Annotated in this window: 50 protein-coding genes (1 of these 50 cut by a window edge); 36 read left to right on the top strand and 14 right to left on the bottom strand. The window is 67.8% G+C overall.

Annotated elements, in window-relative coordinates; all coding sequences use genetic code 11:
* The 3 genes from HWX08_RS12415 to HWX08_RS12405 all read left to right on the top strand — a co-directional run.
* Nucleotides 1–44: the 3' portion of an aldose 1-epimerase gene (locus tag HWX08_RS12415; protein ID WP_174921807.1), read on the top strand. The gene continues 1,018 nt to the left of window position 1, outside the view; only the last 44 of its 1,062 coding nucleotides appear in the window; its start codon lies off the left edge, out of view; its stop codon occupies nt 42–44.
* Nucleotides 45–83: 39 nt separating this feature from the next.
* Nucleotides 84–911, top strand: coding sequence for an orotidine-5'-phosphate decarboxylase (pyrF, locus tag HWX08_RS12410; protein WP_069255736.1), 828 nt, complete (start codon nt 84–86; stop codon nt 909–911).
* A 244-nt stretch (nt 912–1,155) separates the two neighbouring features.
* A complete protein-coding gene (locus HWX08_RS12405; RefSeq protein ID WP_107310120.1) occupies nt 1,156–2,214 on the top strand; it encodes a phosphorylcholine phosphatase in 1,059 nt (352 codons plus the stop codon).
* A 36-nt stretch (nt 2,215–2,250) separates the two neighbouring features.
* On the opposite strand, the gene HWX08_RS12400 is transcribed toward HWX08_RS12405, so the two are convergent.
* From HWX08_RS12400 to thiL, 3 genes are read right to left on the bottom strand one after another with little or no spacing between them, the layout of a single operon-like run.
* The gene (locus HWX08_RS12400; RefSeq protein WP_069255738.1) at nt 2,251–2,751 is read right to left on the bottom strand and encodes a CinA family protein; all 501 of its coding nucleotides are present in this window, start codon (nt 2,749–2,751) and stop codon (nt 2,251–2,253) included.
* Nucleotides 2,752–2,782: 31 nt separating this feature from the next.
* Nucleotides 2,783–3,337 (bottom strand): phosphatidylglycerophosphatase A family protein, encoded by a 555-nt coding sequence (locus HWX08_RS12395; RefSeq protein WP_069255739.1) that lies wholly within the window; start codon nt 3,335–3,337, stop codon nt 2,783–2,785.
* Nucleotides 3,327–4,325, bottom strand: coding sequence for a thiamine-phosphate kinase (thiL, locus tag HWX08_RS12390; protein WP_174921806.1), 999 nt, complete (start codon nt 4,323–4,325; stop codon nt 3,327–3,329). Before thiL ends, HWX08_RS12395 begins: the two co-directional genes overlap by 11 nt.
* 176 nt (nt 4,326–4,501) lie before the next feature.
* Between thiL and HWX08_RS12385 the strand changes: the two genes are divergently transcribed.
* The 5 genes from HWX08_RS12385 to HWX08_RS12365 all read left to right on the top strand — a co-directional run bounded on the left by HWX08_RS12385 (nt 4,502) and on the right by HWX08_RS12365 (nt 10,098).
* Entirely contained in the window at nt 4,502–6,802 is a 2,301-nt protein-coding gene (locus tag HWX08_RS12385) for an NADP-dependent malic enzyme (protein ID WP_069255741.1), read from the top strand.
* 378 nt (nt 6,803–7,180) lie between these two features.
* Nucleotides 7,181–7,612, top strand: coding sequence for a guanyl-specific ribonuclease (locus HWX08_RS12380; RefSeq protein WP_039339266.1), 432 nt, complete (start codon nt 7,181–7,183; stop codon nt 7,610–7,612).
* Between the two features lie 16 nt (nt 7,613–7,628).
* The gene (locus HWX08_RS12375; RefSeq protein ID WP_069255742.1) at nt 7,629–8,192 is read left to right on the top strand and encodes a barstar family protein; all 564 of its coding nucleotides are present in this window, start codon (nt 7,629–7,631) and stop codon (nt 8,190–8,192) included.
* 218 nt (nt 8,193–8,410) lie between these two features.
* Nucleotides 8,411–9,148 carry a hypothetical protein gene (locus HWX08_RS12370; RefSeq protein ID WP_174921805.1) on the top strand — a complete coding sequence of 246 codons (738 nt, stop codon included), beginning with the start codon at nt 8,411–8,413 and terminating at the stop codon, nt 9,146–9,148.
* Between the two features lie 116 nt (nt 9,149–9,264).
* The gene (locus HWX08_RS12365; RefSeq protein ID WP_174921804.1) at nt 9,265–10,098 is read left to right on the top strand and encodes a hypothetical protein; all 834 of its coding nucleotides are present in this window, start codon (nt 9,265–9,267) and stop codon (nt 10,096–10,098) included.
* A gap of 43 nt (nt 10,099–10,141) precedes the next feature.
* Here the strand turns inward: HWX08_RS12365 and HWX08_RS12360 are convergent, their stop codons facing one another.
* The 3 genes from HWX08_RS12360 to speE form a co-directional block, all read right to left on the bottom strand.
* Nucleotides 10,142–10,909 carry a 16S rRNA (uracil(1498)-N(3))-methyltransferase gene (locus tag HWX08_RS12360; protein WP_174921803.1) on the bottom strand — a complete coding sequence of 256 codons (768 nt, stop codon included), beginning with the start codon at nt 10,907–10,909 and terminating at the stop codon, nt 10,142–10,144.
* A 17-nt stretch (nt 10,910–10,926) separates the two neighbouring features.
* Nucleotides 10,927–11,343, bottom strand: a complete 417-nt coding sequence (locus tag HWX08_RS12355) for a VOC family protein (RefSeq protein ID WP_069255745.1) — start codon at nt 11,341–11,343, stop codon at nt 10,927–10,929.
* A gap of 160 nt (nt 11,344–11,503) precedes the next feature.
* Nucleotides 11,504–12,361 (bottom strand): polyamine aminopropyltransferase, encoded by an 858-nt coding sequence (speE, locus tag HWX08_RS12350; RefSeq protein WP_069255746.1) that lies wholly within the window; start codon nt 12,359–12,361, stop codon nt 11,504–11,506.
* A 215-nt stretch (nt 12,362–12,576) separates the two neighbouring features.
* Between speE and tkt the strand changes: the two genes are divergently transcribed.
* Together tkt and gap are read left to right on the top strand one after the other, a co-directional pair.
* Nucleotides 12,577–14,652, top strand: a complete 2,076-nt coding sequence (gene tkt / locus HWX08_RS12345; RefSeq protein WP_069255747.1) for a transketolase — start codon at nt 12,577–12,579, stop codon at nt 14,650–14,652.
* 87 nt (nt 14,653–14,739) lie between these two features.
* Nucleotides 14,740–15,750 carry a type I glyceraldehyde-3-phosphate dehydrogenase gene (gene gap, locus HWX08_RS12340; RefSeq protein ID WP_069255748.1) on the top strand — a complete coding sequence of 337 codons (1,011 nt, stop codon included), beginning with the start codon at nt 14,740–14,742 and terminating at the stop codon, nt 15,748–15,750.
* 91 nt (nt 15,751–15,841) lie between these two features.
* Here gap and HWX08_RS12335 read toward each other — a convergent pair whose 3' ends face one another.
* A complete protein-coding gene (locus HWX08_RS12335; protein WP_174921802.1) occupies nt 15,842–16,744 on the bottom strand; it encodes a LysR family transcriptional regulator in 903 nt (300 codons plus the stop codon).
* Between the two features lie 149 nt (nt 16,745–16,893).
* Between HWX08_RS12335 and HWX08_RS12330 the strand changes: the two genes are divergently transcribed.
* Nucleotides 16,894–17,667: an SDR family NAD(P)-dependent oxidoreductase gene (locus HWX08_RS12330; RefSeq protein WP_069257931.1), complete on the top strand. Its 774-nt coding sequence runs from the start codon at nt 16,894–16,896 to the stop codon at nt 17,665–17,667.
* Between the two features lie 16 nt (nt 17,668–17,683).
* Nucleotides 17,684–18,742: an L-idonate 5-dehydrogenase gene (locus tag HWX08_RS12325; protein WP_174921801.1), complete on the top strand. Its 1,059-nt coding sequence runs from the start codon at nt 17,684–17,686 to the stop codon at nt 18,740–18,742.
* A 125-nt stretch (nt 18,743–18,867) separates the two neighbouring features.
* Here HWX08_RS12325 and HWX08_RS12320 read toward each other — a convergent pair whose 3' ends face one another.
* Nucleotides 18,868–20,067, bottom strand: coding sequence for an MFS transporter (locus HWX08_RS12320; RefSeq protein ID WP_174921800.1), 1,200 nt, complete (start codon nt 20,065–20,067; stop codon nt 18,868–18,870).
* A 316-nt stretch (nt 20,068–20,383) separates the two neighbouring features.
* Here HWX08_RS12320 and cynR point away from each other — a divergent pair, with 316 nt between their 5' ends.
* Entirely contained in the window at nt 20,384–21,274 is an 891-nt protein-coding gene (gene cynR / locus HWX08_RS12315) for a transcriptional regulator CynR (RefSeq protein WP_069255752.1), read from the top strand.
* Between the two features lie 58 nt (nt 21,275–21,332).
* Here the strand turns inward: cynR and HWX08_RS12310 are convergent, their stop codons facing one another.
* Nucleotides 21,333–22,055, bottom strand: coding sequence for a FadR/GntR family transcriptional regulator (locus HWX08_RS12310; RefSeq protein WP_076605863.1), 723 nt, complete (start codon nt 22,053–22,055; stop codon nt 21,333–21,335).
* Nucleotides 22,056–22,267: 212 nt separating this feature from the next.
* Between HWX08_RS12310 and HWX08_RS12305 the strand changes: the two genes are divergently transcribed.
* The 3 genes from HWX08_RS12305 to HWX08_RS12295 all read left to right on the top strand — a co-directional run bounded on the left by HWX08_RS12305 (nt 22,268) and on the right by HWX08_RS12295 (nt 25,234).
* Nucleotides 22,268–23,590 carry a C4-dicarboxylate transporter DctA gene (locus HWX08_RS12305; RefSeq protein ID WP_107314683.1) on the top strand — a complete coding sequence of 441 codons (1,323 nt, stop codon included), beginning with the start codon at nt 22,268–22,270 and terminating at the stop codon, nt 23,588–23,590.
* A 103-nt stretch (nt 23,591–23,693) separates the two neighbouring features.
* Nucleotides 23,694–24,701: an allantoicase gene (gene alc, locus HWX08_RS12300; RefSeq protein ID WP_069255755.1), complete on the top strand. Its 1,008-nt coding sequence runs from the start codon at nt 23,694–23,696 to the stop codon at nt 24,699–24,701.
* 14 nt (nt 24,702–24,715) lie between these two features.
* Nucleotides 24,716–25,234, top strand: a complete 519-nt coding sequence (locus HWX08_RS12295; RefSeq protein WP_069257932.1) for an ureidoglycolate lyase — start codon at nt 24,716–24,718, stop codon at nt 25,232–25,234.
* A gap of 156 nt (nt 25,235–25,390) precedes the next feature.
* Here HWX08_RS12295 and fur read toward each other — a convergent pair whose 3' ends face one another.
* Nucleotides 25,391–25,819: a ferric iron uptake transcriptional regulator gene (gene fur, locus HWX08_RS12290; protein WP_034182711.1), complete on the bottom strand. Its 429-nt coding sequence runs from the start codon at nt 25,817–25,819 to the stop codon at nt 25,391–25,393.
* 142 nt (nt 25,820–25,961) lie between these two features.
* Between fur and HWX08_RS12285 the strand changes: the two genes are divergently transcribed.
* From HWX08_RS12285 to HWX08_RS12245, 9 genes are all read left to right on the top strand, one after another.
* Nucleotides 25,962–26,774 carry an outer membrane protein assembly factor BamE gene (locus HWX08_RS12285; RefSeq protein ID WP_069255756.1) on the top strand — a complete coding sequence of 271 codons (813 nt, stop codon included), beginning with the start codon at nt 25,962–25,964 and terminating at the stop codon, nt 26,772–26,774.
* Between the two features lie 62 nt (nt 26,775–26,836).
* Complete coding sequence (gene dapB / locus HWX08_RS12280; protein WP_069255757.1) at nt 26,837–27,634, top strand: 4-hydroxy-tetrahydrodipicolinate reductase; 798 nt, start codon at nt 26,837–26,839, stop codon at nt 27,632–27,634.
* 18 nt (nt 27,635–27,652) lie between these two features.
* Entirely contained in the window at nt 27,653–28,321 is a 669-nt protein-coding gene (locus HWX08_RS12275) for a MotA/TolQ/ExbB proton channel family protein (protein ID WP_069255758.1), read from the top strand.
* 24 nt (nt 28,322–28,345) lie between these two features.
* Entirely contained in the window at nt 28,346–28,801 is a 456-nt protein-coding gene (locus tag HWX08_RS12270; RefSeq protein ID WP_174922500.1) for an ExbD/TolR family protein, read from the top strand.
* A 291-nt stretch (nt 28,802–29,092) separates the two neighbouring features.
* Nucleotides 29,093–31,687: a leucine--tRNA ligase gene (leuS, locus tag HWX08_RS12265; RefSeq protein ID WP_174922499.1), complete on the top strand. Its 2,595-nt coding sequence runs from the start codon at nt 29,093–29,095 to the stop codon at nt 31,685–31,687.
* A gap of 38 nt (nt 31,688–31,725) precedes the next feature.
* Nucleotides 31,726–32,280: an LPS-assembly lipoprotein LptE gene (locus HWX08_RS12260; RefSeq protein ID WP_039361502.1), complete on the top strand. Its 555-nt coding sequence runs from the start codon at nt 31,726–31,728 to the stop codon at nt 32,278–32,280.
* Nucleotides 32,281–32,298: 18 nt separating this feature from the next.
* The gene (gene holA, locus HWX08_RS12255; RefSeq protein WP_069255761.1) at nt 32,299–33,393 is read left to right on the top strand and encodes a DNA polymerase III subunit delta; all 1,095 of its coding nucleotides are present in this window, start codon (nt 32,299–32,301) and stop codon (nt 33,391–33,393) included.
* Between the two features lie 138 nt (nt 33,394–33,531).
* Entirely contained in the window at nt 33,532–34,803 is a 1,272-nt protein-coding gene (locus HWX08_RS12250) for a glutamate-5-semialdehyde dehydrogenase (RefSeq protein ID WP_069255762.1), read from the top strand.
* 19 nt (nt 34,804–34,822) lie between these two features.
* Nucleotides 34,823–35,245 carry a CopD family protein gene (locus HWX08_RS12245; protein ID WP_107312379.1) on the top strand — a complete coding sequence of 141 codons (423 nt, stop codon included), beginning with the start codon at nt 34,823–34,825 and terminating at the stop codon, nt 35,243–35,245.
* A 99-nt stretch (nt 35,246–35,344) separates the two neighbouring features.
* Here the strand turns inward: HWX08_RS12245 and HWX08_RS12240 are convergent, their stop codons facing one another.
* Complete coding sequence (locus HWX08_RS12240; RefSeq protein WP_034206404.1) at nt 35,345–36,190, bottom strand: MurR/RpiR family transcriptional regulator; 846 nt, start codon at nt 36,188–36,190, stop codon at nt 35,345–35,347.
* 282 nt (nt 36,191–36,472) lie between these two features.
* Here HWX08_RS12240 and edd point away from each other — a divergent pair, with 282 nt between their 5' ends.
* From edd to HWX08_RS12220, 4 genes are all read left to right on the top strand, one after another.
* Complete coding sequence (edd, locus tag HWX08_RS12235; protein ID WP_174922498.1) at nt 36,473–38,329, top strand: phosphogluconate dehydratase; 1,857 nt, start codon at nt 36,473–36,475, stop codon at nt 38,327–38,329.
* A 23-nt stretch (nt 38,330–38,352) separates the two neighbouring features.
* Entirely contained in the window at nt 38,353–38,979 is a 627-nt protein-coding gene (gene eda, locus HWX08_RS12230) for a bifunctional 4-hydroxy-2-oxoglutarate aldolase/2-dehydro-3-deoxy-phosphogluconate aldolase (protein ID WP_069255764.1), read from the top strand.
* Nucleotides 38,980–39,198: 219 nt separating this feature from the next.
* The gene (locus tag HWX08_RS12225; protein WP_069255765.1) at nt 39,199–40,560 is read left to right on the top strand and encodes a GntP family permease; all 1,362 of its coding nucleotides are present in this window, start codon (nt 39,199–39,201) and stop codon (nt 40,558–40,560) included.
* A 13-nt stretch (nt 40,561–40,573) separates the two neighbouring features.
* On the top strand, nt 40,574–41,077 hold the full coding sequence (locus HWX08_RS12220) for a gluconokinase (RefSeq protein WP_069255766.1): 504 nt from the start codon (nt 40,574–40,576) through the stop codon (nt 41,075–41,077).
* A gap of 62 nt (nt 41,078–41,139) precedes the next feature.
* Here HWX08_RS12220 and HWX08_RS12215 read toward each other — a convergent pair whose 3' ends face one another.
* A complete protein-coding gene (locus HWX08_RS12215) occupies nt 41,140–41,802 on the bottom strand; it encodes a TetR/AcrR family transcriptional regulator (protein ID WP_174922497.1) in 663 nt (220 codons plus the stop codon).
* A gap of 277 nt (nt 41,803–42,079) precedes the next feature.
* Between HWX08_RS12215 and HWX08_RS12210 the strand changes: the two genes are divergently transcribed.
* Nucleotides 42,080–43,501, top strand: coding sequence for an NAD(P)/FAD-dependent oxidoreductase (locus HWX08_RS12210; RefSeq protein ID WP_069255768.1), 1,422 nt, complete (start codon nt 42,080–42,082; stop codon nt 43,499–43,501).
* 82 nt (nt 43,502–43,583) lie between these two features.
* Here HWX08_RS12210 and purB read toward each other — a convergent pair whose 3' ends face one another.
* On the bottom strand, nt 43,584–44,972 hold the full coding sequence (purB, locus tag HWX08_RS12205; protein WP_174922496.1) for an adenylosuccinate lyase: 1,389 nt from the start codon (nt 44,970–44,972) through the stop codon (nt 43,584–43,586).
* Nucleotides 44,973–45,201: 229 nt separating this feature from the next.
* Between purB and HWX08_RS12200 the strand changes: the two genes are divergently transcribed.
* The 6 genes from HWX08_RS12200 to HWX08_RS12175 all read left to right on the top strand — a co-directional run bounded on the left by HWX08_RS12200 (nt 45,202) and on the right by HWX08_RS12175 (nt 51,080).
* Nucleotides 45,202–46,155: a LysR substrate-binding domain-containing protein gene (locus tag HWX08_RS12200; RefSeq protein WP_174922495.1), complete on the top strand. Its 954-nt coding sequence runs from the start codon at nt 45,202–45,204 to the stop codon at nt 46,153–46,155.
* 302 nt (nt 46,156–46,457) lie between these two features.
* Entirely contained in the window at nt 46,458–47,744 is a 1,287-nt protein-coding gene (locus tag HWX08_RS12195) for a Glu/Leu/Phe/Val family dehydrogenase (protein WP_069255771.1), read from the top strand.
* Nucleotides 47,745–47,962: 218 nt separating this feature from the next.
* A complete protein-coding gene (locus HWX08_RS12190; RefSeq protein WP_069257934.1) occupies nt 47,963–48,856 on the top strand; it encodes a glutamate/aspartate ABC transporter substrate-binding protein in 894 nt (297 codons plus the stop codon).
* Between the two features lie 84 nt (nt 48,857–48,940).
* Nucleotides 48,941–49,681: an amino acid ABC transporter permease gene (locus HWX08_RS12185; RefSeq protein ID WP_069255772.1), complete on the top strand. Its 741-nt coding sequence runs from the start codon at nt 48,941–48,943 to the stop codon at nt 49,679–49,681.
* Nucleotides 49,681–50,358, top strand: a complete 678-nt coding sequence (gltK, locus tag HWX08_RS12180) for a glutamate/aspartate ABC transporter permease GltK (RefSeq protein ID WP_069255773.1) — start codon at nt 49,681–49,683, stop codon at nt 50,356–50,358. Before HWX08_RS12185 ends, gltK begins: the two co-directional genes overlap by 1 nt.
* Nucleotides 50,355–51,080, top strand: coding sequence for an amino acid ABC transporter ATP-binding protein (locus HWX08_RS12175; protein ID WP_069255774.1), 726 nt, complete (start codon nt 50,355–50,357; stop codon nt 51,078–51,080). Before gltK ends, HWX08_RS12175 begins: the two co-directional genes overlap by 4 nt.
* 91 nt (nt 51,081–51,171) lie before the next feature.
* Here the strand turns inward: HWX08_RS12175 and HWX08_RS12170 are convergent, their stop codons facing one another.
* Nucleotides 51,172–56,433: an autotransporter outer membrane beta-barrel domain-containing protein gene (locus HWX08_RS12170; RefSeq protein ID WP_174922494.1), complete on the bottom strand. Its 5,262-nt coding sequence runs from the start codon at nt 56,431–56,433 to the stop codon at nt 51,172–51,174.
* Nucleotides 56,434–56,785 lie beyond the last annotated feature (352 nt).

The raw sequence follows: 56,785 nt of genomic DNA, 5'->3' as shown, positions 1-56,785 counted from the left end.
GCGGCAATGCCGCTTCGCGCGAAGGGCGCCGTCGACGCGGGTAAAATACGCGGTCTACCAACGGTTTGCCGCGAGTACCCGCCATGTCTTCCCCGCTTACTTTCATCGAATCGCTGCGCGCCGCGTGGCAGCGCACGAATTCGCTGCTGTGCGTCGGCCTCGATCCCGAGCCGTCGCGCTTTCCCGTGCAGTTCGACGGCCAGCCCGACGCGATCTTCGAATTCTGCCGGCAGATCGTCGATGCGACCGCGCAGTATGCGAGCGCGTTCAAGCCGCAGATCGCGTACTTCGCCGCGCACCGCGCGGAAGACCAGCTCGAGCGGCTGATCGCGCACATCCACCTCCAGCATCCGGGCCTGCCCGTGATCCTCGACGCGAAGCGCGGCGACATCGGCAGCACGGCCGAGCAGTACGCGCGCGAAGCGTTCGAGCGCTATCGCGCGGACGCCGTCACGGTGAACCCGTACATGGGCTACGACTCGGTCGAGCCGTACTTCGAGCACGAAGGCAAGGGCGTGATCGTGCTGTGCCGCACGTCGAACCCGGGCGGCTCGGATCTGCAATTCCTCGACACGAACGGCCGGCCGCTGTACCAGGTCGTCGCCGATCTCGCGGCGAACCGGTGGAACGCGAAGAACGGCCAGCTCGGCCTCGTGGTCGGCGCGACGTTCCCGAAGGAAATCGAGATCGTGCGCGGGATCGTCGGCGACATGCCGCTGCTGATCCCCGGCATCGGCGCGCAGGGCGGCGACGTGCAGGCGACCGTCAACGCGGGCCGCACGGCCGACGGCACCGGCATGATGATCAACTCGTCGCGCGCGATCCTGTACGCGAGCAAGGGCGAGGATTTCGCCGAAGCCGCGGCGCTCGCCGCGCAGAAGACGCGCGACACGATCAACGCGCATCGCTGATCGGTTGCAACGGCGGCCCGGGCAACGCGCCCGGGCCGCCGGCTCCGGCCGGCTCGCCCGCGCGGGCACGGCCGCTTTCCTTCCGCTTCCCTTCCTCTTCCCGCGCCTTCCGTCCGCCCGGCGCGTCACTGGCGCACGCTGACAACTTCCCGTCGCTTCCGCACCGCATCCCCGCACGCCAATCGCGCGATGCTGCCGCTTGTCATCGATCCGTAACGATAACGTCAAGAAAGGGAGTGATGCCATGCCCAAGCTGTCCCGCCGTCTGCTGAGCGCGTTCGCCGCATCGCTGTGCATGACATTCGCCCATGCGGCGGATCTGTCGCACTGGCCGGCCGACAGCGCGAAGGCGCTGAACGCGATGATCGCCGCGCACGCGCACCGCGGCGACTACGCGGTGTTCGATGCCGACAACACGACCTACCGCTACGACCTCGAGGAATCGCTGCTGCCGTACCTCGAGAACCACGGCGTGCTGACGCGCGACACGCTCGACCCGTCGCTGAAGCTGATCCCGTTCAAGGACTCGGCCGACTACCGGGAGTCGTTGACGAGCTATTACTACCGGCTGTGCGAGATCGACGACCTGGTCTGCTACCCGTGGATCGCGCAGGCGTTCGCCGGACAGTCGCTGGCCGACCTGAAGCGCCACGTCGACGCGATGCTCGCCGACGGCAAGCCGATCCCGATCCGCTACTGGCAGGGCGACAAGGTGGTCGACGGCACGGTGAACCCGCCGCGCTTCTTCCGCGGGATGCAGGAGCTGTACAACGCGCTGCGCGAGAACGGCATCGACGTCTACGTGATGACGGCCGCGCACGAGGAGCTCGCGCGGCTCGTACTGTCCGACCCGAAGTACGGCTACAACGTGAAGCCGCAGAACGTGATCGGCGTGACGACGCTGCTGCGCAACCCGGCGACCGGCGCGCTGACCACGTCGCGGCTGCAGATCAAGGCCGGCAAGTACGACGAGGCCGCGAACCGCAGCCTGGTGATCACGCCGTTCCTGATGAACCCGATGACGTGGTACGAAGGCAAGCTCGGTTCGATCGTCGGCTGGATCGACCAGTGGAAGAAGCCGGTGCTCGTCGCGGGCGACACGCCCACTTCCGACGGCTACATGCTGCTGAACGCGACCGACGTCGCACGCGGCGGCGTGCGTGTGTGGGTGAACAAGAAGGACAAGCAGATGGCGCAGATCCGCGCATGGTCGGACGAATCGGCCGCGCAGCAGAAGGCGCTCGGCCTGCCGGTCACGGCGGACAAGAACTGGATCGTCGTGAAGCCCGACGCGATCCAGTAAGCGGGCACGCGGGGCGGGGTAGACGCCCCGGCCCGGTCAGCCCTCGCGCTCGTCGAGCAGCTTCAGCAGCCCGCGCAGCGCATGCGCGGCCGCCTGCGTGCGGATCTGCTCGCGGTCGCCCTTGAACACCAACGTCTCGACGTCGGTATGCAGCCGGTTGCTCCAGCCGAACGACACGGTGCCGACCGGCTTCTTCTCGCTGCCGCCGGCGGGGCCCGCGATGCCGGTCACGGACAGCGCGACCTGCGCGCGGCTGTTGCGCAGCGCGCCTTCGGCCATCGCGCGCGCGACGGGCTCGCTGACGGCGCCGTGCTTGTCGATCAGCTCGGGCGGCACTCCGATCATCTCGATCTTGGCCTGGTTCGAATACGTGACGAAGCCGCGCTCGAACCACTGGCTGCTGCCGGAGATGTCGGTGATCGCGGCGGCGATCATGCCGCCGGTGCAGGATTCGGCGGTGGCGAGCGCGAGGTGCTCGTCACGCAGCTTGTTGCCTGCGCGGATCGCAAGCTGATGGACGACGGAATCGGTTGGCATGCGCGTCGGGAAACGGGAGTCGGGAAATCGGTCAGCCGGCGACGGAGCGCCACAGGGCGATCACGAGCAGCGTCATGAACGCGGCGACGAGGTCGTCGACCATGATGCCGACGCCGCCTTTCAGGCGACGGTCGAAGTAGCGGATCGGCGGCGGCTTGAGCATGTCGAAGAAGCGGAACACGACGAACGCCCACAGCTGGCCGATGAAGGTCGCGGGCGTGACGAACAGCATCACGAGCCAGATCGCGACGATCTCGTCCCACACGACGGCGCCCGGATCGGCCGTGCCCATCTTCGTCGCGGTGAAACCGGTGACCCACGTGCCCGCCGCGACGCCGACCGCGATCAGCGCCCACCATTCGGGCACCGTCAGGTAGCGGTTGAGCACGACGAACGTGAGCCAGCCGAACAGCGAGCCGAACGTGCCGGGCATGATCGGCGCGAGCCCGCTGCCGAAGCCGAGCGACACGAGGTGCGCCGGGTGCGACAGCATGAAGCGCGCGGTCGCGCGCTGCGGCGCGTGGCTGCCGGATGCGGCGGCGCCGGGTTCGGCTGCGGCTTGCGCGGGCGTCGGGTCAGTCTGCATGGAAGTGGTCGAAGCCGTGCAACGTGAGGGCGAGGGGCGCGCCGGCGGCGTCGCGCCACGCGATCGCGGGCTGCTCCGACGGCGCGGACAACGCGCGTATTGTACCGATTCGCGTGACCGCCACGCCGGCCGTCCTGCCCGCCGCGTCGACCGCCGCGCGGGCCGCGGCCGGCGCGGTGAAGCAGAGTTCGTAGTCGTCGCCGCCGGCCAGCGTGCAGCGGCGCTGCACGTCGGGCGGCAGCGTCGCGAGCGCGGCCGAGCGCGGCACCGCGTCGGCATCGATCTCGGCACGCACGTTCGAGCGGACGAGGATGTGCTGCAGGTCGCCGGCGAGGCCGTCCGAGATGTCGAGCGCCGCGTGCGCGACGCCCGCGAGCCCGAGGCCGAGCGCGATGCGCGGCTCGGGGCGCTCGAGCGCGCGTCGGAACGCAGCCGCTTCGTTCGCGCCGGCCGCCCATTCGCCGCGCGCGACGCCGAGCCCCGCGCGGGCATCGCCGAGCGTGCCCGACACCCACACGTCGTCGCCGTCGCGCGCGGCGTCGCGGCGCAGCGCAGCATCGGGCGCGACTTCGCCGAACACGGTCACGCACAGGTTCAGCGGCCCGCTCGTCGTGTCGCCGCCGATCAGCTCGCAGCCGTAGCGTTCCGCGAGCGCGAACAGTCCGTTGCTGAACGCTTCCAGCCACGCCGCGTCGGCGCGCGGCAACGCGCACGCGAGCGTGAACGCGCGCGGCTCGGCGCCCATCGCCGCAAGGTCGGACAGGTTGACCGCGAGCGTCTTGTGGCCGAGCGCGTCGGGCGCGACGTCGGGGAAGAAGTGGCGGCCTTCCACCAGCATGTCCGTCGAAATCGCCAGCAATTTCCCGGATCGGGGCGCGATCAACGCGCAATCGTCACCGATGCCGAGCGTCGACGCACGGGCGCCCTGCGCGGCGCGGCGCGTGAAGAAGCGTTCGATCAGCGAAAACTCGGAGAGGGCGGCTGGCACGGCGGGTGACCCGAAAGGTGGAAGGGAACGGCATTGTACGAGGCGAACGGCGGCGCTTCCGCACCATTCGGACCATTTTTGTCGCGGCTGTTGCACCCGAATCGCCGGGCTGGCGGCCGATGATTGGCGCTACAATGCCGTCGAACAGTTATTCTAATCCGCCCGTCACGAGACACATGTCGACCCAAGCCTCCTCCAAAGCCAAGCTCCGCGAAGCCGCTCTCGACTATCACGAATTCCCCACTCCCGGGAAGATCGCGATCGCGCCGACCAAGCAGATGATCAACCAGCGCGACCTCGCGCTCGCCTACTCGCCCGGTGTGGCGTTCGCGTGCGAGGAGATCGTCGAGAATCCGCTCAACGCGGCGCGCTTCACCGCGCGCAGCAACCTGGTCGGGGTCGTGACGAACGGCACGGCGGTGCTCGGTCTCGGCAACATCGGTCCGCTCGCGTCGAAGCCGGTGATGGAAGGCAAGGCGGTGCTGTTCAAGAAGTTCGCCGGCATCGACGTGTTCGACATCGAGTTGAACGAGTCGGACCCGCACAAGCTCGTCGACGTGATTGCCGCGCTGGAGCCGACCTTCGGCGGGATCAACCTGGAAGACATCAAGGCGCCCGACTGCTTCATCGTCGAGCGCGAGTGCCGCAAGCGGATGAAGATCCCGGTGTTCCACGACGACCAGCACGGCACCGCGATCGTCGTGGCCGCGGCCGTCACGAACGGCCTGAAGGTCGTCGGCAAGGACATCAAGAAGGTGAAGCTCGTCGCGTCCGGCGCGGGCGCGGCCGCGCTCGCGTGTCTCGACCTGCTGGTCGACATCGGCCTGCCGATCGAGAACATTCTGGTGACCGACCTGGCCGGCGTGGTCTACAAGGGCCGCACCGAACTGATGGACCCGGACAAGGAGCGTTTCGCCCGCGAAACGGAAGCGCGGACGCTGGCCGAAGTGATCGACGGCGCGGACATCTTCCTCGGCCTGTCGGCCGCGGGCGTGCTGAAGCCGGAGATGGTGAAGGGCATGGCCGAGCGCCCGCTGATCCTCGCGCTCGCGAACCCGACGCCGGAAATCCTGCCGGAAGCGGCGCTCGAAGTGCGCCCCGACGCAATTCTCGCGACCGGCCGCACCGACTACCCGAATCAGGTCAACAACGTCCTGTGCTTCCCGTTCATCTTCCGCGGCGCGCTCGACGTCGGCGCGACGACGATCACCCGTGAAATGGAGATCGCCGCCGTCAACGCGATCGCCGAACTCGCGCAGCAGGAGCAGAGCGACATCGTCGCGACCGCGTATGGCATCCAGGACTTGTCGTTCGGGCCCGAATACCTGATTCCGAAGCCGTTCGATCCGCGCCTGATCGTGAAGATCGCGCCGGCCGTCGCGCAGGCCGCGATGGACGGCGGCGTTGCGACGCGCCCGATCGAGGACATGGAGGCGTACCGCGTCCACCTCCAGCAGTTCGTGTATCACAGCGGCACGACGATGAAGCCGATCTTCCAGATCGCGCGCGCCGCGCCGGAAGAGAAGAAGCGCGTGGTGTTCGCGGAAGGCGAAGAAGAGCGCGTGTTGCGTGCCGTTCAGATCATCGTCGACGAAAAACTCGCGACGCCGATCCTGATCGGCCGCCCCTCGGTGATCGAGCACCGTATCCAGCGCTATGGCCTGCGTCTGAATCCGGGCGTCGACTTCACGGTCGTCAACACCGAGCACGACGAGCGCTACCGCGACTTCTGGCAGACGTATTACAAGCTGATGGCGCGCAAGGGCATCAGCGAGCAGCTCGCGCGCGTCGAGATGCGCCGCCGCACGACGCTGATCGGCGCGATGCTGGTGAAGAAGGGCGAAGCGGACGGGATGATCTGCGGCACGATCAGCACCACGCACCGCCACCTGCATTTCATCGACCAGGTGATCGGCAAGCGCGCCGGCTGCAGCGTGTACGCGGCGATGAACGGCCTCGTGCTGCCGGGCCGCCAGATTTTCCTCGTCGACACGCACGTGAACGTCGATCCGACCCCGGAGGAACTGGCCGAGATCACGATCATGGCCGCGGAAGAAGTGCGCCGCTTCGGCATCGAGCCGAAGGTCGCGCTGCTGTCGCACTCGAATTTCGGCACGAGCAACGCACCTTCGGCGAAGAAGATGCGCGATACGCTCGCGATCCTGCAGGAACGCGCGCCGGAGCTGAAGGTGGACGGCGAGATGCACGGTGACGTCGCGCTCGACGCGGCGCTGCGCAAGGAAATCCTGCCGGAATCGACGCTGGAAGGCGACGCGAACCTGCTGATCCTGCCGAACATCGACGCCGCGAACATCGCGTACAACCTGCTGAAGACTGCCGCGGGCAACAATATCGCGATCGGGCCGATCCTGCTGGGCGCGGCCCAGCCGGTGCACGTGCTGACCGAATCGGCGACCGTTCGCCGCATCGTCAACATGGCGGCGCTGCTGGTCGCCGACGTGAACGCCGCGCGCTGAGCAAAAACGAACGCGCCAGGCCGGTCGAACCGGCGTGGCGCGGCGGGCGAAATTGTAAACAAAAGCAAAAAGAGGCGTGCCCACCGTGGGCACGCCGTCGGGCAGGGCGCAAACGCGCTTCCCTCAAAGCAACAGCAGCATCTCTCCACTCCGGGTAGCGAGCGCGGCAAGGAGGCAGGGTCTTGCCATACGAGAGATGCCGCCCGTATTTTATCCTATGTAAGATAAATGTAGTTTAAATTCGGTAAGAAATTCGTAAATCCGGGCGACGTCAGGCTTTCGATTCCCAAACGGACATTGATTCGCGCGCCCAATAACGCTACGCTAACGCCTTTGTTGGTCGTCAACTACTTGATTTAACAGCGGGAACCCTGGTTCATGGCACGCAAGTGGCTCCGCAACGGCGCGCTCGCGTCCGTCTTCGCGATGTTCGCGATGGGTATCGTCGGCACGCCGACGGGCAGTCTGGTTTCCGCCGCTTACGCACGGGAGGCCGTACCGGCCGACGTGGCGGCGAGCGGGCTCGATACGATTCCGACCGCCCGTCTTCCGCGCGAGGCCGTGACCACGCTGGGCCTGATAAGCGCCGGCGGCCCCTATCCGTACGAGAAAGACGGCGTCGTATTTGGCAACCGCGAGCGGATCCTGCCGAAAGCGAAGCGCGGCTACTACCATGAATACACGGTGCCCACGCCGCGCGCCCGCAATCGCGGTGCGCGCCGGATCGTCTGCGGCGGCCCATTGCGCCGGATCGACAACTGTTATTACACGGGCGACCACTACAACAGTTTTAAACGTATTGTTGAATGACTTCGGGACGAATGGCATGAGCGACTCCATCTACGCGCACGAAACGGCGGCGGCGGAACTGTTCGCGGCCGGCGACGGCAACCTGTTTCAGCGCGTGATCCAACTGCACGCGGCGGCGCAGGCTGGCGGCACGCCGGAGCAACCGGAAGCCGAGCCCGGGCTTTCATCGAACGAGGAGCCTATGAGCCTTTTCACGACCGTGCGACCCAATCTCGTGCAGTCGATCCGCGCGTTCCGCGTGCAGGATCTTGCCGACGAAGCCGGCCGGCTCGGCCAGCATTTCCTGTATGCGTATTGCGGCGCCGCGCAGTCGAAGCAGGAAGTGATGGAAACGATCGCGACGTCGTTCCTGTTCCCGAAACATTTCGGGAAGAACTATGACGCGTTGTACGACTCCCTGACCGACCTCGTCGCGAAGGCCGGCGCGCAGCCCGGTTTCGTGATCGTCCTCGAAGGGCTGCCGATCGCGCAGAAGTTCGACAAGGAAGGCCGCGAGACGCTGCTCGACGTGTTCCGCGAGGCGGCCGAATTCTGGGCCGAGCGCAAGGTCGCGTTCCGCGTGTTCTACTCGTTCGCATAAGCGCGCGTCGGCCCGCGCCGATTCACCGAAACATCCGTCAAAAGCCCGCTTCGCGCGGGCTTTTTTGCGTTTGCGCGCGTCGCTCGCCGTTTCGCCAGCGCGGGCTGGCCGACAAAAGCCTTTCATCGCGTACTTTTTTCCGCGACAATCGGTCAGCCCGGCCGCGGCCACCGCGCCGGGCGCACAACACCAATCATTCGAGAGAGGGCCGTTCTCCCATGACCGCTACCCGATTCGCGGCGCCCGCCCGTCTGCGCGATCCGTTCGTTTGCGCGCTGGCCGCCTGCGCACTGTCGCTCGGCGTCCTGCCGGCGGCGCACGCCGCGTCGCTCACGCCCGAACAGACGGTCGACGTCTATCTCGGCGCCATCATCAACAACGACGCGGCCAAGGTCGAGCAATTCAACGCGGCGGTGCGCGCGGCCGCCGAACCGAAGGATGCCGCGAACAGGGTGCTGCCGGTCAACATGTACGGCGAGATGCGCGAGCAGATGCTCGGACAGACGCTCGCGTCGATGTCGGATGCCGGGCGCGAGGCACTGGCGCCGGCGCTCGACTCGATGCTGGTCGCGTACACGGGTGCGTTGCAGCGCGCGCAATGCAAGGCCACCGGCGTGAAGCGCACGCCGCGTGCCGGCGGCGACGGGCAGGAACGCGCGACGGTCGGGTTCGAGTGCAAGGTGGCCGACGTCACACCGCCTGGCGCCGCCATCATGAATGCCGGCAAGGACGCGAAAACCGATCAGCAGCGCTTCGCGGCGACCAAGACGGCGTTCATTGCCGTGGCGCGCGCGTTCGACGACGCACCGGCCAGGCGGCGCATCACCGGGCAGGTGGAACTGGTCGGTTCGGACAGCAAGGGCTGGACGACCGACAGCCCCGAAAGCCTGCTGAAGCCCGTCGTCGACGCGCTGTCGGGCCCGGTCGTCGCGGCGGTCGCCGCGAGCCGGCAATGACTGCGCCGCGCCGGCCCGATCAGTGCGCCGGACGGCGAGGCTGGTCGACGAGCGACGACATTCGGGCCGTCGGCGTGATTCGCGGGCGAGCCGGATCTGCGAACGGAGAGCGAACGATGGGGACTTTCATGCGAGGGCTGCTGGTGGCCGCAGCCGTGATGTCGATGTGCGGCACGGCCGCAGCGGAGACCGTCGCCACCGAGCCGGTTCTCGTGCCGGTTTCACCGGCCGCGCATGCGGCCGTCGAACGGTTGCTTGCCGACCTGCGCACGCGCTCGACGCCCGATCAGTACGCGGCGGTGGCCGGCGCGATTCACGCGTCGCCGGCGCTGGCCGCGCAGCTCGACGAGCTGATCGAGGGCGGCCTGCTGACGCGCATCGAGGTCGACGGCGACGCCCCCGAGTCCGGCACGAAGGCCGCCGCACGGCGCAACGCGAGCGTGTGGATCCTGACGCCCGCGTTCATCGCGAACCAGGCGCCGCGGCGCCTGTTCGACGTCGTGCACGAGGACGACATCCTGCCGGACAACATGGTGTTCGCGCTCGGCTACATGGCCTGGCGCGCGAAGCACGACGCCGACGTCAGTCGCGCGTCCGACGTGCTGCGGCGGGCGTCGGGCGGCGGCACGGACGCGCAGAAGCGGCAATGGGTCGACATGAACATGCGGCTCGACGCCGGGGGTTACATCCAGGGCTGGAACGACACGGTGGATGCCTCGACGTTTCAGCACGACGGCCGGCCGATCAGCATCGTGCAGGCCGTGCAGATGATGATGAACCTGCGCTACCGCGGCCCGCTGATCAAGGCGATCCGGGCAACGCCGCCTGCTCCGAGGTTGCGGATCACCGCGCCGGCGCTCGAGCCCGACGCGGGCAACCTCGACGCGCTGGTGGCGGCGCTCCAGACCTCGCCCGTCGTCGATATCGAGCCGTTGAACGCGGCACGCTGACGCGCGGCGGCGCGTACCGCTGTCATGCGGCCGCGCATCATCGTCACCACCCGCCCCAGCGCGCGGCGAGCGCCGCGAGCACGGCCGCGCCGGCCGTCTCGGTGCGCAGCACGCGCGGGCCCAGCGACAGCGCGGTGAACCCGCGTGCGCGTGCCGCGTTTTCCTCGTCGGGCGACAGCCCGCCTTCCGGCCCGATCAGCAGCGTGACGGCGGCTGCAGGCGGTGCGTCGGGCAGCGACGCGAACGGGATGCTCGCGCGCGGCGACAGCAGCAGCCGCAGCTCGCCGTCGGCCGGTGCGGCCGGCAGCGTATCGAGCCACGCGTGGAAGCCGGCCACCGGCGCGACGTCGGGCACACGGTTGCGTCCGCATTGCTCGCACGACGCACGCACGACGCCGCGCCAGTGCGCGACGCGTTTGTCCGCGCGTTCGCCCGCGAGCTTGACGACGCCGCGCGCGGTCGACAGCGGCACGACCGCCGCGACGCCAAGCTCGACGGCCTTCTCGATCACCCAGTCCATCTTGTCGCCGCCGGCGATGCCCTGCGCGAGCGTCACGCGATAGGGCGGCTCGGCTTCGACGGGCTCGAACGTATCGATCTGCGCGAGCGCGCTGCGCTTGTCGATCTCGACGAGCCGCGCGCGGTATTGGCCGCCGGTGCCGTCGAACAGCGCGAGCACGTCGCCGGGCTGCAGGCGCAGCACCTGCACGTGGCGCGCGACGTCGGCCGGCAACGCGAGCGTGGCGTCGGCGCGCAGTGCCGCGTCGACGAAAAAGCGCGGCACGGCCGCGGTCGTGGTGGCTTCGTTCATGCGTGTTGCCGTGTCGGTCATGCGTCGAGACGGCGCCCGAGCGCCCATCGGTAGCCGTCGAGATCCTCGATCTGCGCGAACCGGTCGCCCCAGAACTGATCCTGCGGCGCGCTCAGCGATTTCGCGCCCGCGTCGAGCGCGCGCTGCCAGGTGGCGTCGACGTCGTCGACATACAGGTAGAACGACTGCGGTGCAGTGGCGTTCGCCCTTTTCGGTGTGAGCGCGGTCGAGCCGAACGCGCCCTCGGGCGCGAACATCACGATCAGCTGGCCGCGATAGGTCATCTCGACGTGCATGATCGCGCCGTCCTCGTCGTGCGCGTCGCGCAACTCGAAGCCGAATGCGGCCTTGAAGAAATCGATGGCCGCGCGCGCGTTGCGCACGGTCAGGTAAGGCGTCAACCAAGGCACGTTGGCCGGACGTGGATCGGTCATGAAAATCTCCTGTGGGGGCGCTTCGGCACGTGTTCCGATTCGATGCCTCGGCGTTCGTTCAGGCGGCGCGGCGCGCGGGACGCTTCGCCCCCGGCGCCATGCATCGCGAATCCTGCGAGGACGCGACGGGAAAACGGAAGCGATGCGGGTGCCCTGACGCTCAGCGGCGAGCGCCCAGTGTATCGCGCAGCGCGCACGGCAGGGCAAAGAGGGACGCATGCAATCGCGCGTCGTAGTAGCGCAGGCCCTGGATGCGGCGGGCGGCGAGCCGGTCGTCGATGTCGTGGGCGAACAGCGCGGCCGCGTCGAGCGTGTCGCTCGCGATCGCCATCAGCCACTGCGAGCCGTACAGCGGCACGTGCGCGGACAACGGATCGACGACCGCGAAGCTCGCGCGCAGATCGTCGAGCAGCGCGGCGATGCGCGCGGGATGGAACACCGGCGAGCCGAGGTGCATCGAGATCGCGCCGCACGGCGTGAGGATCCGCTTGAGCCGTGCATAGAACGCACGCGTATAGAGGCCGGCCGCCGGCGAATCGGGCGGCGTGAGGTCGAACACGACGAGATCGAAATGCTCGATGGTCGACTCGACGAAATGCGCTGCGTCGCCGATCACGACCTCGACGCGCGGGTCGTCGAGCGCACCCTGATGCACGTCGTCGAGATAGCGGCGCGCCATCCCGACCACCTCGTCGTCGAGTTCCGCGATCACGATCCGCTCGATGCACGCATGCTTGAGCAACTGGCGCGCGGCGCCGCCGTCGCCGCCGCCGAGCACGAGCGCCTTCTTCGGCGACGGGTGCGCGAGCGCGGCCGGGTGCGTCATGCACTCGTGATAGACGTACTCGTCGCCGACCGACGTCATCGGCCGGCCGTCCAGCGTGAACAGGCGGCCGAGCTGCGGGGTTTCCCAGACTTCGATCTGCTGGTGCGCGGACGCGACGCGCGCGAGCCGCCGCGCATTCGGGAAGCCGTAGGCGGCGTCGGGCGTAGGGTGAAAGAGAAGCGTGGTGTTCACGGGCGGGCCGCGGGGGCAGGCAGTTCCGACGCCTGAATTATAGGAGGCGGGCGGTTTGACGGAAAACCGTGCCGGAACGCTGCGCGGCGACGGGGGAAATGTCGGCCCATCTGTTAAAATGACGAGCTTTGCAGCCTCGTCCGTAGGCTCCGTCCGCTTCGCGTCCGTCAGGCGCCGCACCGCGCGCCGGGAACGATCGACGCTCGAGCTTCCGGATGCCGCCGTGCCCCCGTTTCCTCGACTCGTTCTCTGGACTCGACATGACGACTTCGTCTCCCGCCTCCACCACCCTGATGGCCAACGCGATCCGTGCGCTCGCGATGGACGCCGTCCAGCAAGCGAACTCCGGCCACCCCGGCATGCCGATGGGCATGGCCGAAATCGGCGTCGCGCTCTGGTCGCGCCACCTGAAGCACAACCCGACGAACCCGCACTGGGCCGACCGCGACCGTTTCGTGCTGTCGAACGGCCATGGCTCGATGCTGCTGTACTCGCTGCTGCACCTGACCGGCTACGACCTGCCGATCGAAGAGCTGAAGAACTTCCGCCAGCTGCACTCGAAGACGCCGGGCCACCCGGAATACGGGATCACGCCGGGTGTCGAGACGACCACCGGCCCGCTCGGCCAGGGTCTGGCGAACGCGGTCGGCATGGCGCTCGGCGAAGCGCTGATGGCCGACGAGTTCAATCGTGACGGCGCGAAGATCGTCGATCACCACACGTACGTGTTCCTCGGCGACGGCTGCCTGATGGAAGGCATCTCGCACGAAGCCTGCTCGCTCGCCGGCACGCTGAAGCTGAACAAGCTGATCGCGCTGTACGACGACAACGGCATCTCGATCGACGGCGACGTCGTGAACTGGTTCCACGACGACACCCCGAAGCGTTTCGAGGCATACGGCTGGAACGTGATCCCGAACGTGAACGGCCACGACGTCGACGCGGTCGACGCGGCGATCGCGAAGGCGAAGCTGTCGGACAAGCCGACGCTGATCTGCTGCAAGACGGTGATCGGCCAGGGCGCGGCGACCAAGGCCGGCGGCCACGACGTGCACGGCGCGGCGCTCGGCGCGGAAGAAATCGCGAAGACGCGCGCGGCACTCGGCTGGACCTGGGAGCCGTTCGTGATTCCGCAGGAAGTCTATGCGGCATGGGACGCGAAGGAAGCCGGCAAGCGTGCCGAAGCCGAATGGGACGCGACGTTCGCGCAATATCGCGCGAAGTTCCCGGCGGAAGCCGCCGAATTCGAGCGCCGGATGGCCAACAAGCTGCCGGCCGACTGGGCCGAGAAGGCCGCGGCGATCATCGCCGGCGCGAACGAGCGCGCGGAGACGGTGGCGACCCGCAAGGCGTCGCAGCAGGCGATCGAAGGCCTGGCTGCCGCGCTGCCCGAACTGCTCGGCGGCTCGGCCGACCTGACCGGTTCGAACCTGACCAACTGGAAGGCGTCGAAGGCGGTGCGCGCGAATCCGGAAGGCGCGGGCGTGCTGCTCGGCAACCACATCAACTACGGCGTGCGCGAATTCGGCATGAGCGCCGCGATCAACGGCCTCGCGCTGCACGGCGGCCACAAGCCGTTCGGCGGCACGTTCCTGACGTTCTCCGACTACAGCCGCAACGCACTGCGCGTGGCCGCGCTGATGAAGGTGCCGTCGATCTTCGTGTTCACGCACGATTCGATCGGCCTCGGCGAAGACGGCCCGACGCACCAGTCGATCGAGCACGTGTCGAGCCTGCGCCTGATCCCGAACCACGACGTGTGGCGCCCGGCCGACACGGTCGAAACGGCCGTTGCGTGGACCCACGCGGTCGCTGCCGACCGTCCGTCGAGCCTGATCTTCAGCCGCCAGAACCTCGCGTTCAACCCGCGTACCGATGCGCAGATCGCGAACATCGAGAAGGGCGGCTACGTGCTGAAGGACTGGGACGACGAAATCGTCGCGCGCAAGATCATCCTGATCGCGACGGGCTCGGAAGTCGAACTCGCGATGAAGGCCGTCGAGCCGCTCGCGCAGCAAGGCATTGCCGCACGGGTCGTGTCGATGCCGTCGACCAACGTGTTCGACCGCCAGGACGCCGAATACCGTGAGCGCGTGCTGCCGCGCGGCGTGCGCCGCGTCGCGATCGAAGCGGGCGTGACTTCGTTCTGGCACAAGTACGTCGGCCTCGAAGGCGGCGTCGTCGGGATCGACACGTTCGGCGAATCGGCGCCGGCCGGCGTGCTGTTCAAGTACTTCGGTTTCACCGTCGAGCACGTCGTCGAGACCGCGAAGGCCGTGCTGGCCAACTAAAAGCATTCGCGACGCGCGCCGCCCCCGCGCGCGTCGCACCGTGAAGCTGCACGAAACGAATTTTTTTCAGCCATCAGGAGATAGACCATGACGATTCGCGTCGCAATCAACGGCTACGGCCGTATCGGCCGCAACACGCTGCGCGCGTTTTATGAAAACGGCAAGAAGCACGATCTCGAGATCGTCGCGATCAACGACCTGGGCGATGCGAAGACCAACGCGCACCTGACCCAGTACGACACCGCGCACGGCAAGTTCCCGGGCGAAGTGTCGGTCGACGGCGACTACCTCGTCGTGAACGGCGACAAGATCCGCGTGCTGGCGAACCGTAACCCGGCCGAACTGCCGTGGGGCGAACTGGGCGTCGACGTCGTGATGGAATGCACGGGCTTCTTCACGACGAAGGAAAAGGCGAGCGCGCACCTGAAGGGCGGCGCGAAGAAGGTGATCATCTCGGCGCCGGGCGGCAAGGACGTCGACGCAACGATCGTCTACGGCGTGAACCACGACGTGCTGAAGGCCGAGCACACGGTCATCTCGAACGCATCGTGCACGACGAACTGCCTCGCGCCGCTCGTCAAGCCGCTGAACGACAAGATCGGCCTCGAAACCGGCCTGATGACGACGATCCACGCATACACGAACGACCAGGTGCTGACGGACGTCTATCACGAAGACCTGCGCCGCGCGCGTTCGGCCACGCACAGCCAGATCCCGACGAAGACGGGCGCCGCTTCGGCCGTCGGCCTCGTGCTGCCGGAACTGAACGGCAAGCTCGACGGTTACGCAATTCGCGTCCCGACGATCAACGTGTCGATCGTCGACCTGTCGTTCATCGCGAAGCGCGACACGACGGTCGAGGAAGTCAACGCGATCATGAAGGAAGCGTCGGAAGGCTCGCTGAAGGGCATCCTCGGCTACAACGACGCACCGCTGGTGTCGATCGACTTCAACCACAACCCGGCTTCGTCGACGTTCGACGCGACGCTGACCAAGGTGTCGGGCCGTCTCGTCAAGGTGTCGAGCTGGTACGACAACGAGTGGGGTTTCTCGAACCGTATGCTGGATACGGCTGTCGCATTCGCGAACGCGAAGTAATCCCGCACGTTGCGCGGCCGCCGCACGGCGGCCTGCGTGGCGAACGAGCCCGGTCCGGTTTTCCGGCCGGGCTTTTTGTTGTCCGCTGCCTTCATTGCCCGCCGCTGTTGCTCGATGCTGCCGTCACCTGCTCGAGCGCGGCGACGAACGCGCGCTTCAGCGGGCTGTCGAGATCGGTCCACGCGAGGCCGATGCCGCTGCGATGCCCGGCCAGGTCGAGCGGCCGCGCGAGCACGTTCGGCGGCAGCGCGCTGGCCGCCTCCGCCGGAATCAGTCCGATCCCCATCCCCGCCGCGACGAGCGCGAGCATCGTCGTGAATTCCCCGAACTCCTGCGCGATCTCGAGCGTCGTGCCCGCGCGGCTCAGCGCGAGCAGCATGTCGTCGTGAAAACCCGGCGCGTAGCGGCGCGCCAGCACGAACGCCGGCTGGCCGCGCAGCGCGGCCGGCGAGATCGCGTCGTGCGCGGCGAGCGGATGGTCGAGCGGCAGCGCGACGACGAAGCCTTCCTCGAGCACCACGCGCGTGTCGATGCCCGCATACGCGGCCGGCAGCCGGATCATCCCAAAATCGATTCGCCGGTCGCGCAGCGCGGCGATCTGGTTGGGCGTCGGCATGTCCTTCAGTTCCAGCGCGATCAGCGGATAGCGCTCGCGCATCGTGCGCAGCACGGCCGGCAGCAGCGCGGGCAGCACCGACGACACGAACGCGATCCGCAGCGTGCCGATTTCGCCTCGGCTCGACAGCCGCGCCATCTGTTCCGCGCGGGCGGCCTGCTGCAGCGTGGCGCGCGCTTCGGGCAGGAACACGCGCCCCGTCTCGCTCAGTTCGACCTTGTGCCGGTCGCGCTCGAACAGGCGCGCGCCGAGTTCCGCTTCGAGCGCCTTGATCTGCATGCTCAGCGCGGGCTGTACGATGAACAGGCGCTGCGCGGCGCGCCCGAAATGCAGCTCTTCCGCGAGCGTGACGAAGGCGCGCAATTGCTTGAGTTCCATGGGGGCGGGCACGCGAGAACGGTAATCAAATTTCATGATAACCGGATCAAAAAAGACCATTGGCGTGCGCCCGGCCGACAGCCGAAGATAGCTTCGACGCGAGGCTGGCCGCGCTGGGCCGCCGGCTCGATTGGCACGAGGAGACACGCATGACCCACGCGCTTGACCGGTTCCGCCTCGACGGCCGCCGCGCACTGATTACCGGTTCCGGACGCGGGATCGGGCTGACGCTCGCCCGCGGACTCGCCGAGGCGGGCGCGGCGATCGTCATCAACGATCGCAATGAAGAAAAGGCCGCGACGCGCGTGCGTGATCTGCGCGACGCAGGCTTCACGGCCGACTACGCGGTATTCGACGTAGCCGAGCACGCGCAGGTGCGCGCGGCGATCGACGATTTCGAGGCGCGCGTCGGTGCGATCGACATCCTCGTGAACAACGCCGGCATCCAGCGCCGCGCGCCGCTCGATGCGTTCGAACCCGACGACTGGCATGCGCTGATGCGCGTGAACCTCGACGGCGTGTTCAACGTCGCGCAGGCCGTCGCGCGGCACATGATCGCGCGCGGCCACGGGAAGATCATCAACATCTGTTCGGTCCAGAGCGAGCTCGCGCGGCCGACGATCGCGCCGTATGCGGCGACCAAGGGCGCGGTGCGGATGCTGACGAAGGGGATGTGCGCCGACTGGGCGCGCCACGGCATCCAGGCGAACGGCCTCGCGCCCGGCTATTTCGAAACCGAACTGAATCGCGCGCTGGTCGACGACGCGGCGTTCTCGGACTGGCTGTGCAAGCGCACGCCGGCCGGCCGCTGGGGGCGCGTCGACGAGCTGTGCGGCGCGGCGATCTTCCTCGCGTCGGCCGCGTCCGATTTCGTGAACGGCCAGACGCTGTTCGTCGACGGCGGGCTGACCGCCGCCGTTTAGGAAAGGGAGGAAAGTCATGCGTATGCGTTGCATGTGTGTCGTGATCCACGGGCCGAACGACCTGCGGGTCGAAGAGCAGGACGCGGGCGAGATCGGCCCGGGCCAGGTGCGCGTCGATGTCGCGATGGGCGGCATCTGCGGCTCCGATCTCCATTATTTCCGGCACGGCGGCTTCGGCGCGATCCGGCTGCAGCAGCCGATGGTGCTCGGCCACGAGGTGGCCGGCACGGTCGCGGAAGTCGCGCCGGACGTCACGTCGGTGAAGGTCGGCGATCGCGTCGCGGTCAATCCGAGCCGGCCGTGCGGTGCGTGCCGCTACTGCCTCGAAGGGCTGCCGAACCAGTGTCTCGACATGCGCTTCTACGGCAGCGCGATGCGGATGCCGCACGTGCAGGGCGCGTTCCGCAACGCGCTCGTGTGCGACGCGGTGCAGTGCGTGAAGGTCGCCGATCACGTGCCGCTGTCGCTCGCGGCGCTCGCCGAGCCGTTCGCGGTCGGGCTGCACGCGGTGTCGCGCGCGGGGCCGCTGATCGGCAAGCGCGTGCTCGTGTCGGGCTGCGGGCCGATCGGCGTGCTGGCGGTCGCGGCGGCGCGCGTGCACGGCGCGGCCGAGATCGTCGCGACCGACGTCGTCGACGCGCCGCTGGCCGTGGCGCGCGCGCTCGGCGCCGACCGCACGATCGATGCGGCCGCCGATCCGGGTTGGGTCGAGCGTTATGCCGCGGACAAAGGCACGTTCGACGTGATGATCGAGTGTTCGGGCAATGCACGTGCGCTGCGCGACGGGCTGGACGTGATGCGGCCGCGCGGGGTCGTCGTGCAGCTCGGGCTCGGCGGCGACGTCAGCCTGCCGCAGAACGTTGTGGTCGCGAAGGAGCTGTCGATCTGCGGATCGTTCCGCTTTCACGCGGAATTCGCGCTCGCGGTGCAACTGATCAACGCGGGGCGCGTCGACCTGCGGCCGGCCGTCACGCGCGTGTTTCCGATGCGCGACGCGAACCTCGCGTTCGAACTGGCCGGCGACCGGCAGCGCGCGATGAAGGTGCTGATCGATTTCGCGCACGAGGCCGCGTGACGGTCACGCGCTGAGGTCGGGCTGCGGCGCGCGACGGACGGTATCGACGTACGCCATCAAAAAAAGGCACGCCGCGCGAGTCGCGGGCGTGCCTTTTCGACGTACGGCCGAACCGGGCTACCGCATTACTGCGTGACCTGCCGCGTGCCGACGCGTTGCGACGCGAGCCACAGCGCGATCAGCACGCCCGCGAGCGCCGCGCCCGCGATGCACACGCCGTGCCACCCGTCGATGCCGTACGCGACGCTCGCCGCGAACGACCCGAGCGCGCCGCCGATGAAGTAGCTCGTCAGGTAGATCGTCGTCACGCGGCTGCGCGCGTTGCCGGCGAGCGCATAGATCACGCTCTGGTTCGAGATGTGCATGCCCTGCACGCCGACGTCGAGCAGCAGGATGCCCGCGATCAGCGCCGCGAGCGAGTGCGCACCGGCCGCGATCAGCGCGAACGACGCGAGCACGGCCGCCGCGAACAGCCCCGTCGCCGCATTGCCGTGGCCGCGATCGACGAGCCGGCCGGCCGACGTCGCCGCAAGCGCGCCCACCGCGCCGACGACGCCGAACAGGCCGATCTGCCCTTCGGAATAGCCGTACGGCGGCTGGCTCAGCAGGAACGTGAGGCCCGTCCACAGCAGGCTGAAGCACGCGAACACGAGCGCGCCGTAGGTGGAGCGCAGCGCGATCCGCGGTTGCGCGCGCACCAGCGCGACCAGCGACTTCATCAGCGCCGCATAGTCGACGCGCGCGTCGCGGCGATCCTTCGGCAGCTTCACGGCGAGCACGACGGTCAGCGCGAGCACCATCGCCGCGGCGATGCCGTACACCGCGCGCCAGCCGAGCCCGTCGGCGATCGCCCCGGCCGCGACGCGCGCGAGCAGGATTCCGAGCAGCAGCCCGCTCATCACGGTGCCGACCGCGCGGCCGCGCGAGCGTGCATCGGCGAGCGACGCGGCGAACGGCACGAGCAGCTGCGTCGAACACGTGACGAAGCCGACCGCGACGTTCGCCACGACGAACATCGTGAAGTTCGTGCTGAACGTGACCGCGACCAGCGCGACGACGTTGAGCATCAGCAGCCGCACGAGCAGCGTATGGCGATTGACCGCGTCGCCGAGCGGGACGATCAGCAGCAGGCTCGCCGCATAGCCGAGCTGCGTGAGCGTGACGAGATAGCCGAGCTCGGTCGGCGCGCGGCCGAAGCTGCGCGCGATCGCGGCGAGCAGCGGCTGCGCGTAGTAGATGTTGCCGATGACGATGCCGCACGCGCAGGCGAACAGCAGCGTCATGCCGCGGGTGAGGGATGGGTGGTTGTCGTGATGCGGTTCCATGGTCGAGAAAAACAGCGGCGCCGGCCGGCGGCATGGAGCCGTCGGTTGCGCGGGGTGACGGATTCGGGGCCGGCGTCGACGATTCGGCGGTGAACCGGTGCGCGCCGGGCGGATCGCGGCCGGCCCTGGAGCGGGCGGCGGATCGTCGTGCGGCGGGCGAAGGCAGGGCGGGCCCGGGCGAGCCGTTCCGGTGCGGGGGCCGCGACGACGGCGGCGCTGCACGGGAACGGATGTGCGTATGATGCGGGAATCAAACCATAGCGTCCAAGACTGGATCGTTATGGTGTTCATTGGTTAAACCAATACATCGACCGCGATGCTACTCCGCCACATCCGCTATTTCCTGGCCGTCGCCGAGCAGCGCAGTTTCACGCGCGCGGCCGACGCGCTGCACGTGTCGCAGCCGACGCTGTCGCAGCAGGTGCGCCAGCTCGAGGAAACGCTCGGCGTGCAGTTGTTCGACCGCTCGGGCCGCACGGTGCGGCTCACCGAGTTCGGCGAGGTCTATGCGCGCCACGCACGCGCCGCGCTGCACGAGCTCGATACGGGGCAGCGCGCGCTGCACGACGTCGCCGATCTCGGCAGCGGATCGTTGCGGCTCGCGATGATGCCGACCTTCGCGGCCTACCTGAGCGGCTCGCTGATCGACGCGTTCCATGCCGACTATCCGAACGTCGCGCTGTCGATCGACGCGATGCCGCAGGAGCGGATCGAGGCGCTGCTCGCCGACGATCGGCTCGACGCAGGCTTCGCATTCATGCCGCCGCGCGCGCCGGACATCGACGCACTGCCGCTGTGGGACGAGCCGCTCGCGCTCGTGACGGGCCGCACGCACCGTCTCGCGCGGCGCCGCCGTGCGGTGAGCCCGGCCGAACTCGTCGGCGAGCCGCTGGTGCTGCTGAGTCGCGCGTTCGCGACGCGCGAAAGCATCGACCGCTATTTCATCGAACAGGGCGCGCAGCCGAAGATCGCGATCGAGACGAACACGATCAGCGCGGTGCTGGAACTCGTGCGCTGCGGCCGGCTCGCGACGGTGCTGCCCGATGCGATCGCGCGCGAAAGCGCCGACCTGTGCGCGCTCGACATCGACCCGCCGCTGCCCGCGCGCACGGCCGCGCTGCTGACACGCAAGGGTGCGTATCGCAGCGTGGCGGCGCGCGCGTTCATCGAGCGTGCGCTCGCGTATCGGCGTCCGTCGGGAGGTTGACCCGTACGACCGGGCGGCATGTAAGTACAACCGGCGGACGCGTTGGCCGCCCGCATCGTCATGCGCGCGGTGTCGGGAAGAAGATGCCCGCGCGTTGCGCGGCGTTCGCGATGTGCGTTTCGATCGCGGTGCCGGCGGCCGCCGCATCGCGCGCGCTCAGCGCGTCGACGATCGCGCGGTGTTCGTGCCACGTCGACAGCAGCAGCTCGCGCCGGTAGAACGGCATGCGCTGGCTTTCCTTCATGATGTCCGCGCTGCTGCGCAGCACCGATTCGATCGCCGCGTTGCCGGCGAGATGGATGATCCGCATGTGGAAGTCGAAGTCGAGCTGCGCCGCGTCGTCGAGCGCGTTTTCGGTGAGTGCGACGTGCAGGTCGGCGAGGTTGTCCTCGAACCACGCGATGTCGTCGTCGCTGACGACGTGCGCGGCCATCCGCGCGGCGAACCCTTCGAGCGCATAGCGCATCTGGTACGTGTCGGGCGGCGACGACTGCTCGGCGAACCGCCACGCGTGCGCGGCCGTGGCCTGCGCGCTTTCGACGTACACGCCCTTGCCGGCGCGAATGCGCAGCATGCCGAGCGCTTCGAGCGTCGACAGCGCCTCGCGCAGCGACGCGCGGCTGATCTCCAGCTCCTCGGAGAGCTGGCGCTGGGCCGGCAGCAGGCTGCCGACCGGATACACGCCTGCCTCGATCCGGTCGCGGATCGTCGCGATGGCGGCGTCGGTCACGGTATGCGGAACGTTTTTCATGAGGTGAACTTTGGCCGGTCTGACCGGCATTGTAATCCGCACGCACGCGGTGCATGGCCGCCCTACGGGAAAGCCACGATCCGCCCCTTTCCGGTGCACCGGGAAGGGGCGTGCAGGGGCGGGAAATCCCTATTTTGTCCGTCCTTGACGCCACTATATCGGCTTCCTACTATCCACCATAACATCACTGGTCATACCAGTATGAACAGACGAAACTGCAACCGTTGGATCGGGAGAGCGCCGTGTCGAAATTCCTCAATTCGCTGTTTGGCCGGGTAGTCGTCGCACTTGTACTAGGGATCGCGCTCGGCGCGTTCTTTCCGCATTTCGCCGAATCGCTGCGACCGCTCGGCGACGGCTTCCTGAAGCTGATCAAGATGGTGATCGGGCCGATCGTGTTCTGCGTGGTGGTCAGCGGGATGGCCAACGCGGGCGACCTGAAGAAGGTCGGCCGGGTCGGCCTGAAGGCCGTGATCTACTTCGAGATCATGACGACGCTCGCGCTCGGCATCGGGCTCGTGCTCGCGTGGCTCACGCGCCCGGGCGTCGGGATGAACATCGACCTGCACTCGCTCGACGCGTCGTCGCTCGCGTCGTACGCGAAGAACGCCGAGAGCCTGAAGGACACGGCCGGCTACCTGATGAAGATCATCCCCGACACCGCGATCGACGCGTTCGCGAAGGGCGACATCCTGCAGATCCTCGTGTTCGCGGTGCTGTTCGGCTCCGCGCTGTCGCTGCTCGGCGACAAGGCGCAGCGCGTCAACTCGCTGATCGAGGAACTGTCGCACGTGTTCTTCCGGATCATCGGCTTCATCATCAAGCTGGCGCCGCTCGGCGTGCTCGGCGCGATCGCGTTCACGACCGGCAAGTACGGCGTCGCGTCGCTCAAGCAGCTCGGCTACCTCGTCGCGGTGTTCTACCTGAGCTGCTTCGTGTTCGTCACGGTCGTGCTCGGCGCGGTGATGCGGCTCGCCGGCTTCTCGGTGTTCAAGCTGATCCGCTATCTGCGCGAGGAACTGTCGATCGTGCTCGGCACGGCGTCGTCGGACGCGGTGCTGCCGCAGGTGATGCGCAAGCTCGAATACATGGGCGTGAAGGATTCGACGGTCGGCCTCGTGATCCCGACCGGCTATTCGTTCAACCTGGACGGCTTCTCGATCTACCTGACGCTCGCCGTGCTGTTCATCGCGCAGGCCACCAATACGCCGCTGTCGACGCATGACCTGATCGTCGTGCTGCTCGTGTCGCTCGTCACGTCGAAGGGCGCGCACGGCATCCCGGGCTCGGCGATCGTGATCCTCGCGGCGACGCTGTCGGCGATTCCCGCGATTCCGGTGCTCGGCCTCGTGCTGATCCTGCCGGTCGACTGGTTCGTCGGCATCGCCCGTGCGCTGACCAACCTGATCGGCAACTGCGTCGCGACGGTCGTCGTCGCGGTGTGGGAAAACGACATCGACCGCGCCCGTGCGAAACGCGTGCTGAACCGCGAGCTGCGCTACGTGCCGGCCGAAGAGGAAGGCCGCGCGACGCCGGTCGCCGGCGACCAGGCTCACGCGCTCTGAGCGCACCCCCGCGCGGGGCGGCTTCCCCTGGTCGTCCCGCGCAACCGCATCACGTGACCGGCGCCTCGCCGCGCCGGCACGTCATCCAAAGTCAGGAGACGACATGGCAGCCCCCATCCTCGATCCGAACGCGCCTGCGTTTACGCGGCGTTACATGAACCTCGCCGACCCGCGCATCGGGGCGCAGGCGCTCTTTGCCAGCGACGAATTCTTCGCGCCGAAGGAGCGCATGCTGAATCCCGAGCCGGCCGTGTTCATTCCCGGCAAGTACGACGATCACGGCAAGTGGATGGACGGCTGGGAAACGCGCCGCAAGCGCACGACCGGCCACGACTTCTGCGTGGTGCGGCTCGCGCGGCCGGGCGTGATCCACGGCGTCGACCTCGACACGAGCCACTTCACCGGCAATTTCCCGCCGGCCGCGTCGATCGACGCGTGCGTCGCAGCGGGCGACACGCCGCCGGACGCAGCCGAATGGCGCACGATCGTCCCGGCGACCACGCTGCAGGGCAATTCGCACCACTACGTGAGCGTCGATGATGCGCAGCCCTATACGCATCTGCGCGTGAACCTGTATCCGGACGGCGGGCTCGCACGGCTGCGCGTGTACGGCCAGCCGCAGCGCGACTGGCGTGAGGTGCCGGCCGGCGAGCTCGTCGATCTCGCGGCGATCGAGAACGGCGGCTACCTGGTGGCGGCGAACAACCAGCACTTCGGGCCGGCCTCGCAGATGCTGATGCCGGGGCGCGGCGCGAACATGGGCGACGGCTGGGAAACGCGGCGCCGCCGCGAGCCCGGCAACGACTGGGCAATCGTCGCGCTCGCGCGGCCGGGCATCATCCGGCGCGTCGAGGTCGATACCGCGTTCTTCAAGGGCAACTTCCCCGACCGCTGCTCGCTGCAGGCCGCGCGGGTCGCGGGCGGCACCGACGACTCGCTCGTCACGCAGGCGATGTTCTGGGCGGAGCTGCTGGGCGAGCAGAAGCTGCAGATGGACCACGTGCACACGTTCGACCAGCTGGCCGCGCTCGGCCCCGTCACGCACGTGCGTTTCAACATCTTCCCGGACGGCGGCGTGTCGCGCCTGCGTCTGTGGGGCGAGCCGGCTTGAAGGAGGGCGACGGCATGAGCGGAACCCCTATCCTGCGCGTCGAGCGCCTGACCCGCGAAGCGTTCGCGCCGTTCGGCGACGTGATCGCGCTCGAAGGCGCGCGGCATTTCCCGATCAACGGCGGCACGACCGAGCGTTTCCACGACCTCGCGACGATCGACGTGTGCGCGGACGGCGGCCGCCCGCTCGTCAGCGTATTTCGCGCGCAGCCGCGCGCGCTGCCGGTCGCGATCACGCTGATGGAGCGCCATCCGCACGGCAGCCAGGCGTTCATCCCGCTCGCGGCGGTGTCGCGCTACGCGATCGTCGTCGCGCCGGCCGGCGAATTCCGGCCCGACGCGATGCGCGCGTTTCTCGCGCAAGGCTGGCAGGGCGTGAACTATGCGAAGGGCGTCTGGCACCATCCGTTGCTCGCGCTCGACGCGGTCAGCGATTTCGTGATCGTCGATCGCGGCGGGGCGCAGCCGAATTGCGACGAGATCCCGCTCGAGCGCGCCTGGGCGCTCGAGTTCGAGCCGGCCTGCGCGGCCTGACGGTACGTGCGACCGTCGGGGCGGCGCGCACGGGTACGTGGAAGGGATGTCGAAGGCCGGTGGCGCGCGGCGGTGTGCGCGGCGCTATCCCGAAAAGAACACGGCCCGGGCGGCGAGATGCCGTCCGGGCCGTGTTGCGTGCGCGGATCGCGCGAATCAGTGCTTGCGGTGCGGGCAGTTCTCGGTCGTGCAGGAACCGTACATCGCGAGCGAGTGCTCCTGGAGCCGGAAGCCGCGCTCCTTCGCGATCGCCTGCTGGCGGCCTTCGATCTCGGCGTCGAAGAATTCCTCGACGCGGCCGCAATCGAGGCACACGAGGTGGTCGTGGTGCGAGCCTTCGTTCAGTTCGAACACGGCCTTGCCGGATTCGAAGTTGCTGCGCGACAGCAGGCCGGCCTGCTCGAACTGCGTCAGCACGCGGTAGACGGTGGCAAGCCCGATGTCGAGCTGCTCGTTGAGCAGGTTCCGGTACACGTCTTCGGCCGTCAGGTGGCGCACCGGGCTTTGCTGGAAGATCTCGAGAATCTTGAGGCGCGGTAGGGTGGCCTTTAGCCCGATATTCTTGAGATCCGTCGGATTGGTCATGGCTAGGCATCCCTAGAGTACAATGCAGGGCTTCAATGTTACCGGCTTTTCGCCGTTCCAGAAACACGCGCGGCCTGCGACGCGGGCCTGCACGGTGAGGGAAATGATTCCAGAATCTCTTTCGCACTTTCAGAGGAGCCGCATGCGGAGTGTCATCATCGCTGCCGCCGCCGTTGCCGCGCTGGCTGGTTGTTCGTCGTACGACAGCGTGACGCAGCGCATCGCGCAGAGCATCACCCCCTATCGGATCACCGTCGTGCAGGGCAACTTCGTGTCGCAGGAGAAGGCCGCGCAGCTGCAGGTCGGCATGTCGCGCGAGCAGGTCCGCGCGCTGCTCGGCACCCCGCTGCTGGCGGACATGTTCCACGCCGATCGCTGGGATTACCTCTTCTACTTCAAGCGCGGCTCGACGGCAGTCGTCCAGCAGCGCGATCTCGTCGTGACGTTCGCGGGCGATCGCGTGGCGAGCTGGACGGGGGCGGAAAACCTGCCTTCCGAACTCGATCTGCTGGCCGACATCGACGGCGATCGCGGCGGCAGGAAGGCGAAGGCGGCCGCAGCGGCGAAGAAGGCCGCCGAGGCTGCCGCCGCCGCCAGCGCCGCGCAGGCGGCGGCGAGCGCGCCGGAGGCGGTCGCCAGCCCGTCCGCCGTGCCGGCGTCCGGCGCGGCGGTCGACCAGGATGCGAACGCGCAGGCGGCCCGCGCGGCGAACCGCGCGACCAACCAGGTGTCGGGTCAGGGCACGGCCGCACGCCGGTTCGCGCCGTCCACCCAGGCTGCCGGCGGTGCGCCGGTGCCGGGCGGCCAGCCGCCGGGCGCGGTGCCGGCGATCCAGCCGCAGTTCCAGTTCCATCGTCCGCCGCCGCCGAACGCGACGAGCGAGGCAGCGCCGCCGGTCGGCCCGCAAGGCTCCGACACGCTGCAGAACCAGCCGCTCACCGCGCCCGCGCAGTAAGCCCGCGTGCGGAAACGGGGCGGCATGCGCCGCCCGTCTTTAGACCTGTCGTGTAGAAAGCCATGAAGATTGCGATTGCCGGCGCATCGGGCCGTATGGGCCGGATGCTGATCGAAGCCGTTCTCAACGATGCCGACGCGCAGCTCGTCGGCGCGCTCGACCGCGCCGATTCGCCGTTTCTCGGCCAGGATGCCGGCGCGTTTCTCGGCAAGGAAACCGGGGTCAAGCTGACCGCCGACCTCGACGCCGTGTTCGCGCAGGCCGACTACCTGATCGATTTCACGCGTCCGGAAGGCACGATGGCTCATCTCGCGGCCGCGCTGCGCCACGACGTGAAGCTCGTGATCGGCACGACCGGCTTCACCGCCGAGCAGAAGGCCGAGCTGCAGGCCGCGGCGGCCAAGATCGGCATCGTGTTCGCCGCGAACATGAGCGTCGGCGTGAACGTCACGCTGAAGCTGCTCGAATTCGCGGCGAAGCATTTCTCGCACGGCTACGACATCGAGATCATCGAGGCGCATCACCGCCACAAGGTCGACGCGCCGTCGGGCACCGCGCTGATGATGGGTGAAGCCGTCGCCGGCGCGCTCGGGCGCTCGCTCGACGACTGCGCGGTGTACGGCCGCCACGGCGTGACGGGCGAACGCGATCCGTCGTCGATCGGCTTCGCCGCGGTGCGCGGCGGCGACATCGTCGGCGATCACACGGTGCTGTTCGCCGGGATCGGCGAGCGCATCGAGATCACGCACAAGTCGTCGAGCCGCGTATCGTATGCGCAGGGCGCGCTGCGCGCGGTCCGTTTCCTGTCGGCGCGCGGCGCCGGCCTGTTCGACATGCAGGACGTCCTCGGCCTGCGCTGACACCACGGGGAAACTCCGATGGCGATACCCACCGGCGTTGTCCACTACCTCGAAAGCGGCGATGCGATCACGCACGCCGTCGCCTACGTGCTGCTGGCGATGTCCGTCGCCAGCTGGTGCTTCCTTCTCATGAAAGCCTGGCTGCTGGTCCGTGCGAAGCGGCAGGGGCCGCGCGCGCTCGCCGCGTTCTGGCGTGCGCCGACGCTCGACGCCGGCATTGCCGCGCTCGCCGGCGCCGATCGCGAGCGCGTGTTCGTCCCGCTCGCCGAAGCTGCCCGCGACGCGGCCGACGACCACGACCCGGCCGCGCTGGCCGCGCGCGTCGAGCGCGGCGAACGCGTGCTGCGCGCGTTGCGGCACGCGATGCTGCGCTCGCAGCGGCGCCTCGAATTCGGCCAGGTGCTGCTCGCGTCGATCGGCAGCACCGCGCCGTTCGTCGGGCTGCTCGGCACCGTGTGGGGCATCTACCATGCGCTCGGCAGCATCGCCGCGAGCGGGCAGGCGCAGATCGAGAACGTCGCGGGGCCGGTCGGCGAGGCGCTGATCATGACCGCATTCGGGCTCGTCGTCGCGATTCCCGCGGTGCTCGCCTACAACATCCTCGGGCGGCTCGTGCGGCAGCTCGCCGAGGAACTCGACGGCTTCGCGCGCGACCTGCACGTGTTCGTGTGCGCGCAGCCAGCCTGACGCGCCCATTCCGGAGGAGCGACCATGGCATTCGGCGGACTCGAGCACCACAAGACGTCCGCGCCGATGGCGGAAATCAACATGACCCCGCTGATCGACGTGATGCTGGTGCTGCTCGTCATCTTCATCATCACCGCGCCGTTGATGACGCACGCGATCCGGCTCGAGCTGCCGAAGGTCGCGGCCAGCGTCGTGCACGACACGCCGCAATCCGTCACCCTGTCGATCGACGACGCGGGCAAGCTGTACTGGGACGACGCGCCCGTCGCGCTCGACGCGCTGCCCGCGCGCTTCCGGGCCGCCGCCGCGGGCGGTGCGCCGCCCGAGCTGCGGCTGCGCGCGTCACGCACGACCCGCTACGAGGTGATCGCGCAGGTGATGGGCGCCGCGCAGGCCGCCGGCCTCTCGCGGATCGGCTTCGTGACCGACGTGCCGCCGCAGGCGGGCGGTTCCGCGCCTGCCGTGCCGGCCGGCCGCTGAGCGGATCCGGCGGGCCCGCCCGCGCCGCGGGATCGGGCCGCACGCCGCACGACCGGTCGAATGGGCCCGTGCGGGCGGTATAATCAACGTTTTTCCCGGTTGGCAGGCATTTTTCAGGTAACCCGGAATTTTCCACGCTGCCCGGCCATGCTGCGGGTTACCCGGAAAATGCCCGGAACCGCGAACAGGTGCGGCAACAGCGAACCTGCAGGTCCACCGGGCAAGCACGATTTTCGATCCACTCCTGCGCGCGCGCCGTCGCGTCGCTTAAAGCCTAGTCCGAACCACACCATGCACGAGAGATACGTACCCGCCGACGTCGAAGCCGCCGCCCAGGGCGACTGGCGCGCAGCCGATGCCTACAAGACGAAGGAAGATTCGCAGAAGCCGAAGTTCTACTGCGTGTCGATGCTGCCGTATCCGTCCGGCAAGCTGCACATGGGTCACGTGCGCAACTACACGATCAACGACGTGATGTACCGCTATCTGCGGATGAACGGCTACAACACGCTGATGCCGATGGGTTGGGACGCGTTCGGGATGCCGGCCGAAAACGCCGCGATGGCGAACGGCGTGCCGCCCGCGAAGTGGACTTACGACAACATCGACTACATGAAGGGCCAGATGCAGTCGATGGGCCTCGCGATCGACTGGTCGCGCGAAATCGCGACGTGCAAGCCCGACTACTACAAGTGGAACCAGTGGCTGTTCCTGAAGATGCTCGAGAAGGGCATCGCGTACAAGAAGACGGGCACCGTGAACTGGGACCCGGTCGACCAGACCGTGCTCGCGAACGAGCAGGTGATCGACGGCCGCGGCTGGCGCTCGGGTGCGCTCGTCGAGAAGCGCGAGATCCCGATGTACTACCTGCGCATCACGCAGTACGCGGATGAGCTGCTGAACGACCTCGACGGCCTCGGCTGGCCCGAGCGCGTGAAGATCATGCAGCAGAACTGGATCGGCAAGAGCTTCGGCGTGAACTTCGGCTTCCCGTACGAACTCGACGGCGAGAAGAAGCTGCTGCGCGTGTTCACGACGCGCGCCGACACGATCATGGGCGTCACGTTCTGCGCGATCGCGGCCGAGCATCCGCTCGCCACGCGTCTTGCGCAGGGCAAGCCCGAACTGCAGGCGTTCATCGACGAATGCAAGCGCGGCGGTGTCGCCGAGGCCGACGTCGCGACGATGGAAAAGAAGGGCGTCGCGACGGGCTTCTCGGTGTCGCACCCGCTGACGGGCGAGCCGGTCGAGGTGTGGATCGGCAACTACGTGCTGATGAGCTATGGCGAAGGCGCGGTGATGGGCGTGCCGGGCCACGACGAGCGCGATTTCGCGTTCGCGAAGAAATACGACCTGCCGATCAAGCAGGTGATCGCGGCCGAAGGCCGGCAGTACTCGCTCGACGCATGGCAGGAGTGGTACGGCGACAAGGAAACCGCGGTCTGCGTGAACAGCGGCAAGTACGACGGCCTGCGCTATGCGCAAGCCGTCGACGCGGTCGCGGCCGACCTGAACGCCGGCGGCTTCGGCGACAAGCAGGTCACATGGCGACTGCGCGACTGGGGCGTGTCGCGCCAGCGCTACTGGGGCACGCCGATCCCGATCATCCACTGCCCGTCGTGCGGCGACGTGCCGGTGCCCGAGCAGGATCTGCCCGTCGTGCTGCCGGAAGACCTCGTGCCGGACGGCTCGGGCAACCCGCTCGCGAAGTCGGAAGCATTCGTGAACTGCACGTGCCCGAAGTGCGGCGCGGCCGCGAAGCGCGAAACCGACACGATGGACACCTTCGTCGATTCGTCGTGGTACTTCTCGCGCTATACGGCGCCGGACGCCGACACGATGGTCGACGCGCGCACCGACTACTGGATGCCGATGGATCAGTACATCGGCGGCATCGAGCACGCGATCCTGCACCTGCTGTATTCGCGCTTCTGGACCAAGGTGATGCGCGACCTCGGCCTCGTGAAGTTCGGCGAGCCGGCGAAGAACCTGCTCACGCAGGGGATGGTGCTGAACGAGACGTTCTATCGCGAAGACGCTTCCGGCAAGAAGACCTGGTACAACCCGGCCGACGTGACGGTCACGCACGACGACAAGGGCCGCCCGGTCGGCGCGACGCTGAATGCGGACGGCCAGCCGGTCGTGCTCGGCGGCATCGAGAAGATGTCGAAGTCGAAGAACAACGGCGTCGATCCGCAGGTGCTGATCGACCAGTACGGCGCCGATACCGCGCGCCTGTTCACGATGTTCGCGGCACCGCCGGAGCAGCAGCTCGAGTGGTCGGGTGCGGGCGTCGAAGGCGCGAGCCGCTTCCTGCGCCGCGTGTGGAGCTTCGGCGCCGGCAATCGTGACGCGCTCGCCGCGCGCGCCGGTTTCGACGCGGCGGCGCTCGGCGACGCCGACAAGGCGCTGCGTCGCGAGATCTACAGCGTGCTGAAGCAGGCCGATTTCGACTACCAGCGCCTGCAGTACAACACGGTCGTGTCGGCCGCGATGAAGATGCTGAACGCGATCGACGGCGCGAAGGGCGCGACGCCCGGCGTGCTGCGTGAAACGTACGGCGTGCTGCTGCGCGTGCTGTACCCGGTCGTGCCGCACATCACGTTCGAGTTGTGGAAGGCGCTCGGCTACGCGGACGAATTCGGCCCGCTGCTCGACGCTCCGTGGCCGAAGGTCGACGAGGCCGCGCTCGAGCAGGCCGAGATCGAACTCGTGCTGCAGGTGAACGGCAAGGTGCGCGGCGCGCTGAAGGTGGCGAAGGACGCGAGCCGCGACGCGATCGAAGCCGCGGCGGTGGCGGACGACGCGTTCGCGAAGTTCAGCGACGGCAAGCCGGCGAAGAAGATCGTCGTCGTGCCGGGCCGTCTCGTGAACATCGTCGTCTGACGGCCGCCGGCCGTCGGACGTACCCAGAAGGAGCGAAGGTGATCCGCAGATCGTTTTTGATGCTCGCCGTCGGCAGCGCAGTCGCGCTGTCGGCATGCGGCTTCCAGTTGCGCGGCCAGCAGGACTACGCGTTCAAGCACCTGCTGATCGCCGGCGCGCCGGCGCCCGTCGAGGCGCGGCTCGTGCGTCTCGTCGAGGCCGGCAGCGACACGAAGATCGTCAAGTCGGCGGACGACGCCGATGCCGTGCTGCGCATGTGGGAGTCGCGTGGCCAGAACACGCTGACGCTCAACAAGTACGGCTCGGCGCAGGAATACGCATTGTTCTACACGCTGAACTACACGCTGACGAGCAAGGACGGCACCGTGCTGATCCCGCCGAGCGCGATCGCGCTGAACCGCGCGATGACGTACAGCGACCAGTACACGAACGCGAAGGCGCAGGAAGCCGACATCCTGTACGGCGACATGCAGAACGACGCGGTCGACCAGCTGATGCGGCGTCTCGCGATCGTCCATTCGCTGACGCCGGCGCCGGAAGACGTGGTGCCGGGCGTCGCGCCGCGCGCGCCGTTGCCGCCGCCGCCGCTCTGATCGACGGCGTACGCACCGATGCAACTGCGACTTGATGCGCTGGAGCCGCACCTCGCGAAGGGGCTGGCCGGGCTCTATACCGTCTACGGCGACGAGCCGCTGCTCGCGCAGGAAGCGTGCGACCGCATTCGCGCGGCCGCGCGCGCGGCAGGCTTCACCGAGCGATCGGTGCATACGGTCGAGCGCGGCTTCGACTGGAGCGTGCTGCTCGGCGCGACCCAGGCGATGTCGCTGTTCGGCGAGCGCCAGCTGATCGAGCTGCGCATTCCGTCGGGCAAGCCCGGCAAGGAAGGCGCCGATGCGCTTAAGACGCTCGCGGCCGCGCCGAACCCCGACGCGCTGATGCTCGTCACGTTGCCGCGGCTCGACGCGGCCACGCAGAAATCCGCGTGGTTTACCGCGTTGCAGAACGGCGGCGTCGCGCTGAAGATCGATCCGGTCGACCGCGCGCAACTGCCGAACTGGATCGGCCAGCGTCTCGCGATGCAGGGCCAGCGCGCCGCACCGGGCGAGGACGGGCGGCGCGCGCTGCAGTTCATCGCCGAGCGCGTCGAGGGCAACCTGCTCGCCGCGCACCAGGAAATCCAGAAGCTCGGGCTGCTGTATCCGCAGGGCACACTGTCGTTCGAGCAGGTGCACGACGCGGTGCTGAACGTCGCGCGTTACGACGTCTTCAAGCTGAACGAAGCGATGCTCGCCGGCGACGCCGCGCGGCTCGCGCGCATGATCGACGGGCTGAAGGGCGAGGGCGAGGCGATCGTGCTCGTGATGTGGGCCGTCGTCGAGGAACTGCGCACGCTGCTGCGGATCAAGCGCGGCACGACGGCCGGCAAGCCGCTGGCCACGCTGCTGCGCGAGAACCGCGTGTGGGGGCCGCGCGAGCGGCTGATCGGCCCCGCGCTGAACCGCGTGTCGGAAGCCGTGCTCGAGAAGGCGCTCGCATTCGCCGCGAAGCTCGACCGGCAGGTCAAGGGGCTCACGGCCGTCGTGCCGGGCCGCCGCACGCAGGACGAACCGCCGCCCGATCCGTGGGACGGGCTGTTCCAGCTCGCGATGACGGTGGCCGGCGCGCGCGGCGAACGACCGCCGACCGCGGGTCGCGTGCGACGCTAAGTCCCGTTCGGGCCTTCAGCGCACGCTGCGCAACCCGCTTACAATGTTTCGATGGCTGGCGCGGCTCTCCGGCCGCCGCCGCCCACGCTTTCCCACGAATTCATGCCGCCCAGCGCGGCGCGCTTCTCGAGTCACACGATGGATATCGATCAGTACATGACCGACCTGGGCCGTCGCGCCCGGCACGCTTCCCGCGCGATGGCGCGCGCCAGCACGGCAGCCAAGAACGCGGCGCTCGACGCGGTGGCCCGCGCGATCGAGCGCGATGCGCAGGTGCTGAAGGACGCGAATGCCCGCGACGTCGCCCGTGCCCGTGAAAAGGGGCTCGATGCGGCGTTCGTCGATCGCCTGACGCTGTCGGACAAGGCACTGAAGACGATGGTCGAAGGCTTGCGCCAGGTCGCGTCGCTGGCCGATCCGATCGGCGAGATCGGCAATCTCAAGTACCGCCCGAGCGGCATCCAGGTGGGCCAGATGCGCGTGCCGCTCGGCGTGATCGGCATCATCTACGAATCGCGCCCGAACGTGACGATCGACGCGGCCGCGCTGTGCCTGAAGTCGGGCAATGCGACGATCCTGCGCGGCGGCTCCGAAGCGCTCGAATCGAACGCGGCGCTCGCGAAGCTGATCGGCGAAGGGCTCGCGGCGGCCGGCTTGCCGCAGGACGCGGTGCAGGTCGTCGCGACGGCCGATCGCGCGGCGGTCGGCAAGCTGATCACGATGACCGAATTCGTCGACGTGATCGTGCCGCGCGGCGGCAAGAGCCTGATCGAGCGCCTGATCAACGAGGCGCGCGTGCCGATGATCAAGCACCTCGACGGCATCTGCCACGTGTACGTCGACGATCGCGCCGATCTGGCCAAGGCGCTGACCGTCTGCGACAACGCGAAGACGCACCGCTACGGCACCTGCAACACGATGGAGACGCTGCTCGTGTCGGGCGGCATCGCGGCGGCGCTGCTGCCGCCGCTCGGCAAGCTGTATCGCGACAAGCAGGTCGAACTGCGCGTCGATGCGGCCGCGCGCGCGGTGCTCGCCGATGCGGGCGTCGGCCCGCTCGTCGACGCGACCGACGAAGACTGGCACACCGAGTATCTCGCGCCGGTGCTCGCGATCAAGGTCGTCGACGGCCTCGACGCCGCAATCGAGCACATCAACCATTACGGCTCGCATCACACCGATGCGATCGTCACCGAGGATCACGACCGCGCGATGCGCTTCCTGCGCGAAGTCGATTCGGCGAGCGTGATGGTCAACGCGTCGACGCGTTTCGCCGACGGGTTCGAATTCGGCCTCGGCGCGGAAATCGGCATCTCGAACGACAAGCTGCACGCACGCGGCCCCGTCGGCCTGGAAGGGCTGACGTCGCTGAAGTACGTGGTGCTCGGACACGGCGAAGGCCGCCAATAAAAAGCGAGGCACACAACCGATGGCGATGCTCTGGGTCAAGACGTTCCATATCGTTCTGATCGCCGCGTGGTTCGCGGGGCTGTTCTACCTGCCGCGCATCTACGTGAACCTGGCCATGGAGACCGATCCGGCCGCCGTGCGGCGCCTGCTGCTGATGGCGCGCAAGCTGTTTCGCTTCATGACGATGATCGCGGTGCCGGCGCTGGCCTGCGGGCTGTGGCTGTGGCTGTCGATCGGTATCGGGCAGGGGCAGGGCTGGATTCACGCGAAGGTGACGGTGGTGGTGCTGCTGATCGTCTATCACGCGTATTGCGGGCACCTGCTGCGCGTGTTCGAGCGCGGCGAGAACCGCCGCACCGACAAGTGGTATCGCGTGTTCAACGAGCTGCCGGTGCTCGGCATGCTCGCGGCGGTCGCGCTGGTCGTGATCAAGCCGTTCTGAGCGATGCGGCCGGCGCGTGCGTGCCGCCGCCGGAACCTGCGCAACGGCGCCCTTCGGGGCGCCGTTTTTCGTTGACGTGCCGTTTCGCGCGATGCCGGCTCAATCCTTCGCGTCGTCGATCCGGCGCCGCGTGATCGCCTCTTTCGCGCGGCCGACGCGTTCCATCAGCGCGGGGCCGCGCGACAGCGCAACGCCGACCGCGAGGATGTCGCCGATCGCGAGATGCGACATCCGCGACGTCATCGGCGAGAACACGTCCGTTTCCTCCGCGACGTTCGACGCGAGGCTCACCGTCGCGAGCTTCGCGAGCGGCGAATGGCTCTGCGTGATCGCGACGACCTTCGCGCCGCACGCGAGCGCGGAGCGCGCGGCGTCGACGATGTCGCGCGTGCGGCCGGTGTTCGAGATCGCGACGACGACGTCGTGCGGCCCGAGCAGCGCGGACGACATCGAGAACGTGTGCGGATCCGAATACGCGACGCTCGGCACGCCGAGCCGGAAGAACTTGTGCTGGATGTCCTGCGCGGCGATGCCCGAGCCGCCGGCGCCGTAGAACTCGATGCGCGACGCGTTCGACAGCAGCGCGATCGCATCCGCGACGCTGCCCGCGGACAGGCTGTTGCGCACCTCGATCAGTGCGCCGATCGTGCGGTCGAACACCTTGCCGATGATGCCGGGCGCCGGTTCGTCGGGCTCGACGTCGCGGTACACCGACGACACGCCCGGCGCGACGCTCTGCGCAAGCCGGATCTTGAACTCGCGAAAACCGCTGCAGCCGAGCGCCTGGCAGAAGCGGGCGATCGTCGGCTGGCTGACGCCCGCGCGCGTCGACAGCTCGGTCATCGCGAGGTCGAGAACCTCGCGCGGCGCGGCGAGGATGTAGTCGGCGAGCTTGCGCTCGGACGGGCGCAACTCGGCGCGGATCGCTTCAATGCGGGGCAGCATGGGACGGCAGGCGGAAATCGGGTTCGGATGAGCGAGTGTATCGCAATCGAATTGTAGAAAATCTACAGGAAAATACTAGCGCCTTCTCGATGATTCTGGTGAGGATAATTAGGGTTTTCACTAGGTCTCGCCTTGCTGGTGGCGGGGATGAGGGTTGCGAGGTGATGAATCCACATTGCGCGCTTGTAGTTTTTCTACTAGACTGGCTTCGTTCTGTCGACATGTTCGACCGTCCCCACGATTCCAACCGCCGGTGTCGGCCGGCATACAGGAGCGCCCAGCATGACGTCGCTGCATCCCACCCTGGCGAAGGTCACCGAACGCGTGATCGCCCGCAGCCAATCGACCCGTTCCGCCTATCTGCAGCGCATCGACGGCGCGCAAGGCAAGTTCCCGGCGCGCGGCGCGCTGTCGTGCGCGAACCTCGCGCACGGCTTCGCGGGGCTCGAGGGCAACGACAAGTTCGCGATCAAGGCGATCCGCGAGCCGAACATCGGCATCGTGTCCTCGTACAACGAGATGCTGTCCGCGCATGCGCCGTACAAGGATTTCCCCGACATCATCAAGGCGGCTGCACGCGAGAACGGCGGTGTCGCGCAGTTCGCGGGCGGCGTGCCGGCGATGTGCGACGGCGTCACGCAGGGCAACCCGGGCATGGAGCTGTCGCTGTTTTCGCGCGAAGCGATCGCGATGGGCACGGCGATCGCGCTTACGCACAACATGTTCGACGCGGCGCTCTGCCTCGGCATCTGCGACAAGATCGTGCCGGGCCTGCTGATCGGTGCGCTGCAGTTCGGCCATCTGCCGACGATCTTCGTGCCGGCCGGCCCGATGACGAGCGGCCTGTCGAACGACGACAAGGCGAAGATCCGCCAGCAGTTCGCGACCGGCCAGGTCGGCCGCGACGCGCTGCTCGAAGCCGAATCGGCCGCGTATCACGGCCACGGCACCTGCACGTTCTACGGCACTGCGAACAGCAACCAGATGCTGATGGAGCTGATGGGGCTGCACTTGCCGGGCTCGGCATTCGTCCATCCGCACACGCCGCTGCGCACCGCGCTGACGGCCGAGGCCGCGCGTCGCGTGCTCGACCTGACCGTCGAGCGCGGCCACTACACGCCGATCGGCCACGTGATCGACGAGAAGGCGATCGTCAACGGGATCGTCGCGCTGCTCGCGACGGGCGGCTCGACCAACCATACGCTGCACCTCGTCGCGATCGCGCGCGCGGCCGGCATCCTGATCGACTGGAACGACTTCGACGAACTGTCGGCCGTCGTGCCGCTGCTCGCGAAGATCTACCCGAACGGCAAGGCCGACGTGAACCACTTCCACGCGGCAGGCGGCGTCGCGTTCCTGGTGCGCAACCTGCTCGAGGGCGGCTTGCTGCACGAGGACGTGACGACGGTCGCCGGCCGTGGGCTGTCGCACTACACGAAGGAGCCGAAGCTGATCGACGGCAAGCTCGCGTGGGTCGACGGCGCGGCCGAAAGCCACGACACCAAGGTGCTGCGCGGCATCCGCGACCCGTTCCAGCCGGACGGCGGCCTGCGTCTGATGCAGGGGCGCCTCGGCCGCGGCGTGATCAAGATTTCGGCGGTCGCGCCGGAGCACCGAAAGGTGACCGCGCCCGCGATCGTGTTCGATTCGCAGGAAGCCGTGCAGGAAGCATTCGATCGCGGCGAGCTGAAGCGCGATTTCGTCGCGGTGGTGCGCTTCCAGGGCGCGCGCGCGAACGGGATGCCCGAGCTGCACCGTTTGACGCCGCTGCTCGGCGTGCTGCAGGATCAGGGCTTCCACGTCGCGCTCGTCACCGACGGCCGCATGTCGGGCGCGTCGGGCAAGGTGCCGGCCGTGATCCACGTGTCGCCGGAAGCGCTGCTGGCCGGCCCGCTCGGCAAGGTGAAGACGGGCGATACGCTCGTGATCGACGCGGAGGCCGGCGTGCTCGACATCGAGGTCGATGCCGCCGAGTGGCACGCGCGCCCGGTCGCGCAGCCGCAGCACCAGGCCGAGAACGAGGTCGGTTTCGGGCGCGAACTGTTCGGCGTGTTCCGCGCGGCCGCCGCGCCGGCCGAGCAGGGCGCATCGGTTTTCGGCGCGCTGGTCGGCGAAACGGCCGCCCACGTCGCCGCATGAATTTCAAGGAAGGAGTCAATTCAATGAAGACGATTGCTGAAATCGTGAAGCTGGGCCCGGTCATTCCGGTGCTCGCATTCGACTCGGTCGAGCAGGGCGAACACGTGTCGCGTGCGTTGCACGCAGGCGGCGTGAAGGTGCTCGAGATCACGCTGCGCACACCGGCCGGCCTGGAAGCTATCCAGCGCGCGAGCCAGCTCGCGGACGACATCGTCGTCGGCGTCGGCACGATCACGAAGCCCGAGCACTGCGCGCAGGCGAAGCGCGCGGGCGCGAAGTTCGGCGTGTCGCCGGGCCTGACGAAAGAGCTGCACCTCGCGTCGCTCGACGCGGGCCTGCCGCTGCTGCCGGGCGTGATGACGCCGAGCGACATCATCCAGGCGCTCGAATTCGGCTACGACATCGTGAAGTTCTTCCCCGCGCAGCAGGCAGGCGGCGTGCCGATGCTGCAGGCGTTCCACGGCCCGTTCCCGGGGCTGAAGTTCTGCCCGACCGGCGGCATCACGGTCGACACCGCGCCGAATTTCCTGAAACTGCCGAACGTCGTGTGCGTCGGCGGCTCGTGGCTCACCCCGAAGGCCGCGCTCGCCGCGCAGGACTGGGCCGAAGTCACGCGCCTCGCGCAAGCAGCGAGCCAGCTGCCCCGCTAAAACTTGTACGAAATGAAGGTTTGACCCTCGGGAAGCAAGCGCTTAGTGCTTGTTTTACCGAGGGTTTTTGCTGATGGAACCGGTTCTATCCGCGAACCGTAAAGATAAGTAAAATTCAGCGTCCTGACGGGGTGGGTACCGCCCGTGTTTCGGAGACCTGCATAGCCGGGCATACTCGCAACAGCTCGCCCGGTTCGAACAATTCTAGGAGGAGTCCACATGGGGGCTGTCCAAGGCAGCATGCTGCTCGTATTCACGCTGATCGCGATCGTGGCGCTGATACTGATGATCGCGCGCTACAAGATCTATCCGTTCCTGGTGCTGATCATCGTTTCGCTCGGCCTCGGCCTCGTCGTCGGCATGCCGATGGACAAGATCGTCAAGTCGTTCGAGACGGGCACCGGCGGCACGCTCGGCCACATCGCGATCGTCGTCGGCCTCGGCACGATGCTCGGCAAGATGATGGCCGAATCGGGCGGCGCCGAACGGATCGCGACCACGCTGATCGACTGGTTCGGTGAAAAGAACATCCACTGGGCGATGATGTTCGTCGCGATCATCGTCGGCCTGCCGGTATTCTTCGAAGTCGGCTTCGTGCTGCTGATCCCGATCGCGTTCAACGTCGCGAAGCGCACCGGCAAGTCGCTGCTCGTCGTCGGCCTGCCGATGGTGGCCGGCCTGTCCGTCGTGCACGGCCTGATCCCGCCGCACCCGGCCGCGCTGCTCGCCGTTCAGCAATACGGCGCCGATATCGGCAAGACGATCGCGTTCGGCCTGATCGTCGGCGTGCCGACCGCGATCATCGCGGGCCCGCTGTTCGCGCTGATGATCTCGAAGTTCGTGAAGCTGCCGGAAAACAACCCGCTCGCTTCGCAGTTCGTCGATTCGAGCACGGACGGCCGCAAGCGCGAACTGCCGAGCTTCGGCATCACGCTGTTCACGATCCTGCTGCCCGTCGTGCTGATGCTCGTCGGCAGCTGGGCCGACCTGGTGTTCACGCCGAAGTCGCTGCCGAACAACCTGCTGCGCTTCGCTGGCAACTCGGATGTCGCGCTGCTGATCGCGGTGCTCGTGAGCTTCTTCACGTTTGGCAAGCTGCAGGGCTTCAACCGCGACCAGATCCAGAAGTTCTGCGGCGAGTGCCTGGCGCCGATCGCCGGCATCACGCTGATCGTCGGCGCGGGCGGCGGCTTCGGCGGCGTCCTGCGCGACAGCGGGATCTCGCAGCAGATCGTCGAAACCGCGAAGCACGCGCATCTGTCGCCGCTGCTGCTCGGCTGGTTCGTCGCGGCGCTGATGCGTCTCGCGACGGGTTCGGCGACGGTTGCGATGACGACGGCCTGCGGCATCGTCGCGCCGATCGCGGCGGCGGCCGGCACGACGGTCAGCCCGGAACTGCTGGTGCTCGCCACGGGCTCGGGCTCGCTGATTTTCTCGCACGTGAACGACGGCGGCTTCTGGCTGATCAAGGAATACTTCGGGATGACGGTCGGTCAGACGTTCAAGACCTGGTCGTTGCTCGAAACCATCATCTCGGTGCTGGGTCTGAGCTTCACGCTGCTGCTGAGCATGGTTCTGTAACAAGGGGTAGTCAATGATTCTGATCGCAATGGGCGTGTCGGGCGCGGGCAAGTCGCTGATCGGCGAAATGCTGGCGGAACGCCTGTCGTGCAGCTATACCGATGGCGACGCGTTTCACAGCGCGGCGAACAAGGAAAAGATGCATCACGGCATTCCGCTGACCGATGAAGACCGCTGGCCGTGGCTGCGCACGATTCGCGCGGCCATCGAGGAAAAGCAGCGGGCCGGCGAGACGGCCGTGTTCACGTGCTCGTCGCTGAAGCGGTCGTACCGCGACGTGCTGCGCGGCACCGACACCGACGTTCGGTTCGTGTATCTGAAGGGCTCGTTCGAGGTGTTGCACGAGCGCCTGAAGAGCCGCACCGGCCATTTCTTCGATCCGTCGCTGCTGAAGAGCCAGCTCGACACGCTCGAGGAACCGGGCCCGGACGAAGCGATCGAGGTCAGCATCGAGCTGACGCCCGAACAGATCGTCGATCAGGTCATGCTGAAGATCGGCACCGCGCAGCAGCACTGAGCGCGGTTCGCCGCAATCGTCAGGCGACAACGAAAAAGGCACCCTCGGGTGCCTTTTTCGTTTCAGCCGCGCGGGTCGGTCGCGCCGCCCGCGCGTTGTGCGATGCCGTCGAGCAGCACGTCGAGCATCGTGTCGTGCACGGTGCCCGGATCGAGCTGCGCATAGAGCGGCGCGGCCGCCTTGACGAGCGGGTGTCCGGCGTCGGGCAGCGCTTCCATCTCAGCGAGTTCAACGTCGTTCGCGGCGCGCGTGAGGCCGCCGGCCTCGGCCGCGGCCAGCCCGATCACGCTCGCATACCAGCCGACGCATACCGACGGCAGCGCCGCGCGCGGGATGCCGGCGTCGGCCAGTGCGCGATGCACGGCCTCGATGTGCGCGAGATCGGCCGGGCCCGTGCTCATGTGCCGCTGCAGCAGCGCGAACGCGGCCGGGTAGCGCAGCGCGAGCGCGCGGTACTGGCGCGCGAGATCGCGCAGCCGTTCGCGCCACGGCTGCGCGGCGTCGACCGGCACGAGCGAGCGCGACAGCGCGTTCGCGATCGCACGGCTCAGGCCGTCCTTCGACTTGAAGTGATACAGCACGCTCATCGGGTCGCAGCCGACCGACTGCGCGAGCTTGCGCACGCTGAACGCGGCTTCGCCGACTTCTTCGAGCAGCGCGAGCGCGGCCGCGACGATCGCGTCCTTGTCGAGGCCGCGCGGGCCTTGGGCGGGTTTGTCTTTCATCGAGGGGGACCGAGACGCCGGTACGATGCCGGTTGTCAGCTTGACGAAAGCTTATTCTACACTGTAGAATTATTTCTGCGGTGTAGAAATTGGGTGTCCCGGCACCTTTCAATACGTGCTTTCGCACAGTCCGGGATCCAGGCGGCACGAGCGTGCCCGCCGTCAACACGGGCCATCGTGCCCCTTCTTCTCGTTGACACCCATGTGGAACCGGCTGCCCCACCCGCGAAGCCAGAAGGCTCTTCGACTGGCGGCCCAAGACCATGCAAGTGCAATCATGACTTCCAACAACCGACCCCTGATCCAGGGCGAATCGCGTTTCGAACCCACGCAACTGAACATCGAAAAGGACAACTGGAACTGGTGCGAGCCGGCCCGCTACGACGGCGAACGCCCGGCCAACTGGTACGAGGCGTCGCTGTCGCGCCATGAAAACAGCGCGCCGCTCGCGCACGATGCCGTGTGCGACGTGCTGGTGATCGGCGCCGGGCTGCTCGGCGCGTCGGCCGCGCTGCATCTCGCGGAAGCGGGCGTCGATACGATCCTCGTCGACAAGCACCACGTCGGCTCGGCCGCGTCGGGCCGCAACGGCGGCCAACTGACGCCCGGCCTCGCGCGCTGGGAAGCGGCCGACATGATCGACCACCTGTCGCACGACGACGCGAAGCGGCTGTGGCGCTTCGCGTCGGCCGAGTCGATGGACCTGATCGATGCGATCGGCGCGCGCTACGCGCTCGAACTCGACCGCAAGCGCGGCCACGTGACGGCCGCGGTCCACCCGGGCCACATGAGCGCGCTGCTCGACGGCGCGGATGCGCGCCGCCATCTCGGCGACGCGGGCGTGACGCTCGTCGGCCGCCATCAGCTGCACGACGAATACGTGCGCTCCGGGCTGTATCACGGCGCGGCGATCGACGCGATCGGCGGGCAGATTCACCCGCTCGCGCTGGTGCGCGGCCTCGTGCACGGCTTCCGGCTGAACGGCGGCGCGCTGTTCGAGGGTACCGAGGTACGCGAACTCGACGAGACGCCCGCCGGCGTCGTCGCGACGACGCCGGGCGGCACGATCACCGCGCGCAAGGGCGTCGTGCTCGCGCTGCACAACACGACGTTCCGGCTGCTGGACGACGGCGCGGCGACCACCGTGCCGTTCTTTACCTACGTGAGCGTGACGGCGCCGCTCGACGTCGACGTCGCGACGCTGCTGCCGGCCGGCATGCCCGTGTACGACACGCAGTTCCAGATCGACTACTACCGGCCGGTGCGCGGCAACCGCCTGCTGTTCGGCGGGCAGGGCACCGGCACGTGCTGGGCGCAGCCGGACGTCAACGCGTATCTGCTGACGCGGTTGAACACCGTGTTTCCGCAGATCGACGGCCGGTTCGCGCTCGACTACTGCTGGAGCGGCGTCAGCGATTTCACGCTGAACGGCGCGACCGACAGCCGCAAGACCGACGGCCGCGTGCCGATGTACATGGTGCAGGGCTGGAGCGGTCATGGCGTCGCGCAGACGGTGCGGATCGGCAAGGCGATCTGCGACGACTTCGTGGGCCGCAACGACGATTTCTCGATGCTGACCGGTATCGACCATCGCGAGATTCCGCTCGGCCGGCAGTTGTCGCCGATCGCCATCCCCGCGGCGAAGGCCGCGATGAGCGTGATGAGCGCGCTCAACCCGGGGCGGATGATTTCGTTCTGATCGTCGGGGCGCGCGCGGCCAAGGAAAAAGCCCGATGCGATTGCTCGCATCGGGCTTTTTTTACGGGCGCAGACGGCGGCGCTTACGCGATCCGCTTCGCGAGTTCGACCGCCTTGCCGATGTACGACGCGGGCGTCATCGCGAGCAGGCGATCCTTCGCGTCCTGCGGGATCGCGAGCGTGCCGACGAATTCCTGCAGTGCTTCGCGCGTGATGCCCTTGCCGCGCGTCAGCTCCTTCAGCTGCTCGTACGGGTTCTCGATGCCGTAGCGGCGCATCACCGTCTGCACCGGCTCGGCGAGCACTTCCCAGCAGTTGTCGAGATCTTCGTTCAGGCGCTGCGGGTTCACTTCGAGCTTGTCGAGGCCGCGGATCAGCGAGTCGTACGCGAGCAGCGAGTAGCCGAGCGCGACGCCCATGTTGCGCAGTACCGTCGAGTCGGTCAGGTCGCGCTGCCAGCGCGACACCGGCAGCTTGTCGGCGAGGTGGCGCAGCGTCGCGTTCGCGAGGCCGAGGTTGCCTTCCGAGTTCTCGAAGTCGATCGGGTTGACCTTGTGCGGCATCGTCGACGAGCCGATTTCACCGGCCTTCGTCTTCTGCTTGAAGTAGCCGACCGAGATGTAGCCCCACACGTCGCGGTCGAGGTCGAGCAGGATCGTGTTCGCGCGCGCCACCGCGTCGAACAGCTCGGCCATGTAGTCGTGCGGTTCGATCTGGATCGTGTACGGGTTGAACGTGAGCTTCAGGCGGTTTTCGATCACGTCGCGCGAGAACGCTTCCCAGTCGAATTCCGGATACGCCGACAGATGCGCGTTGAAGTTGCCGACCGCGCCGTTCATCTTGCCGAGGATCTCGACCTTCTCGATGCGCGCGATCGCGCGATCGAGGCGGGCCGCGACGTTCGCGATTTCCTTGCCGAGCGTCGTCGGGCTGGCCGGCTGGCCGTGCGTGCGCGACAGCATCGGCTGCTCGGCGTGTGCGTGCGCGAGCCCGACGAGGCGCTGGTGGACCGTGCGCAGCGCCGGCACGATCACGTGCTCGCGCGCGCCGGCGAGCATCATCCCGTGCGACGTGTTGTTGATGTCTTCCGACGTGCACGCGAAGTGGATGAATTCGCTGGCCTTTTCGAGTTCTTCCTGGCCCTTCACCGATTCCTTCAGCCAGTATTCGACGGCCTTCACGTCGTGGTTCGTCACGCGCTCGATTTCCTTGATGCGGGCGGCGTCGTGCGCGGTGAATCGCTCGGCGAGCTGCAGCAGGAATTGTTCGGATGCGTCGGAGAAGCGCGGGACTTCCGCGAAGCCGGCGCGCGACAGCGCGATCAGCCAGTGCACCTCGACGGTGACGCGGTGGCGCATGAAGGCGGCTTCGGAGAGCCAGTCGCGCAGCGCTTCGGTCTTGCTGGCGTAGCGGCCGTCGATGGGCGAGAGCGCGGTGAGGGCGAAAAGCGTATCGGGACGAGTGTCGGACATGATCGGGCGGGCCTTGGGGCCGGGTCGAGCGAGGGGGGAGAATCCGGCATTTTACCATCGGCGCGGGGCGATCCCGGTCGCGCGCGGCCGGCCGGCGCCGCCGGATGCGGCCGCTGCGCCGGCGCCCTTTCGCGGCGGGGTGCCGGGCCGCGCATGGCGCCGCCGGCCGGGGCCGCCCGCCGGTAGAATGCAGGCTTCTTCCCGATCGCCGCCCGCCGCGCCCGCCTGCATGGAACTGAAATGGCTCGAAGACTTCGTTTCACTCGCTGAAACGCGCAGTTTCAGCCGGTCCGCCGAGCTGCGGCACGTGTCGCAGCCGGCGTTTTCGCGGCGCATCCAGGCGCTCGAGGCGTGGCTCGCGACCGAACTGATCGATCGTTCGGTCTATCCGACGCGGCTCACGCAGGCCGGGCAGATCTTCTACGAACAGGCGCTGACGATGCTGTCGCAGGCGCACGAGGCGCGCACGCTGCTGCGCGGCCACGTCGGCGCGCCGGTGCCGACGATCGAGTTCGCGGTGCCGCACACGCTGTCGCTCACGTATTTCCCGCGCTGGCTGCAGCGGATCGAGGCGAAGATGGGCCCGGTCCACACACGGCTGCGCGCGCTGAACGTGCACGACGCGGTGCTGTCGCTCGTCGAGGGCGGCTGCGATCTCGTGATGGGCTACCACCACCCGAGCCATCCGGTCGCGCTCGACCCGGCGCGCTACGACATGCTGATTCTCGGCAGCGAGCCGATCAGCCCGTTCTCGGCGCCGGGCCGCGTGGGGCGGCCGCGCTATACGCTGCCCGGCACGGCCGACGCGCGCGTACCGTACCTGTCCTATACGCCGAACGCGTATCTCGGCCGAATGACGGAGGTCATCGTCGCGAATGCGACGACGCCGCTGTTCCTCGATCGCGTCTATGAAACCGACATGGCCGAAGGGCTGAAGGCGATGGCGCTCGCGGGCCACGGCGTCGCGTTCCTGCCGCACAGCGCGGTCGAGGATGCGGTCGCGGGCGGCCGCCTGATCCGGCTCGACCGGTCGGTGCGCGGCGGCGCGTATCCGTTCACGCTGACGATGGAGATCCGGCTGTACTGCGACAAGCTCGCGCTGCAGGGCGACGATCCGCGGCAGAAGCTCGTGCGTGCGCTGTGGGACGTCGTGCGCGACGAACTGCGCGAAACCGCGGGTTAACCGTCGGCGGTTAACCGCTGCCTGGGCCGCCGACCGAACCGCCGACCGGCCGGCACGGCCGGCTGTCGCCGGGCTTGCAGCGCCCTGTCGGGCGGCTGTCCGGCGGTCATGCGGGATCCGGAAACCGCGATTCTCCATGCCCGCGATGCACGATCGATCGCGGGCGTTCTTGCGCAGATCGACCGCAGATTTGCGAAAAATCGCGATCATGCAAGAAACGCATAATCGAATAAGCAAACGGCATTGGATAAAAAAAACGGGTTTTTCGACAATGTGCGCACCTGTTGACCGTTGGAGCATCCATGTCTTCGCAATTGCAGTCCATCCCGTCCTACCTGCACGCCGACGATCTCGGCCCGTGGGGCAACTACCTTCAGCAAGTCGATCGCGTCGCGCCGTACCTCGGCTCGCTGTCGCGCTGGCTCGAAACGCTGAAGCGCCCGAAGCGCATCCTGGTCGTCGACGTGCCGATCGAGCTCGACAACGGCACCGTCGCGCACTTCGAAGGCTATCGCGTGCAGCACAACGTGTCGCGCGGCCCGGGCAAGGGCGGTGTGCGCTACCACCAGGACGTGACGCTGTCGGAAGTGATGGCGCTGTCCGCATGGATGTCGGTCAAGAACGCGGCCGTGAACGTGCCGTACGGCGGCGCGAAGGGCGGTATCCGCGTCGACCCGCGCAAGCTTTCGCGTGGTGAGCTCGAGCGCGTGACGCGCCGCTACACCAGCGAAATCGGCATCATCATCGGCCCGAACACCGACATTCCGGCGCCGGACGTCAACACCAACGAACAGGTGATGGCGTGGATGATGGACACCTTCTCGATGAACCAGGGCCAGACGTCGACCGGCGTCGTGACCGGCAAGCCGATCGCGCTCGGCGGTTCGCTTGGCCGCAAGGAAGCGACGGGCCGCGGCGTGTTCGTCGTCGGCTGCGAAGCGGCGAAGAAGAAGGGCCTCGAGATCGAAGGCGCACGCATCGCGGTGCAGGGCTTCGGCAACGTCGGCGGCATCGCGGCGAAGCTGTTCCAGGAAGCGGGTGCGAAGGTGATCGCGGTGCAGGATCACACGGGCACGATCTATCAGCCGGGCGGCCTCGATTCGAACAAGCTGCTCGACCACGTCGCACACACGGGCGGCGTCGCGGGCTTCGAAGGCGCGGAGCCGATGCCGAACGACGAGTTCTGGACGGTCGAAACCGACATCCTGATCCCGGCGGCACTGGAAAACCAGATCACGGAGAAGAACGCGGGGAAGATCCGCACGAAGATCATCGTCGAAGGCGCGAACGGCCCGACGACGACGGCGGCGGACGACATCCTGACCGCGAACGGCGTGCTCGTGATCCCGGACGTGATCGCGAACGCGGGCGGCGTGACCGTGTCGTACTTCGAATGGGTGCAGGATTTCTCGAGCTTCTTCTGGACGGAAGACGAGATCAACCACCGTCTCGAGCGCGTGATGCGCGAAGCGTTCGCCGGCGTGTGGGCGGTCGCGGAAGAGCACAAGGTGTCGGTGCGTACGGCGGCGTTCATCGTCGCGTGCAAGCGCATCCTGATGGCGCGCGAAATGCGTGGCCTCTACCCCTGATCGTTGACTATGATCCATTCATGACGCAATCCACCCGATTGCGGCTATGAACCCTCGCGGGCGGTGCCGGATCCGGCATCGCCCGCGCGCGCATTCGGGCGACCGGAGCCGGGAGGAAGGCTTCGCGCAGGGCGCCGCGACGTGCGGTAAACAACAGGTACTTTCAAAAATATTACTTTGATACACTGGCGCGGGTTTAAGCCAAGGAGATGACCAACATGAAATACCAAAAGGCAGTCCTCATGGTCGCGGCGCTTTGCGCGTTCGCAAGCGGCGCACATGCTCAGGAGACGGGCACGCTGAAGAAGATCAAGGACACGGGCGTGATCGCGCTGGGCCACCGCGAATCGTCGATTCCGTTCTCCTACTACGACCAGAGCCAGCAGGTGGTCGGCTATTCGCGCGAATTCCAGATGAAGGTGGTCGACGCGGTGAAGAAGAAGCTGAACCTGCCGAACCTGCAGGTGAAGAACATCCCGGTCACGTCCCAGAACCGCATTCCGCTGGTGCAGAACGGCACGGTCGACATCGAGTGCGGCTCGACGACCAACAACGCCGAGCGTCAGCAGCAGGCCGCGTTCTCCGACACGATCTTCGTGATCGGCACGCGCCTGATGACGAAGAAGGATTCGGGCGTCAAGGATTTCGCCGACCTGAAGGGCAAGACGGTCGTGACCACCGCCGGCACGACGTCCGAGCGCCTGCTGCGCAAGATGAACAACGACAAGCAGATGGGCATGAACATCATCAGCGCGAAGGATCACGGCGATTCGTTCAACACGCTGGAATCGGGCCGCGCGGTCGCGTTCATGATGGATGACGCGCTGCTCGCGGGCGAGCGCGCGAAGGCGAAGCAGCCGGGCGAGTGGGTGATCGTCGGCACGCCGCAATCGGAAGAAGCGTACGGCTGCATGATGCGCAAGGGCGATGCCGACTTCAAGAAGGTCGTCGACGACGCGATCTCGCAAGTCGAGAAGTCGGGCGAAGCCGCGAAGATCTACGCGAAGTGGTTCGAGAACCCGATCCCGCCGAAGGGGCTGAACCTGAACTTCCCGCTGTCCGAGTCGATGAAGAAGCTGTACGCGAACCCGAACGACAAGGCGCTCGACTGACCGAACGGCCGTTGATGCAGAAATGACGCTCATGAGACGGAAGAGGCCACGCTTCTTCCGTCTCTTTTTGCTGGAGTCTTGCCCATGTCTTACCACTGGAACTGGGGCATCTTCCTGAGCCCCGTATCGACTGGCGAGCCGACGACTTATTTCGGATGGCTGATGTCCGGCTTCCGGGTGACCATCGAAGTGTCGCTCGTCGCCTGGGTCATCGCGCTGATCGTCGGTTCGCTGTTCGGCGTGCTGCGCACCGTGCCGAACAAATGGCTGTCCGCGATCGGCACCGCGTATGTGTCGATCTTCCGGAACATTCCGCTGATCGTGCAGTTCTTCATCTGGTATCTCGTGATACCCGAGCTGCTGCCCGTGTCGATCGGCACCTGGATCAAGCAGTTGCCGCCCGGCACGCAGTTCTTTACCGCGTCGATCGTCTGTCTCGGCCTGTTCACGGGCGCGCGCGTGTGCGAACAGGTACGCTCCGGGATCAACGCGCTGCCGAAGGGCCAGCGCGCCGCCGGCCTCGCGATGGGCTTCACGCAATGGCAGACGTACCGCTACGTGCTGCTGCCCGTCGCGTACCGGATCATCGTGCCGCCGCTCACGTCGGAATTCCTGAACATCTTCAAGAATTCCGCGGTCGCGTCGACGATCGGCCTGCTCGACCTGTCCGCGCAGGCGCGCCAGCTCGTCGACTACACCGCGCAGACGTACGAGTCGTTCATCGCGGTCACGCTCGCTTACGTGCTGATCAACCTCGTCGTGATGGCGCTCATGCGCTGGATCGAAGGCCGTACGCGGCTGCCCGGCTATATCGGAGGCAAGTGATGCATCAGTTCGACTGGAGTAGTATTCCCGGCGCGCTGCCGACGCTGTGGACGGGGGCGGTCGTCACGCTGCAGATCACGCTGATCGCGATCGTGGTCGGGATCGTCTGGGGCACACTGCTGGCGCTGATGCGGCTGTCGGGCGTCAAGCCGCTCGCGTGGTTCGCGAAGGGCTACGTGACGGTGTTCCGCTCGATTCCGCTCGTGATGGTGCTGCTGTGGTTCTTCCTGATCGTGCCGCAGCTGCTGCAGGGCGTGCTCGGGTTGTCGCCGACGATCGACATCCGCCTCGCATCGGCGATGGTCGCGTTCTCGCTGTTCGAAGCCGCGTATTATTCCGAGATCATCCGCGCCGGCATCCAGTCGGTGCCGCGCGGGCAGGTGAACGCCGCGTTCGCGCTCGGCATGAACTACGCGCAGGCGATGCGCCTCGTGATTCTGCCGCAGGCGTTCCGCGCGATGGTGCCGCTGCTGCTCACGCAGGCGATCGTGCTGTTCCAGGATACGTCGCTCGTGTACGTGATCAGTCTCGCGGACTTCTTCCGCACGGCCGCCAACATTGGCGATCGCGACGGCACGACCGTCGAGATGGTCCTGTTCGCCGGCGCATGCTATTTCGTGATTTGCTCGTTGGCGTCTGTTCTCGTCAAGAGTCTCCAGAAAAAGGTCACACGATGATTTCCATCAAGAACGTTTCGAAGTGGTACGGCCAGTTTCAGGTTCTCACCGACTGCACGACCGAGGTCAAGAAGGGTGAAGTGGTCGTCGTGTGCGGCCCGTCGGGTTCGGGCAAGTCGACGCTGATCAAGACCGTGAACGGCCTGGAGCCGTTCCAGCAGGGCGAGATCCTCGTGAACGGCCAGTCGGTCGGCGACAAGAAGACGAACCTGTCGAAGCTGCGCTCGAAGGTCGGGATGGTGTTCCAGCATTTCGAGTTGTTCCCGCACCTGTCGATTACCGAGAACCTGACGCTCGCGCAGGTCAAGGTGCTCGGCCGCGGCAAGGACGAGGCGAACGAGAAGGGGATGAAGCTGCTCGATCGCGTCGGCCTGAAGGCGCACGCGCACAAGTATCCGGGCCAGTTGTCGGGCGGCCAGCAGCAGCGTGTCGCGATCGCGCGCGCGCTGTCGATGGACCCGATCGCGATGCTGTTCGACGAGCCGACGTCCGCGCTCGATCCCGAGATGATCAACGAAGTGCTCGACGTGATGGTCGAACTCGCGCAGGAAGGGATGACGATGATGGTCGTCACGCACGAGATGGGCTTCGCGAAGAAGGTCGCGCACCGCGTGATCTTCATGGACAAGGGCGCGATCGTCGAGGACGACCGCAAGGACGATTTCTTCTCGAATCCGAAGTCGGAGCGCGCGAAGGACTTCCTCGCGAAGATCCTGCACTGAGCGTTCGCGCTGGTCGGCGCCGCAGGTGCGCCGAAACGAAAACCGCCCGGCGCGTGCCGGGCGGTTTTTTTTCGTCCGCTGCCCGCGCGCGTTACCAGCTGTAGCGGTAGCCGACCTGCCCGACGATGCCGCGCCGGTAGTCGCCGCCGATGTTGCGCGCGATCTTCGCGTTCGCGTACAGCTCGCCCGACTTGCCGAAGCTCGCGGTCACGCCGACCCCGAGCTCGTACCACGTGCGGCCGAGGTGCGTTGCGAACGGCGTGCCGCCGACGACGGTCTGGCCCGGCGACAGGAAGTCGTGCAGCACGTCTGCCGTGAAGTACGGTGTGGCAGCGCCGCCGCCCGAATCCGACTGCAGGTTCGGCCGGAAGATGCGCACGCCGACGCGGCCACGCAGCGCATTCGTCGTCGTACCCGATACCGCCGACACGTTGTCGTTGAACCCGTTCAGCTTCAGGTACTGATACATCAGCTGCGCCTGCGGCTCGACCGCGACCGGCAGGCCGCCGATCGCGAACGGCTTGCCGACTTCCTGCGACAGCGCGACGCCGAAGCCGTTCTGCGACGCCTCGTTGCCGTAGCTGTCGCGATAGCGGTTGCCGTAGTGCGTGACCTGCCCGACGCTGTCGAAGTACGTGCCGTCGGACAGGTATTTCGTCCAGTAGCCGCCGACGCTCTGCGCATGCATCTCGACCGAGCCCGTCGACGTCGACAGGTTGGCCGTATCGGCGCGCGCCATGTCGCTGAAGCTCGCGTTCGACACGCCGATGCTGGCCGTCACGCCCGCGTGCGTGCTGCCGCCGCCGTTCGGTGCCTGGTCGAGCGTCCAGTCCTTGCCGAACTGCGCGAAGAACGTGCGCTCGTCGGCCGAGAAGCGGCCCGCGTTCGCGTCGAGGCTCTGGCCGCCGATGCGCCCCCATACGCCGTCGCGATTGCCGGGCTGCTGCTTTTCGAGGTTGTAGATGTCGCCGACGCGCTCGTGCAGCTTGCCGAGTGTGGAGAAGCCGTAGTCGGCGTTGAGCAGCGGCGTGAGCGCGTAGCCCGAGACGCCCGGGCGGTACGCGAGCGTGCCGCCGTTGCCGTTCCCGTTGCCATCGCCGTCGCCGGACGGGTGGATCGGGTCGTCGGGGTTCGACGGATCGAGCTGCGAGCGCAGGTACCAGCCGTTCGCGTCGCCTTGCCCGCCGCGATAGAGCCGGTACTCGTACGCGCCCGCCTGCACGGGGCCCGCGAGCTGGAACGCCGATGCGGTGGTCGTGCCGCCGTTGGCCGTGACGACCACCGGAATCCCGTCGCCCTTCGTCTGCGCGCCGGTGCCGGCCGTGTTGGCGATCTTCAGGCCCGTCGTGCCGCTTGCGGTGCCGCCGTTCACGATCAGCCGGTCGGTCGGCGATGCGTCGGCGCCGAGGAACGTGTTGAGCGCGATCGTGCCGCCGTTGCCGACGTAGCTGCCCGTCGTGAGCGTCTTGTAGCTGCCCGCGAGCGTCGGCGCACCGGTCGGTGCGGCGAACGCGACGAGGCCCGCGTTGTTCAGGCTGCTCAGCACCGAGCTGCCCGTCATGCGCCACGTGCTGGTGGGGTCGACGCTCAGCGCGACCGGGTCGATCTTGCCGGTCAGCGTCGTGCCGTTCGCGAGGAACACGTTGCCGGTGCTCGATGCATCGGAAACGATGTCGCCTGCCAGATTCACGGCCGACGCGGTGAAGGTGGCGTTGCCGCCGTTCGACAGGTCGAGCAGCGTGCCGTTGCCGGCCGTCACGACCGTGCCGTTGCGCACGGCGATGTCGGCCGTGCCGCCGCGCACGGCGAAGGCCGGCCCGCTGACGGACGCGACGCTGCCGCCGTCGACCAGCACGGTGCTCGTCGCGCCGTTCCCGAGCGTATCGGAGGCCAGCACGCCGGCCGTCGCGCCCTTGAGCGTCGTGCCGGTCAACGCGAGCACGCCGCCGCTGTCGGCGGTGGCGCCGTTGCCGGCGCCGCTGACGATCGTCGAGCCCGTATCGCCGATGCGGCCGCCGTTCTGCGCGACGAGGCCGTCGGCGGCAGCGCCGGCCGTGGTGAGCTTCGCGCCCGACAGCACCGCGGTCGCGCCGTCGTTCGTCACGACCGCGGCGGAATTCGCGCCAGTCGTCGCGACGGTCGTCCCGTCGGCCGTCAGCGTCGAATCCGCGCCCGACACGAAGAAGCCGCGCGCGTGGTCGCCGGTGGTCCGGACGACGGTTGCCGCATCGGCCGCGATGCGTGCGCCGGCGCCCGTCGACGACAAGCCGTCGGCGCCGCCGCCGGTCGTGCCGATCTGCGTGCCGGACAGCGTAATCGTCGCGTTCGTCCCCTGGTTGTCGATCCCCTTGCCCGAGCCGCCCACCGCGATCGACGTCGCGCCGGCCGCGAGCCCGCCTCCCGTCACGGTCGAGTCGATCAGCACGCCGTCGGCGCTGCCGTTCGCGGTCACGGTGCCCGCACCCGACAGCGCGACCGATGCGCCGGCACCCGTCAGGCGCACGCCTGCAATGCCGTCGTCGGCTTCGATCGAACCCGTGTTGGCGAGCGTCGCCGATGCGCCCTGGACGAGCGCGCCGGTGCCGTCCGATACGCGGATCGTCGACGCGTTGTTCACCGTGCCGAGCGTGCCGATCACGACGCCCGTCGAACCGGCCCCCGTCAGCAGTACCGTGTCGCGGTTCTCGAGCGTGCCGAGGTTTTGCGCGACGAAGCCCGTCACGCCGGCCGTCGACGACGTGACGGCGGCGTGGTTGGTCAGCGTCGTCGCGACCGGTGCGCCGGCGTTGGCGCCGGCGAGATCGTGCGCCTGGCCGTCGACGACGCCGGCGATCGCGCCGCCCGCGTTCAGGTTGATCGTCGCGCCCGCGTCGATCGTGCCTTGCGCGCCGCCTTCGACCGCGATCGCGATGCCGTTCGCGCCGTTCACGTTGTAGGTCGCGTTGCCGGTCGACAGCACGGTGCCGGTGTCGGTCGCGAGCACGCCGTGCGCGCGCTGGCCGTTGACGTCGGTCGTCAGCGCGCCGGCCATCGACGTGCCCGTGTAGGCCGCGCCGCCCGCGACGCGGAACAGCGTCGAATCGTCGGTGTCGACACTCAGGTGCTGCGCGGCGACGTTGATCTTCGAGCCCGCGCCGTACGCGTAGAAGCCGATCTGGTTGGTGCCCGACATGAACGCGGGTACGGCATTGGCGCCGACGTCGATCGTCGCGCCCGAGCGCGCGTGCGCGCCGATCGCGCCGGTGCCCGTCAGGTTGAGGGCGCCGTCGAGCGTGGCCTTCGCGAGCGGCCCCTCGGCCCACACGCCGTAGTTGCGGGTGCCCGATGCGGGATCGAGGCCGCCGGCCACGTCGATCGTGCCGGTCGAGGTCGCGGCCGTCGCGTTCGTGCCGGTCCCGACGACCATGATGCCGATGCCGTTGACGCCATTCAGCGTGATGGTGCCGGTGTTGGTCACGGTCGCGGCGGTGTTGGCCGCGAGCATGCCGACGTTGGCGAGCGGCGTGCCGGCCGCCGCGCCGTTGACGACGATCGCCCCCGCGTTGCTCAGCGTGCCGGACGACGAGCCGATGCTCGCCAGCGCGGCGCCGTTCTGCGTCTGCGAGCCGATCACGATCGTGCCGAGGTTGCTCGCGGTGCCCGATGCGCCGAGCAGGATGCCGTACGCGTGCGTGGACAGCGCGACGTCGTTCACGGCTTCCGGCGCGCCGGCGTCGTACTGGGCCGCGCGGCCGAGGTAGATCGTGCCGCCGGCTTCGTTCGTGAAGCTGCCGCCGGCGACGAGGCCGCCGATCACCTGGCTGTCGAGCGTCGTCGCGTTGACGCCGACGTTGATCGTGCCGGCGTTCGACGCGCGCGCGCCGTCGGTTGCGGCCACCGCGTAGTTCTGCAGGTCGGGGCGGTTGTGGACGAGATCCCACGCGCCGACGTTCATCACGCCGTTGTTGACGAACGTGGTGCCCGCGCCGTTTGCGTACACGCCGCTGCCTTCGACGTACGTATCGAGCCCGAAGTTGTCGGGCCGCGTGCTGCCGCCGGTGGCGACGTTGTCGCCGGACGTATAGCCGGATGAAATCGTGCCGTTGTTGACGCCGCTCGCGCCGCTCAGCAGGCGCACCAGCGTGAAGTCGCCCGACAGGCGCCCGTCGTTGATGAAGTGCGCACCGTTCTCCGCGACGACGGCGGCGCTCTCGTCGATCGTGTTGGAGCCGCGGAAGTCGATCTGGCCGTCCTTGCCGATATGCAGCGTCGCGTTCGCGCCGGTGCCGTGCATCGCGGTCGGATAGTTTCTGGGCAGCGCGTTCTTGTCGCCGGGCGACACGTTGTTCGCATACTCGAAGGTCTGCGGGGTGATCGTCACGGCCTGGCCGAACGCGGTGTCGTAGGCGGCCTGCGAGCCGAGTGCGCCGCTCTGGACCGAGCGCACGAGAAAGTCGTTGTACGCGGCGAGCGATGCGGCGTCGGTGACGGTCCACGTGCTGCCGTCGAACGCTTTGAAGGTGCCCGCGTAGGCCGGCACGTCGAGCTCGACGGTACCGACGGGGCCGCCGCTCGCGAGATAGTCGCCGGTGATGAACCAGATCTGGTTGCGCGAATTCCAGTTGATCACGCTCGGTGTCGAGCCGGTGCCGTCCGCGTAGGTGAGGTCGGTCTGCTTGGCCGCGATCGTGATCGCATTGCCGGCGGCCGTCGGCGCGCTCCCCGGCGAGCCGATCGATACGTCGAGCGTGCCGCCCGAGTTCGCGACCGTGCCGAACCGCGTGTTCACGTACTGGTCGCCGTTCACGTCGTGGTAGACCTGCACGACGGTCGAGCCCGCGGTCGACGCGACGAATGCGGACGAATCGTAGGTGGCGACCGACGTGCGGCCGCCCGTGATCGAGTCGGGGGTGCCGACGCTTTGCGTCTTGCCGCCGAGCGACACCAGCGGCTGGTTCGGGTTGCCCGAAATGATCGACGTGCTGCCGAGCGGCATCGGCGTGTAGCCCATGTCGCCGGTCGCGCCGGTCCACGCGCCCGTCAGGCCGACCCGGTCGCCGCCCGACACGGTCGTGGCGCCGACGAGGTCGTCGTTGACCGTCGGGCTGAAGCTGCCGAGCGCGCAGGTGCCGCCGCTTGCGACGGCCGAGCCGTTGCCGCACGTCGATGCGTACGCCGGGCCGGCCGACAGCGCGGCCAGCGCGGCGCCGAGTGCCGCGATGCGAAGCGAGGTCCGGCGCGTGGCCGCGTGCGCGGCGCGCCGGCCGGTGCCGGACGGGCGGCCCGAGCGCTTGCCGCGCGCCCGTGCCGTTTCCGCAGCCGCGACCCAGCAGCCTGTGGTCTCGCTCCATATCGATCGAAATGAATGATTCACGACAAACCCCTCTCTCTTCTTTTGATGTGGTTTTCACCGCGGTGCAGTGAAATCGCAATCCGCGGTGGGGAATGGCGTGAATGGGTGTGCGGCGGCCGTGGCCGTTTCTCCGCCAATCGCGATTCGTTACACCGAGGATGGGCGGAGTCTAGTTGCCGGGGAAGCGGCTAATTGTCGGAAAGCTAACAAATGCGGCAATCATGTCGATTTCATCCGGTATTTCTGGATTGTGTGATGAATCGAACTGAAAGCCTTGATGGATAAGGATTTTTTCAGTTTGTTGCGGATGGGTTCGTGTTTTCCGGATCGGTGGGGTGGCGCACGGTTTGCGACGGGGCGATCCGTTAAAATG

The sequence above is a fragment of the Burkholderia metallica genome (assembly GCF_902832845.1).
Taxonomy (GTDB): domain Bacteria; phylum Pseudomonadota; class Gammaproteobacteria; order Burkholderiales; family Burkholderiaceae; genus Burkholderia; species Burkholderia metallica.
The sequence above is the reverse complement of the archived record's forward strand: the minus strand, read 5'-3'. Positions and strand labels throughout refer to the sequence as shown.

Excerpts from the sequence above, each read along its gene's own strand:
- alc (WP_069255755.1), top strand. The coding sequence starts at position 23,694 with ATGGCAGCCCCCATCCTCGATCCGAACGCGCCTGCGTTTACGCGGCGT.
- HWX08_RS12295 (WP_069257932.1), top strand. The coding sequence starts at position 24,716 with ATGAGCGGAACCCCTATCCTGCGCGTCGAGCGCCTGACCCGCGAAGCG.
- leuS (WP_174922499.1), top strand. The coding sequence starts at position 29,093 with ATGCACGAGAGATACGTACCCGCCGACGTCGAAGCCGCCGCCCAGGGC.
- HWX08_RS12405 (WP_107310120.1), top strand. The coding sequence starts at position 1,156 with ATGCCCAAGCTGTCCCGCCGTCTGCTGAGCGCGTTCGCCGCATCGCTG.
- HWX08_RS12275 (WP_069255758.1), top strand. The coding sequence starts at position 27,653 with ATGGCGATACCCACCGGCGTTGTCCACTACCTCGAAAGCGGCGATGCG.
- HWX08_RS12220 (WP_069255766.1), top strand. The coding sequence starts at position 40,574 with ATGATTCTGATCGCAATGGGCGTGTCGGGCGCGGGCAAGTCGCTGATC.
- HWX08_RS12385 (WP_069255741.1), top strand. The coding sequence starts at position 4,502 with ATGTCGACCCAAGCCTCCTCCAAAGCCAAGCTCCGCGAAGCCGCTCTC.
- holA (WP_069255761.1), top strand. The coding sequence starts at position 32,299 with ATGCAACTGCGACTTGATGCGCTGGAGCCGCACCTCGCGAAGGGGCTG.
- cynR (WP_069255752.1), top strand. The coding sequence starts at position 20,384 with ATGCTACTCCGCCACATCCGCTATTTCCTGGCCGTCGCCGAGCAGCGC.
- HWX08_RS12285 (WP_069255756.1), top strand. The coding sequence starts at position 25,962 with ATGCGGAGTGTCATCATCGCTGCCGCCGCCGTTGCCGCGCTGGCTGGT.
- HWX08_RS12335 (WP_174921802.1), bottom strand. The coding sequence starts at position 16,744 with ATGGAACTCAAGCAATTGCGCGCCTTCGTCACGCTCGCGGAAGAGCTG.
- gltK (WP_069255773.1), top strand. The coding sequence starts at position 49,681 with ATGCATCAGTTCGACTGGAGTAGTATTCCCGGCGCGCTGCCGACGCTG.
- HWX08_RS12250 (WP_069255762.1), top strand. The coding sequence starts at position 33,532 with ATGGATATCGATCAGTACATGACCGACCTGGGCCGTCGCGCCCGGCAC.
- HWX08_RS12200 (WP_174922495.1), top strand. The coding sequence starts at position 45,202 with ATGGAACTGAAATGGCTCGAAGACTTCGTTTCACTCGCTGAAACGCGC.
- HWX08_RS12240 (WP_034206404.1), bottom strand. The coding sequence starts at position 36,190 with ATGCTGCCCCGCATTGAAGCGATCCGCGCCGAGTTGCGCCCGTCCGAG.
- gap (WP_069255748.1), top strand. The coding sequence starts at position 14,740 with ATGACGATTCGCGTCGCAATCAACGGCTACGGCCGTATCGGCCGCAAC.
- purB (WP_174922496.1), bottom strand. The coding sequence starts at position 44,972 with ATGTCCGACACTCGTCCCGATACGCTTTTCGCCCTCACCGCGCTCTCG.
- HWX08_RS12215 (WP_174922497.1), bottom strand. The coding sequence starts at position 41,802 with ATGAAAGACAAACCCGCCCAAGGCCCGCGCGGCCTCGACAAGGACGCG.
- tkt (WP_069255747.1), top strand. The coding sequence starts at position 12,577 with ATGCCGCCGTGCCCCCGTTTCCTCGACTCGTTCTCTGGACTCGACATG.
- HWX08_RS12370 (WP_174921805.1), top strand. The coding sequence starts at position 8,411 with ATGACCGCTACCCGATTCGCGGCGCCCGCCCGTCTGCGCGATCCGTTC.
- HWX08_RS12330 (WP_069257931.1), top strand. The coding sequence starts at position 16,894 with ATGACCCACGCGCTTGACCGGTTCCGCCTCGACGGCCGCCGCGCACTG.
- HWX08_RS12365 (WP_174921804.1), top strand. The coding sequence starts at position 9,265 with ATGGGGACTTTCATGCGAGGGCTGCTGGTGGCCGCAGCCGTGATGTCG.
- HWX08_RS12175 (WP_069255774.1), top strand. The coding sequence starts at position 50,355 with ATGATTTCCATCAAGAACGTTTCGAAGTGGTACGGCCAGTTTCAGGTT.
- HWX08_RS12395 (WP_069255739.1), bottom strand. The coding sequence starts at position 3,337 with ATGCAGACTGACCCGACGCCCGCGCAAGCCGCAGCCGAACCCGGCGCC.
- edd (WP_174922498.1), top strand. The coding sequence starts at position 36,473 with ATGACGTCGCTGCATCCCACCCTGGCGAAGGTCACCGAACGCGTGATC.
- HWX08_RS12270 (WP_174922500.1), top strand. The coding sequence starts at position 28,346 with ATGGCATTCGGCGGACTCGAGCACCACAAGACGTCCGCGCCGATGGCG.
- fur (WP_034182711.1), bottom strand. The coding sequence starts at position 25,819 with ATGACCAATCCGACGGATCTCAAGAATATCGGGCTAAAGGCCACCCTA.
- HWX08_RS12325 (WP_174921801.1), top strand. The coding sequence starts at position 17,684 with ATGCGTATGCGTTGCATGTGTGTCGTGATCCACGGGCCGAACGACCTG.
- HWX08_RS12360 (WP_174921803.1), bottom strand. The coding sequence starts at position 10,909 with ATGAACGAAGCCACCACGACCGCGGCCGTGCCGCGCTTTTTCGTCGAC.
- HWX08_RS12380 (WP_039339266.1), top strand. The coding sequence starts at position 7,181 with ATGGCACGCAAGTGGCTCCGCAACGGCGCGCTCGCGTCCGTCTTCGCG.
- eda (WP_069255764.1), top strand. The coding sequence starts at position 38,353 with ATGAAGACGATTGCTGAAATCGTGAAGCTGGGCCCGGTCATTCCGGTG.
- HWX08_RS12245 (WP_107312379.1), top strand. The coding sequence starts at position 34,823 with ATGGCGATGCTCTGGGTCAAGACGTTCCATATCGTTCTGATCGCCGCG.
- HWX08_RS12185 (WP_069255772.1), top strand. The coding sequence starts at position 48,941 with ATGTCTTACCACTGGAACTGGGGCATCTTCCTGAGCCCCGTATCGACT.
- pyrF (WP_069255736.1), top strand. The coding sequence starts at position 84 with ATGTCTTCCCCGCTTACTTTCATCGAATCGCTGCGCGCCGCGTGGCAG.
- HWX08_RS12375 (WP_069255742.1), top strand. The coding sequence starts at position 7,629 with ATGAGCGACTCCATCTACGCGCACGAAACGGCGGCGGCGGAACTGTTC.
- HWX08_RS12225 (WP_069255765.1), top strand. The coding sequence starts at position 39,199 with ATGGGGGCTGTCCAAGGCAGCATGCTGCTCGTATTCACGCTGATCGCG.
- HWX08_RS12195 (WP_069255771.1), top strand. The coding sequence starts at position 46,458 with ATGTCTTCGCAATTGCAGTCCATCCCGTCCTACCTGCACGCCGACGAT.
- HWX08_RS12400 (WP_069255738.1), bottom strand. The coding sequence starts at position 2,751 with ATGCCAACCGATTCCGTCGTCCATCAGCTTGCGATCCGCGCAGGCAAC.
- HWX08_RS12190 (WP_069257934.1), top strand. The coding sequence starts at position 47,963 with ATGAAATACCAAAAGGCAGTCCTCATGGTCGCGGCGCTTTGCGCGTTC.
- HWX08_RS12310 (WP_076605863.1), bottom strand. The coding sequence starts at position 22,055 with ATGCCGGTCAGACCGGCCAAAGTTCACCTCATGAAAAACGTTCCGCAT.
- HWX08_RS12320 (WP_174921800.1), bottom strand. The coding sequence starts at position 20,067 with ATGGAACCGCATCACGACAACCACCCATCCCTCACCCGCGGCATGACG.
- dapB (WP_069255757.1), top strand. The coding sequence starts at position 26,837 with ATGAAGATTGCGATTGCCGGCGCATCGGGCCGTATGGGCCGGATGCTG.
- HWX08_RS12210 (WP_069255768.1), top strand. The coding sequence starts at position 42,080 with ATGACTTCCAACAACCGACCCCTGATCCAGGGCGAATCGCGTTTCGAA.
- HWX08_RS12355 (WP_069255745.1), bottom strand. The coding sequence starts at position 11,343 with ATGACCGATCCACGTCCGGCCAACGTGCCTTGGTTGACGCCTTACCTG.